This window comes from Pseudarthrobacter enclensis (genome assembly GCF_001457025.1).
Lineage (GTDB): Bacteria > Actinomycetota > Actinomycetes > Actinomycetales > Micrococcaceae > Arthrobacter > Arthrobacter enclensis.
On sequence record NZ_KQ758608.1, the window covers coordinates 55481 to 104840 of the forward strand.

General features: G+C 62.7%; 48 protein-coding genes and 1 pseudogene (1 of these 49 only partly in view). 26 read left to right on the top strand and 23 right to left on the bottom strand.

Annotation, left to right across the window (positions count from 1 at the left end):
- From AS031_RS18360 to AS031_RS20085, 6 genes are all read left to right on the top strand, one after another.
- Window positions 1–451, top strand: the 3' end of a protein-coding gene (locus AS031_RS18360; RefSeq protein WP_058269607.1) for a thiolase family protein. It extends 773 nt beyond the left edge of the window; only the last 451 of its 1224 coding nucleotides appear in the window; its start codon lies beyond the left edge, outside the window; the stop codon is at window positions 449–451.
- Window positions 451–1311, top strand: coding sequence for an enoyl-CoA hydratase/isomerase family protein (locus AS031_RS18365; protein ID WP_082642052.1), 861 nt, complete (start codon window positions 451–453; stop codon window positions 1309–1311). Before AS031_RS18360 ends, AS031_RS18365 begins: the two co-directional genes overlap by 1 nt.
- Window positions 1312–1313: 2 nt before the next feature.
- Entirely contained in the window at window positions 1314–2177 is an 864-nt protein-coding gene (locus AS031_RS18370) for a 3-hydroxyacyl-CoA dehydrogenase family protein (RefSeq protein WP_058269608.1), read from the top strand.
- 324 nt (window positions 2178–2501) lie between these two features.
- On the top strand, window positions 2502–3920 hold the full coding sequence (locus AS031_RS19655) for an MFS transporter (RefSeq protein WP_074447028.1): 1419 nt from the start codon (window positions 2502–2504) through the stop codon (window positions 3918–3920).
- Complete coding sequence (locus tag AS031_RS18375) at window positions 3917–4834, top strand: acyl-CoA thioesterase (RefSeq protein WP_058269609.1); 918 nt, start codon at window positions 3917–3919, stop codon at window positions 4832–4834. Before AS031_RS19655 ends, AS031_RS18375 begins: the two co-directional genes overlap by 4 nt.
- Window positions 4835–5416: 582 nt before the next feature.
- Window positions 5417–5698: a hypothetical protein gene (locus AS031_RS20085; RefSeq protein WP_176716574.1), complete on the top strand. Its 282-nt coding sequence runs from the start codon at window positions 5417–5419 to the stop codon at window positions 5696–5698.
- Between the two features lie 639 nt (window positions 5699–6337).
- On the opposite strand, the gene AS031_RS18390 is transcribed toward AS031_RS20085, so the two are convergent.
- The 4 genes from AS031_RS18390 to AS031_RS18405 all read right to left on the bottom strand — a co-directional run bounded on the left by AS031_RS18390 (window position 6338) and on the right by AS031_RS18405 (window position 9351).
- Entirely contained in the window at window positions 6338–7384 is a 1047-nt protein-coding gene (locus tag AS031_RS18390; protein WP_058269612.1) for an LLM class flavin-dependent oxidoreductase, read from the bottom strand.
- 54 nt (window positions 7385–7438) lie between these two features.
- Window positions 7439–7711 carry a DoxX family protein gene (locus AS031_RS18395; RefSeq protein WP_228379675.1) on the bottom strand — a complete coding sequence of 91 codons (273 nt, stop codon included), beginning with the start codon at window positions 7709–7711 and terminating at the stop codon, window positions 7439–7441.
- 316 nt (window positions 7712–8027) lie between these two features.
- Window positions 8028–8522 (bottom strand): MarR family winged helix-turn-helix transcriptional regulator, encoded by a 495-nt coding sequence (locus AS031_RS18400; protein WP_058269613.1) that lies wholly within the window; start codon window positions 8520–8522, stop codon window positions 8028–8030.
- Window positions 8523–8700: 178 nt separating this feature from the next.
- Window positions 8701–9351, bottom strand: coding sequence for an NAD(P)-dependent oxidoreductase (locus tag AS031_RS18405; RefSeq protein WP_058269614.1), 651 nt, complete (start codon window positions 9349–9351; stop codon window positions 8701–8703).
- A gap of 252 nt (window positions 9352–9603) precedes the next feature.
- Here AS031_RS18405 and AS031_RS18410 point away from each other — a divergent pair, with 252 nt between their 5' ends.
- Window positions 9604–10524: an LLM class flavin-dependent oxidoreductase gene (locus tag AS031_RS18410; RefSeq protein ID WP_306590368.1), complete on the top strand. Its 921-nt coding sequence runs from the start codon at window positions 9604–9606 to the stop codon at window positions 10522–10524.
- Between the two features lie 329 nt (window positions 10525–10853).
- On the opposite strand, the gene AS031_RS18415 is transcribed toward AS031_RS18410, so the two are convergent.
- The 9 genes from AS031_RS18415 to AS031_RS18455 all read right to left on the bottom strand — a co-directional run bounded on the left by AS031_RS18415 (window position 10854) and on the right by AS031_RS18455 (window position 23108).
- Window positions 10854–14489: a YobI family P-loop NTPase gene (locus AS031_RS18415; RefSeq protein WP_058269615.1), complete on the bottom strand. Its 3636-nt coding sequence runs from the start codon at window positions 14487–14489 to the stop codon at window positions 10854–10856.
- A gap of 364 nt (window positions 14490–14853) precedes the next feature.
- Window positions 14854–15276: a DUF4913 domain-containing protein gene (locus tag AS031_RS18420; protein WP_058269616.1), complete on the bottom strand. Its 423-nt coding sequence runs from the start codon at window positions 15274–15276 to the stop codon at window positions 14854–14856.
- Window positions 15269–17038 (bottom strand): type IV secretory system conjugative DNA transfer family protein, encoded by a 1770-nt coding sequence (locus AS031_RS18425; protein WP_058269617.1) that lies wholly within the window; start codon window positions 17036–17038, stop codon window positions 15269–15271. The genes AS031_RS18420 and AS031_RS18425 overlap by 8 nt, the downstream gene beginning before the upstream one ends.
- Window positions 17038–18657: an ATP/GTP-binding protein gene (locus tag AS031_RS18430; protein WP_058269618.1), complete on the bottom strand. Its 1620-nt coding sequence runs from the start codon at window positions 18655–18657 to the stop codon at window positions 17038–17040. Before AS031_RS18430 ends, AS031_RS18425 begins: the two co-directional genes overlap by 1 nt.
- Window positions 18657–20168, bottom strand: coding sequence for an SCO6880 family protein (locus AS031_RS18435; protein WP_058269619.1), 1512 nt, complete (start codon window positions 20166–20168; stop codon window positions 18657–18659). Before AS031_RS18435 ends, AS031_RS18430 begins: the two co-directional genes overlap by 1 nt.
- Window position 20169: 1 nt before the next feature.
- A complete protein-coding gene (locus tag AS031_RS18440; RefSeq protein WP_058269620.1) occupies window positions 20170–21477 on the bottom strand; it encodes a TrbL/VirB6 family protein in 1308 nt (435 codons plus the stop codon).
- The gene (locus AS031_RS18445; RefSeq protein WP_058269621.1) at window positions 21477–22202 is read right to left on the bottom strand and encodes a DUF8175 domain-containg protein; all 726 of its coding nucleotides are present in this window, start codon (window positions 22200–22202) and stop codon (window positions 21477–21479) included. Before AS031_RS18445 ends, AS031_RS18440 begins: the two co-directional genes overlap by 1 nt.
- Window positions 22203–22213: 11 nt before the next feature.
- Window positions 22214–22501: a hypothetical protein gene (locus AS031_RS18450; RefSeq protein WP_058269622.1), complete on the bottom strand. Its 288-nt coding sequence runs from the start codon at window positions 22499–22501 to the stop codon at window positions 22214–22216.
- 13 nt (window positions 22502–22514) lie between these two features.
- Window positions 22515–23108, bottom strand: coding sequence for a DUF6668 family protein (locus AS031_RS18455; RefSeq protein WP_228379676.1), 594 nt, complete (start codon window positions 23106–23108; stop codon window positions 22515–22517).
- Between the two features lie 149 nt (window positions 23109–23257).
- Here AS031_RS18455 and AS031_RS18460 point away from each other — a divergent pair, with 149 nt between their 5' ends.
- The 7 genes from AS031_RS18460 (at window position 23258) to AS031_RS18495 (ending at window position 30658) form a co-directional block, all read left to right on the top strand.
- Window positions 23258–23548 carry a helix-turn-helix domain-containing protein gene (locus AS031_RS18460; protein WP_228379677.1) on the top strand — a complete coding sequence of 97 codons (291 nt, stop codon included), beginning with the start codon at window positions 23258–23260 and terminating at the stop codon, window positions 23546–23548.
- Window positions 23549–23582: 34 nt separating this feature from the next.
- Window positions 23583–24665 (top strand): CHAP domain-containing protein, encoded by a 1083-nt coding sequence (locus AS031_RS18465; RefSeq protein WP_058269624.1) that lies wholly within the window; start codon window positions 23583–23585, stop codon window positions 24663–24665.
- The gene (locus AS031_RS18470; protein ID WP_058269625.1) at window positions 24662–25174 is read left to right on the top strand and encodes a hypothetical protein; all 513 of its coding nucleotides are present in this window, start codon (window positions 24662–24664) and stop codon (window positions 25172–25174) included. The genes AS031_RS18465 and AS031_RS18470 overlap by 4 nt, the downstream gene beginning before the upstream one ends.
- Before the next feature lie 6 nt (window positions 25175–25180).
- Window positions 25181–26593: a MinD/ParA family ATP-binding protein gene (locus AS031_RS18475; protein WP_058269626.1), complete on the top strand. Its 1413-nt coding sequence runs from the start codon at window positions 25181–25183 to the stop codon at window positions 26591–26593.
- A 680-nt stretch (window positions 26594–27273) separates the two neighbouring features.
- Window positions 27274–28890: a hypothetical protein gene (locus AS031_RS18485; RefSeq protein ID WP_228379678.1), complete on the top strand. Its 1617-nt coding sequence runs from the start codon at window positions 27274–27276 to the stop codon at window positions 28888–28890.
- Between the two features lie 815 nt (window positions 28891–29705).
- A complete protein-coding gene (locus AS031_RS18490) occupies window positions 29706–30338 on the top strand; it encodes an AAA family ATPase (RefSeq protein WP_058269629.1) in 633 nt (210 codons plus the stop codon).
- Complete coding sequence (locus AS031_RS18495; RefSeq protein ID WP_058269630.1) at window positions 30338–30658, top strand: hypothetical protein; 321 nt, start codon at window positions 30338–30340, stop codon at window positions 30656–30658. The genes AS031_RS18490 and AS031_RS18495 overlap by 1 nt, the downstream gene beginning before the upstream one ends.
- Before the next feature lie 389 nt (window positions 30659–31047).
- On the opposite strand, the gene AS031_RS18500 is transcribed toward AS031_RS18495, so the two are convergent.
- The 8 genes and pseudogenes from AS031_RS18500 to AS031_RS18535 form a co-directional block, all read right to left on the bottom strand.
- Entirely contained in the window at window positions 31048–32322 is a 1275-nt protein-coding gene (locus tag AS031_RS18500) for an MFS transporter (RefSeq protein WP_058269631.1), read from the bottom strand.
- Between the two features lie 108 nt (window positions 32323–32430).
- Window positions 32431–33843: an MBL fold metallo-hydrolase gene (locus AS031_RS18505; protein WP_058269632.1), complete on the bottom strand. Its 1413-nt coding sequence runs from the start codon at window positions 33841–33843 to the stop codon at window positions 32431–32433.
- Window positions 33844–33933: 90 nt separating this feature from the next.
- Window positions 33934–34385, bottom strand: a pseudogene (locus AS031_RS20340) (rhodanese-like domain-containing protein).
- Window positions 34348–34710, bottom strand: coding sequence for a thioredoxin family protein (locus AS031_RS18515; protein WP_058269633.1), 363 nt, complete (start codon window positions 34708–34710; stop codon window positions 34348–34350). The pseudogene AS031_RS20340 and the gene AS031_RS18515 overlap by 38 nt, the downstream one beginning before the upstream one ends.
- Before the next feature lie 56 nt (window positions 34711–34766).
- On the bottom strand, window positions 34767–35063 hold the full coding sequence (locus AS031_RS18520) for a rhodanese-like domain-containing protein (protein ID WP_058269634.1): 297 nt from the start codon (window positions 35061–35063) through the stop codon (window positions 34767–34769).
- Window positions 35064–35096: 33 nt separating this feature from the next.
- Window positions 35097–35438 (bottom strand): rhodanese-like domain-containing protein, encoded by a 342-nt coding sequence (locus AS031_RS18525; protein WP_058269635.1) that lies wholly within the window; start codon window positions 35436–35438, stop codon window positions 35097–35099.
- Window positions 35439–35467: 29 nt separating this feature from the next.
- The gene (locus AS031_RS18530; RefSeq protein WP_058269636.1) at window positions 35468–36367 is read right to left on the bottom strand and encodes a sulfite exporter TauE/SafE family protein; all 900 of its coding nucleotides are present in this window, start codon (window positions 36365–36367) and stop codon (window positions 35468–35470) included.
- Entirely contained in the window at window positions 36367–36987 is a 621-nt protein-coding gene (locus AS031_RS18535) for a rhodanese-like domain-containing protein (RefSeq protein WP_058269637.1), read from the bottom strand. The genes AS031_RS18530 and AS031_RS18535 overlap by 1 nt, the downstream gene beginning before the upstream one ends.
- 121 nt (window positions 36988–37108) lie before the next feature.
- Here AS031_RS18535 and AS031_RS18540 point away from each other — a divergent pair, with 121 nt between their 5' ends.
- From AS031_RS18540 to dprA, 8 genes are all read left to right on the top strand, one after another.
- Entirely contained in the window at window positions 37109–37366 is a 258-nt protein-coding gene (locus AS031_RS18540) for a metal-sensitive transcriptional regulator (RefSeq protein ID WP_014920545.1), read from the top strand.
- Window positions 37367–37398: 32 nt separating this feature from the next.
- On the top strand, window positions 37399–37815 hold the full coding sequence (locus tag AS031_RS18545) for a DUF302 domain-containing protein (protein WP_058269638.1): 417 nt from the start codon (window positions 37399–37401) through the stop codon (window positions 37813–37815).
- 7 nt (window positions 37816–37822) lie between these two features.
- Window positions 37823–38197 (top strand): DsrE family protein, encoded by a 375-nt coding sequence (locus tag AS031_RS18550; protein ID WP_228379679.1) that lies wholly within the window; start codon window positions 37823–37825, stop codon window positions 38195–38197.
- A gap of 842 nt (window positions 38198–39039) precedes the next feature.
- A complete protein-coding gene (locus AS031_RS18560) occupies window positions 39040–39450 on the top strand; it encodes a four-helix bundle copper-binding protein (protein WP_074447029.1) in 411 nt (136 codons plus the stop codon).
- Between the two features lie 127 nt (window positions 39451–39577).
- Window positions 39578–40183, top strand: coding sequence for a DUF305 domain-containing protein (locus AS031_RS18565; protein WP_082642053.1), 606 nt, complete (start codon window positions 39578–39580; stop codon window positions 40181–40183).
- 88 nt (window positions 40184–40271) lie between these two features.
- Window positions 40272–41147 (top strand): potassium channel family protein, encoded by an 876-nt coding sequence (locus AS031_RS18570; protein WP_058269641.1) that lies wholly within the window; start codon window positions 40272–40274, stop codon window positions 41145–41147.
- A gap of 375 nt (window positions 41148–41522) precedes the next feature.
- Window positions 41523–42119: a recombinase family protein gene (locus AS031_RS18575; RefSeq protein WP_058269642.1), complete on the top strand. Its 597-nt coding sequence runs from the start codon at window positions 41523–41525 to the stop codon at window positions 42117–42119.
- A 379-nt stretch (window positions 42120–42498) separates the two neighbouring features.
- Window positions 42499–43407 (top strand): DNA-processing protein DprA, encoded by a 909-nt coding sequence (dprA, locus tag AS031_RS18580; protein ID WP_058269643.1) that lies wholly within the window; start codon window positions 42499–42501, stop codon window positions 43405–43407.
- 286 nt (window positions 43408–43693) lie between these two features.
- Here dprA and AS031_RS18585 read toward each other — a convergent pair whose 3' ends face one another.
- Entirely contained in the window at window positions 43694–43873 is a 180-nt protein-coding gene (locus AS031_RS18585) for a hypothetical protein (protein ID WP_141688869.1), read from the bottom strand.
- A gap of 851 nt (window positions 43874–44724) precedes the next feature.
- Between AS031_RS18585 and AS031_RS18590 the strand changes: the two genes are divergently transcribed.
- A complete protein-coding gene (locus tag AS031_RS18590; RefSeq protein WP_058269645.1) occupies window positions 44725–45750 on the top strand; it encodes a DUF4192 domain-containing protein in 1026 nt (341 codons plus the stop codon).
- A gap of 181 nt (window positions 45751–45931) precedes the next feature.
- The gene (locus tag AS031_RS19975) at window positions 45932–46084 is read left to right on the top strand and encodes a hypothetical protein (protein WP_158505836.1); all 153 of its coding nucleotides are present in this window, start codon (window positions 45932–45934) and stop codon (window positions 46082–46084) included.
- A 111-nt stretch (window positions 46085–46195) separates the two neighbouring features.
- Here AS031_RS19975 and AS031_RS19670 read toward each other — a convergent pair whose 3' ends face one another.
- Entirely contained in the window at window positions 46196–46519 is a 324-nt protein-coding gene (locus AS031_RS19670; RefSeq protein ID WP_074447030.1) for a hypothetical protein, read from the bottom strand.
- 1299 nt (window positions 46520–47818) lie between these two features.
- On the opposite strand from AS031_RS19670, the gene AS031_RS18595 reads away from it, so the two are divergent.
- Together AS031_RS18595 and AS031_RS20065 are read left to right on the top strand one after the other, a co-directional pair.
- On the top strand, window positions 47819–48802 hold the full coding sequence (locus AS031_RS18595; RefSeq protein ID WP_058269646.1) for a DUF4192 family protein: 984 nt from the start codon (window positions 47819–47821) through the stop codon (window positions 48800–48802).
- 190 nt (window positions 48803–48992) lie between these two features.
- A complete protein-coding gene (locus AS031_RS20065) occupies window positions 48993–49142 on the top strand; it encodes a hypothetical protein (protein ID WP_169793891.1) in 150 nt (49 codons plus the stop codon).
- Window positions 49143–49360 lie beyond the last annotated feature (218 nt).

The following is a 49360-nucleotide window of genomic DNA, read 5'->3' on the forward strand; positions in this document are numbered from 1 at the left end:
GTCGACGCTCAATGACGGCGCTTCTGCAATCCTGGTGGCCTCCGCTGAAGCTGTAAACCGCTACGGTTTAGTCCCCCGCGCCCGGATCCTCCAAGGTGCGTCAGTGGGCGTGGCCCCGGAAATCATGGGCATCGGGCCGGTTCCGGCATCCCGGAAGGTTCTTGAGCGAGCCGGAGTACTCGTGGACGATCTCGCTGCCGTAGAACTCAACGAGGCGTTCGCTTCACAATCATTGGCGTCCATGCGTGAACTCCGGCTGGACCCTGAGAAGGTGAACAACGATGGCGGTGCAATTGCTTTGGGGCATCCGCTGGGTTCTTCAGGAGCACGGATCGTTATCACCTTGCTCGGACGACTGGAACGCGAAGCGGCCAACGGACGAAAACTCGGCTTGGCCACCATGTGTGTCGGAGTCGGCCAAGGCTCGGCTCTGGTCATCGAAGGCCTCTGATGGCAAAGCAGATCCACCCCCGGGACTTGTCGCCTGACAGCAAGGAGTACCTCCTGGGGCTCGCAGGGTTCTCGACCCTGTTAGTGGAGGAGACCGGGGACCGGCTCCTGGTACGACTGCATCGGCCGGACGTTCGCAATGCAATTGACCAGTCCATGGTTGACGAACTCCACATGGTTTGCTCGCACTTGGAGCAAACTCCCAAAATCCTAATCCTCGCAGGGACCCCCTCCGAGGCCAAGGCGGACAGACAAGCGGCTGGCGTCAAAGGCATTTTCGCTTCCGGAGCGGATATCCGGCAGTTGCGCGAGCGGCGACGGGACGAAGCGCTGGCGGGAATCAACTCCGGCATATTTCAGCGGATCGCGAAACTTCCCATGCCAGTAATTGCCGCGCTGGACGGATATGCGTTGGGCGGCGGCGCCGAACTGGCCTATGCAGCTGATTTCCGCATCGGCACACCGGAGCTCCGGATGGGAAACCCTGAGACGAACCTGGGAATTCTGGCGGCCGCGGGCGCAACGTGGCGCCTGCGGGAACTCGTTGGGGAACCCTTGGCCAAAGAAATCCTCCTCACAGGCAAAGTCCTGACCGGAAACGACTGCCTGCAGGCGGGCCTGATCACCGAGCTCGTAAGCAGCGCAGACCTGCTGCCGGCCGCTCACGCACTGGCAGACCGGATAGCCAGCCAAGACCCGCTCGCCGTGAGGATATCCAAAGCTGTATTCCATACGCCCCGCGAAGCACACCCCGTCATTGACACCCTCGCCCAAGGCATACTTTTCGAATCCCCGGCGAAGTTTGACCGCATGCAAACCTTCCTCCAGCGGTCCAAAGCGCGATCAGAAGAAAGAAACTGACAATGAGCAACCACACAGCGGTATCCCTTCCTACCCGTGTCGGCGTTCTCGGCGGCGGCAGAATGGGCTCAGGAATCGCCCACGCATTCCTACTTCGCGGCGCTCATGTCCTCGTAGTAGAAAATGCCAACGACGCAGCGCACGCCGCGCGGGAGCGGATTGAGGCAGCAATTACAAAATCGATCGAGAAGGGTGAGACCGGGACGGCAGATGAAATCAACTCCCGGCTTACCGTGGTAGACGACTATTCAGCCCTCGCTGACCGTCAGCTCGTCATCGAAGCGGTCCCCGAGAACTGGAATCTTAAAGTGGCGAGCCTCCTCAAAGTTGAAGAACATTTGGGCGCCACCGGCTATCTCGCCTCCAACACATCCTCACTCTCTGTGGACGGGCTCGCTCGCCAACTGCAGCGCCCGCAGAACTTCCTGGGCCTGCACTTCTTCAACCCTGTCCCGGCCTCCACGCTCATCGAGGTTGTCATCGGCAAGGAAACAAAACCAGAACTCGCCGAAAGCGCCCGCCAGTGGGTCGATGCACTAGGCAAGACTGCTGTAGTCGTAATGGATACGCCCGGATTCGCCAGCTCCCGCCTAGGAGTCGCCATAGCCTTGGAAGCCATGCGGATGGTCGAAGAAGGCGTTGCCTCCCCAGAGGACATCGACAACGCCATGGTGCTGGGCTACAAACATCCCACCGGACCCCTGAAAACGACCGACATCGTCGGTTTGGACGTCCGGCTGGGCATCGCCGAATACCTCCACTCGACGCTCGGTGAACGTTTCGCCCCGCCGCAAATCCTCCGAGACCTCGTGAGCCAGGGCAACCTCGGCCGCAAGACCGGAAAAGGCTTCTTCGACTGGAACTGAGTTCCGCGAAACTCTCCGCGGACTCCCCGCACATCCGTGTTGTACTCTCATGCCTCCGCAAGCCCTCCACTACGCAAAGGCAGAAGCACGGGGGCGATAAGAACCATCATGAGTACTATACGGACCGTTTCGTATCATGGTAAGCTCGCGCCACCGTAACGGATCGACCAAAAGAACTTCTTCGGTGCCAAGGTCCCGCTCCTGAATATCTGAGCACTCAACTACAAACTGCCCAAAGGCAAAGGACTTCAACGAAGAGGACTCCGCTGCCCAAAGTAGAGAATCGGGACAGAGACGTCCCCAGGACAAGAACGAGGCAAATGAATGACTCAGCCCGGCTCAAATCACCTAGATGAAACGTCGACCGCAACATCGGCCACTGGCAAACTTACCGGCCGTCACTGGCTAATCTTCTCGGTCATTACCTTTGTCCTTCTCACCGACGGCATGGATGTGACTATCGTCAGCCATGTCTTTCCCTCACTTGTCAAAGAATGGGGAGTCTCCGTCGGCGGAGGGATTGCAGTTGTTGTCACAGGAGGGGCTCTCGCGATGGGCCTTGGTGCGCTCATCGCAGGCCGATTGGCCGATCTGCTCGGACGAAAGAGCGTGCTTGTAGCAGCTGGAGTCCTTTGCTCCGCAGGCACCGCTATTGGTGCCAGTTCTCCAGATTTTGCCGCGTTCATAGCCTGGCGTCTGATTGCCTGCGTGGGCATCGGAGCAGTCATGCCGACCGGCGTGACCCTACTTGCCGATCTAGTGCCGTCTAAGCAGCGAGGCGCTCTGGTTGCGGCTGCCTACGCCGGTATTGGACTGGGAACGACGGCGGGCGCCGTCCTGGCCGGGATGATCCTTCCCGCAGGCGGATGGCGTCTACTGCTGACGGTTGCAGGAGCGCTTCCACTGGCTGCGACGCTCTTACTAGCCTTGACCGTCCCCGAGTCACCCCGTTTCTCGCGCGGCCAAAACACGCATGCTGAGAGCGGAAAGGGTTCAGCGGGGACGGACGATTATCACGTCATGGGCCGCAGCGTGCGATCTAGTGCCGTGGTAACCCGGCAGAGCTTGCTAAGTGGGATTTTGGCCCGGCAGTTTGCCTCCACGACGGTACTGCTGTGGTTGTTCGCTTTCCTCTCACTTGGCACGCAACTCCTCATCATTCAATACCTGCCCATCCTGCTGCAGCAACCTGTCCCAGGGTTGACCTCCGTGGAGAGCAGCACCATTGTTGCGGTTTACGGTTTCGCTAGCGTCCTGGGAATAGTCTGTCTTTCCGCGATACTTACAAGGAAGTCCCGCTTCGTCGCCATAGGGATTGTTCTTGCACTGTCGGCCGCGACAGCATTGGCAATCGGCTTCCTGTCGAATGCCTCATTCGGGGTACTCTTATCGGTGCTGTCAATAGCTGGGCTCATTATTCCCACCGCGCTCGGGCCGACCCGGAACGTTCTTGCAGCCGCCGCATATCCAGCCGCAATGCGTGGTGCCGGGGTAGGCAGTACCGAATTCAGCGCTCGGACTGGATCTGCTGTCGGTGGCGCAGTCGGAGGATTCCTGATTGGGGCCGGCCTTGGTCTGGGCGGCGTCTTCTTAGCGCTTCTTGTACCTATAGCAGGACTCATGGGCACCCTCATTGCGTTGCGCCTAAAGGCACATAGTTCAGTTGACGCTAAAGATTCAGTCAACGACGCACCCTCGAGCCGAAGCGCGCAACCCGGAACCCCGAGCGGGAGCAAGCCATGACAGAATCAGGCACCGAGTTGCGGGCCCTTAGAGGGAACTCGACTTTGTCGCTCATCGCATTGCTTGACTTGGACGAACTGAAGGGAGCGCGAACCGATGAGGACATCTTTGTAGGCCAGTCCCAGCAGCAGCCCCACAACCGAGTCTTCGGGGGCCAGGTCCTGGCCCAATCGCTCATTGCCTCCAAAAGAACAGTGGATCCTGTTCGGGTTGTCCATTCCATGCATGGCTACTTTCTTCGCCCCGGAAACGCAAACAAACCGATCACCTTCGGTGTCCAGCGTCTGCGCGACGGCCGATCCTTTTCCGCCAGACGCGTCCACGCCTATCAGGACGGCGTGCCCATCCTGTCCATGATTGCGTCCTTCCAAAGCGAAGACGCAGGTATCGAGCACGAGTCCGAAATGCCCCCCGGGATACCGGACCCCGAGTCGCTGCCCAGCACCGCTGATCTCCTGGCGGACCCTAACAACCCGATAGCTCCACACTGGGCTTATGAGCGCCCCTTCGACATAAGACACATCAATCCGCCCCTGTATGTCTCGGCGCCGGCTAAGCGGGAAGCGCGTAACGCAGTATGGATGAAGACGTATGGACCCATGCCGGACGATCCCAATCTGCACCGCGCCGCTTTGGCCTATGGCAGCGACTACACCCTGCTCGAGTCCGTCCTTCGCCGGCACGGAATGAGCTGGGTGACGCCAGGGTTGAACGCTGCCAGCCTCGACCACGCCATGTATTGGCACCGGCCTGCCAGAGTGGATGAGTGGCTCCTCTACGTCCAAGAATCGCCCAACGCCCGCGGAGCCCGCGGGCTAGGGACAGGCAAGATCTTTAACCGCGCTGGCCAGCACGTAGCCACTGTGGCACAGGAAGGCATGGTCCGGATCCCTTCAGGACCAAACACCCCTTAGCGCGCTCTCCAACGCCGCCGAAAGACCTCGAATCCCTCACAAGGGGAGCAATGGGAACACGTCCTCCAACGGCGGGTTGCACCAGCGCTCTGTGGCGCGCGCGCTCAACCAATCGACTCTCAGCAATAAGGAGGGAACGTGTCCCAGACTCTGTTACCGATGGTGGACGGAGGCCATCTTCAGTCCGAGGCACCTCCGCTATCCCTGGAAGTCCACGCGATGGAGAACCCACAGCGCACGGACGAAAAAATAAATACAGCAATCCAAAGACTGATACCCGCTGCCTTGGAACGCAACCAGGGAATCCTCGTAATACAACGCGATTTCGGCAAGTTCACGATCCGGATCGATCCCGAAGTCCCATGTGGCACAACTCAGGAGTCCTGGAACAGACTCCAAGAAGTTACTAACACGTCCCTTGGCAGCGAATTTGAATTCACGTCTGGCTGAGCTGCACCCAAATCTGACCTCGTGCCCCTCTCGGCCGACGATGCGCGCGGCGCCGGACGCCGTAGCCGGCCTGCCCCTGGCGATGGGCGGCATGATCGGCGGCGTGCTCATTTCACTGCTTATCTCTGGGACGTGGCGCAGGCTTGGGCGATCATGGCCTACGGCGTCATCGCGGGAGCCGGCCTCGCCGGAATCCTGCAGGGCTGGTTTCATACCCTCCAAGGCAGCTTCTGGACCAACGCCGGCGCGATCGGGCTGGGAATCGTGGCAACGGCGGCCATCATCGTGGGCCTCAACGCGCTTATCGGGCGGGCGGGCATCGCGGTTGGCGCTGTCATCACCCTGTTCGTTGGAAACCCACTCTCCTCACTGACCCAGCCCAAGGAGTTCTTCCTGGTCCATGGGGCGGTGTAGGCCAGTGGCTGGTCCCCGGAGCTTCCGGAACGTTGCTTCGCGACCTCTCATACTTTCCCGACACCGGAATAGCATTCCCCTGGCTCGTGCTTACCGGCTGGGTCGCCGGCGCCATACTCATTGCCGTTGGCCTCTTCCGCAACGCCCCCGCCACCGCCGACATTTAGGCGCACCCCATACCAGGCTGACATCAGCAGCTTTCTCCTTCCCCCGGCTTGGCTAGGCCAGTAGCGCGTCGGCGATGAGGACGAAGTAGAGCGCACCCATTCGGAGTTTCCAAAGGACGCGACCGAACTCGGGAGGCGGTCGGGCTGTTTCAGCGTCACGGTAGTCCGGCGCGGACCTCCGTCTTGCTCGTACTGAAGAACCGTTCGATCTTGCCGCGGCCCTGTGCCCGGCCAACGGTCGTACGGATTGTCCTGACGTGCAGGGCGACGGCGGTTCGTTCGAGGTCCGGCGACGGTACACGAGTTCGTGCCGGTCGCGGTAAGAGGCAGGCCGCTCCAAGGCGAGGGTGACAAGCCTAGGGTCGGGGGCCCTCACGATCTCACGAACGGGTGCTTTGGCGTCACTACTTGTCGCATGGGGAAAACCCGCAAGGGGACTATCCAGCGTGCTTCTTTGGGGGACGTTTCTGCCCTACGGGGTGGCGTCTTGCATGAGTTCGCGGACGCGGGGAGCGACTTGGGTGCCGTAGAGCTCGATGCTGTTCATGAGGTGGGCGTGCCCCAGCAGGCCCATGCTGTAGCGCATGTCGAAGCGGGAGGCTCCCAGGAGGCGTAGGTTGCGGACAATTTTCCGGGCTATGGTTTCGGGTGAGCCGATGTAGAGGGCGCCATTGGGTCCGGCGCCCTGGAGGTACTGGGCGCGGGAGAAGGGAGGCCATCCCCGTTCGCGGCCGGCTTTTTCCATAAAGGCCATGTGGTGGGGGTAGACGATTTCGAGGGCTTCTTCGTCGGTCTCGGCGACGAAGCCGGAGGAATGGATTGCAATCGGCTGCTCGGGTTTGCCGAGTGCGCTCAGTGTCCGTCGGTAGAGATCCGTGTAGGGTTCGAAGCGAGCCGGTTCTCCTCCGATGATCGCGAGCATCAGGGGCAGGCCGTAGTGCGCGGCTCGGACCACGGACTGGGGTGATCCGCCGACGCCGACCCAGGTGGTCATCGTGCCGGATTCCGGACGTGGGTAGATCCATTGGTTCGTGAGGCTGCTGCGCGTGGTGCCTGACCAGGTCACGGGTGAGTCTTTGAGGAGCTTGGCGAAGAGTTCGATCTTTTCCTCGAACAGGATTTCGTAGTCGGAGAGGTTATAGCCGAACAGGGGAAAGGACTCGGTGAAGGATCCGCGTCCGAGAACGACCTCTGCCCTGCCGTTGCTCAGGGCGTCGAGGGAAGCGAAACGTTGGTAGACGCGGACCGGGTCATCACTGCTGAGGACGGTGACGGCGGAGCCGAGTCGGATGTTCTCGGTGCGGGCAGCAATAGCTGCGAGGACTACCTCGGGAGCGCTGACGGCGAACTCGATACGGTGGTGTTCGCCGAGGCCGAAGAAGTCCAGGCCGAGCTGGTCGGCGAGAACGGCCTGATCAACGACATCCCGGATGGCCTGGGCATGGCTGACGAGGCTGCCATCGGCGGACGCGGTAACGTCGCCGAAGGTGTCCAGCCCGAGCTCGATGGGATGGGGCATGATTTTCTCCTGATTCAAGAAATGATGACCGGTGAACCCGGCAGATGGGCGTAACTAGCGGGCGAGGATTACGAAGCCGAGGACGGCGGCGGCGATGGATAGTACAGCGAGGACGGCAGGGGGAATGACCGGTTCGTGGCGGCGCTGGTGCACGACGACGGCGCCAAGCATCACGACGGCGAGGCCGAGACCGGCTGCCGGAGTGAGCGCGGGGGCGATCCCGGTGATGAGGGGCAGGATCAGGCCGAGCGCACCGATGATCTCGAGCAGGCCGATGCCCTTAAGCAGACGGGGGGAAGTCTTCCGCCCAGGGCATACCGCCCTCAATGAGGGCAGTGCGGGGCTTGAGGAGCTTGAGGAACCCGGCGCCAATGAAAGCGATGGTGAGGAGGGCTACGAGAATCCACAGTGCGATGAGCATGACAGTCCTGTTCTGAAAAGTATGAGATGTGGGTGGGTAGGGCGCAGAGGGCAAAGAAGAGAAGGGCATGCGGCTGCTGAAAGGGTGCGTCGGAGGCAGCATGCTGCGAGGAGTCCCGCAATGACGGGCGGAGGTGCCCGTTCAGGGGCTAAAAGCCGGTTTCGGCGTTCGGGAGGCGGGAACGGCGTCCTGGCATGGAGGCATGGTTCCCCTCGGGGGGGGTTAGCAGCCTGTGGTGGGTCGCTTTTGCAGGTGGGTCCGGAGGGCTTGCACGGCGGTCTGCATGGCATTGAGTTGTTCGGGGGTGAAGGCGTCGATGAAGACGTCTCGGACTACCCGCAGGTGTGATGTGGAGGATTTGCGAAAAAGGTCAGCCCCGGCATCGGTGAGCGTGACGGCGGCCCCTCGGCTATCGCCGTCGACCTTGTGACGGATGATGAGTTTCCGGTCTTCCATGCGGCGCAGGTGGTGGGAGAGTCTGCTGCGTTCCCATCCGATGACGTCCGCCAGCTCTGAGGAGCGCAGGAGCCGGTCCGGCGCTTCGCTGAGGGCGAGCATCACTCCGTAGTCCCCGGGTGACATGCCTGAGGTAGCCTGGAAATCCGCGGCGAGGGCCCGCTTCACAGCCTCAGAGGTCTCGATGTAGTCCCGCCAGACAGCCAGTTCATCACGGGTGGGCGATCTCTTGCCCCTGACCTGAGCCGTGGTCTCGTCCATACTGCTCTCCTTCTAGCTACACCGGTCCAGCACCGCGCACCGGATCCGCCGATCAGGCGGTGGACGCCCAGGAGCTGCGGACCGGCAGCTCCTGGGCATTTCGATCATCTCAGATTGCGAAGTCGCCACTCGATGTTCGTCGCACCCTGCAGCAAGGAACTGCCCCGCATAGGTCGGCTCAGTAAGCGACGGAGAAGCGCTGACGGGAGTGTGCAGGCTGCTCGATCTCGTTGACGAACGCGATCGCGTAGTCGGCCCCGGAGATGTTGGACTGGCCTTGGTCATCGCTGAGCAGGACGTCACCGCCGAGGCGGAAGGTTCCGGTGCGCTCTCCCGGGGCCCAGGCGCCGAACCCACCTGCGGGGCTGAGGTAGAACCAGTCCAGGTCGGCCGGGCCCTCGCGCAGGGCCTGGAGGACATCGGCGTGGTTTTGGGCTTCCGGGCGGAACTCCGCAGGGAACGCGTCGATGTCCATGACCTGCGGACCGCCCTCGAATGCGTTCAAAGAGCCGGCACCACCGACAACACCGAGCCTGGCGCCGGCGGAGATAACGGCGTCGACGACCGCGGGGATGGCCTCCACCAGGCGGGGTCCGCCTTCCTCCGTGGCACTGGCCGGCAGCGAAAGGACGACAACGTCAGCACCGGCAACGGCAGCGCGGACCACTTCGGCGTCATGCACTGACCCTGTGATGAAGGAGACGCCCTCGGGAGCGGTCTCCGGCGAACGGCGGGCGACGCCCTGCACGTAGTGGCCGCGGGAGACAAGTTCAGCGGCGATGACACTGCCGGCGTAACCAGTGGCGCCGAAAACGATGACCTTGGACATTGGGGTCCTACTTTCTGAAGTTGATGCTCGAAGATTTCTGACTCTGGCTTTTCGCCAGCGGATGCTTCAACACTAGGGCCATGTAATTGACGTGTCAATTACATGGCTGTTTTGGAGGGGGTGTGACTTCGGCCACCCTCAATGACGACGTCACTCGCGGGTTCCGATGTTATTGACGCGTCAACTACCCAACTGTACTATTCAGGTTGATCCGATACGCGGGGAAACCGCAGGCAGTGAGGAACGAGCGTCATGAAAAAGATTGGTTTCCTGTCCTTCAACTACTGGAGCGACCAACGGGGATCCCACGTGCGTTCCGCGGGGGAAGCACTTCACCAGTCAGTCGAACTGGCCGTGGCAGCCGAGGAAATCGGTATCAGCGGTGCATACTTCCGGGTCCACCACTTCAGTGAGCAACAAGCCAATCCCTTCCCCCTGCTCTCCCACATCGCGGCGAAGACCACAAAACTCGAGCTCGGTACCGGAGTCATCGACATGCGGTACGAGAATCCGCTCTCCCTCGCCGAGCAGGCCGCAGCCACCGATCTGCTCTCCGGGGAGCGCCTGCAGCTCGGCGTAAGCCGCGGTTCACCCGAGCACGCAGACCGTGGATACCGTTATTTCGGGCACACACCCAAAAAGGGGTTCTCGGACGCCGACATGGCGCGTGAGCAGACGGCGGAACTGCTGTGGGCCCTAGACGGAGCAGTTATCGCTGATGCGAACCCCCAGATCCACCCTGGAGGCAAAAAACTGCCGATAACCCCCAGGTCGGCGACTCTTCGGGAGCGTATCTGGTGGGGTGCCGGGAACCTCGAATCAGCAGTCTGGACGGCGCAGCAGGGGATGCAGCTGATGAGCTCCACCCTGATCCAGGACGAGAAAGGCATCCCGTTCGACCTCCTGCAGCTCGAGCAATCGACGGCTTCAGAAAAGCCTGGCACGATGTCGGCTGGGACTGGGCACCCCAGGTATCGGTCGCCCGAAGCATCCTGCCAATTGTCGATGACACTACGCGTGCCTACTTTGCCGGCCACCGATCCGGAGGTGAAGGGGTCGGTCAACTGGAAGGCATCAGCAGCCGCTTCGGACCCAGCTTCTACGGCGAACCCGAACTCCTCGTCGAACAGCTACGCCACGACGCCGCCCTCGACGCCGCAGACATGGTCATGATCACCATTCCGAACCAGCTCGGCGTGGACCTCAACACCAACCTGCTCCGAGGCATCAAAGCCATCGGCGACGCACTCGGCTGGAACCACCCCTTACCCGGCACGAATCCGAAATGAGCACACCCCAACCTGACGTCAGACGGCAGTGTCCAGAGCGTCAGAATTGAGCCCAAAACGCTTTGCCGGACACGCCTGAAAGCAAGCCTAGGAGTCTAACCTGACGGTTGGTCGCGATCTCCTCTTATCCAGATAGTTACGCACCAGGTGCTGGTGGCCACTCTTCGGTCATAGACGGAAGAAGGAGCGGAATGCAGTCAGGGTGAGTGAGTCCTAGGGTTGGCGAAGACTGACACGTCGGACTGAGCCTTCTAGAGGGTATTTGGAAACGATATCTGCCTCTCGGAGCCGCTCAAGAACGACCACCGCTGCAGATGAGTCCTTTATTTCGTGCACGCCCCAGCCACGGTCTGCAACCTTCGACCATCGACCGCCGAGCGCACGAAGAATTTGTCTCAGTTCCTCTATTGAAACGTGGTTAGTCGACGCGGCTAGCAATTCAATGGTTACGGTTTCTCCAACCCCTCCCCGTCTCATCAGGTCAATGGAAGCGGCATCGACGGTGATCGCTCCTCCTATGGCTCGCTTGGCAGCAGCAGCGAAAGCCTCTTTAGGCACATGGCTGTAGGAAGGCAGCTTGGTCGCTACAACGGAGTGGAGGGAGCTCAGTTCGTCACTGGAAAAGAAGGCTGCCAGGTATTGCGGCTGAAGTGTGTCCGGCGATACGAAGTCTTTGAAATTGGCGGAGCGAGCCACTGCGTAGGACTGCGTGCTCCAGTCGATCATCAGCCGGTGCTGGAAGGCGTATTCGTCGTCGGGTATGAGCTGCGCGGTGATTAGTTCACCGAGGAGGGGGCCTGCCAGCGGCTCTAATTCGTTCGAATCCAGTTCGCCAGGATCAAGTGATACGGCCAGCCTTACCCTCTGGTGTGCATCAAGGCTGTTGGTTGGAGCGTTAATGATGTCGAGTGCGAGCCGGGCACGCTCTGGCTGTTCTGCCGGCACATCGGTGATCGTTTCGACGGCGGTGAGGGATAGTGCTAAGGATCCATCAACCTCACCGAAATTCTCCACATAGACAGCAACATTTTCGAAGGCCATAGGAACACGATGAGTGCGGACGAGCGCTGGCCATGCGCCAGGCGGAACTTCCGAGAGGGTATTTACTCGGCATTCGAGGTGTGAAGCGAGCACAACCTCATCAAAGTCTGCCTGCGTCCAGGACTTCGAAGCGTTCAGTATCTCGACGAATCTTGCAGGTGCTGCGACTGTAAACTTCGTCCCGTGCGACTCCTTGAAGGCCTTCAGATATGCCTGAATCGAGTCGGTTGCGTAAGCGAAAATCTCTCCATCAACATCTTGCAGTGCATCGAGCGACAGTTCGGACAACTTTGCCACGCACTTCAGGTTTGCCGCCGTCAACACGTATGCGCGCGTAGCTCTAAAGGCCTGTAGCACCGGATCGGGGAGACCAACGAGGTCCGCCAGCACCGCTCCCGTTGACGAAATGAACGTGACAGTTTTGGCACTGACTGGGACCTTGGCGTTCAAGCCGATCGACGGAAGCGCCCGATATTCAGCTTCTAGGAGTTCACGCAGCTGATCTGACACTTCATAGCGTTCTCGAGGTGAGCGGTGGACGATCGCTGTGTCAATGAGTTTCACTCGCTCCTTTCGCTCCAATGGAGCGGTGCCCGCGAGGTAGATGAAGATATCCGGCATGAGGGGCGAAAGCTGTGCCACGAGTTCAGGCTTCGCGCTGCCTGCGTCCAGGTATAGGTCCAAGAAGTCGGCAGCGTCAGATCCGTCCAGAAGATTGCGAACAACGACTGATGCTTCCTCGGGGCGGCTCACGAGCAGGTGATTCAGTATCCCGATATTGAACATGCTCCGCTCTGTAAGCACGGATGTTCCTTGGTCCCGCAGGATTGCCTCGACATCCTCCGGTTCGAGTGGGTAGTCCGGCTCGGGAGTTCCCTGGTCTATGCTGCGCATGACGTAGACCATGGCATCAGGGCGAATTAGCTGGCCATAGAAAGCGGAGACGTGAAGTGAAAAGTACGAGGTTATGTAGCCGTGAATCACGAGGTCTGCAGCTAGGCGGGAGGGAAGCAACTTCTCAGTCCATACACGAAAGCTATAGCTATTACCGTCAGCTGTGTCCGTGTACTTGAACCGCCCTGCTTCACAAAGGTCCTTCCACGAGTGCCTACGAAGGAAGGCTATGTCTTCATCGTTGCGTTCAAGTGCTTTCTCTTCCGCAGTGATGGCATCCGCGACGAACCTATCATCGTCAATGGTCATGCCTATCAGTGTCTCGACGGTATCCCGCGAGAACTGCATAGAGTAGGCGTTGTATTGACCATTCCTCCACGCCTTGACGGTGATCGGTTTGCCGCTATCGACGAACTCGCGCCAGAATTGTGGGGACTGCAACCTAGCGTCATCGACGACTCCCTCGTCAAAGTAGATAGCACCTCCCGCAAGGCCGGAGTATGGGGCAGAGGCCAGTGCGTTAATTCTGTTGCGAAATTCAGCGCCTATTTTCTGGGCGTAAGTAAGTGCTGACCGGCGCCCCGCCACACGGATGCGCCGACGTTTCGAGTCGTCCCGGAGCCGATCGAGGTTCTGGTTGACGCTTGCCCGCCATGTTTTCCACAGGTTGTCGAGGGAGCTTTCAGCATGGCGGATTTTTTCGAAGTCGCCCATGTGCGCGTTCTTGAACATGACCATCGCGAACAGGCGTTCCGCATCAAGTTCCGGAACAGGCTGGTCGACCTCAAGCAAGCGGTGCTTGAATACTTCGTACTCATTGATGATGTTGTGTACCAATCGCATATCAGCGAGGTGCCGGGCGGCGAGGTCGATGAGGTCCTTCGAAATCTTGTGTCCGCGCTGCTCAAGGCGACTAAGCATCAAGTCTCTTGCATTCTTGTGCGTAATAAACGGGACAACGGGGATCACAAGTTCGAAGAACTTTGTTCTGTTTGCGCGAACTAGTTCTATGCGAGCCCCGTCGTTGGGATCAGCCACAGTATCGCGCCCAAGTTTCTCAAACACACTGTCGCGAACGGCGTACACGAATCGGATATCCCGGTTCTTAAGCTGTCCGGCTGCGTTAAGCAATCCATTAAGCGACCGGAGTGCCTCGAAAATGCTCGAGTCGTTAAAACGATCGAGATCCTCGATGATGACAATGTCGCGTGTCACGTTCATCTCGAAGAAGTAGATGATTTCATCAAGATACTCATCGAAGTAGCTGGTCGATCGGGGCGGTAGGGTAATGGTCGCGGGCCCTGCGGTGACCTTCTCAATTCCAACACGCCCACGGACAAGCGCTCGTATTCCCAACAGCACCCCGCCCGCAACCAGGGCTACAGCGAGATACAGCGCGACTACGGCTAGCCATGGTGGGCGTTGAGTGAAAGTGATCCCAAAAGCCGGGCTGATTGTTGCATCCAGTCCTGCAATGAACGCCAGTAATACAGCCATGACAGCGGCTGACGCCGCGAACTTTAGTTCAGTTCGCCAGCGAAATCGAACGATGCGGCGGAACCGCGATTCTGGTGCGTCAGCTGGCCTTTGCTGATAGAGCAGCTGCTTAACGATCTCTTTCTGGATCCGGTTAGTGGTGCTGGTTGCTGCTGGATTACTGTCTTGGGATGATGGCGTCGGCTCTGGCTGCACGCCAAGCGTAAGGAGCGAAAGTTCAATGACTCTCTCCTTGTACTCCTCGCTGACCTTCCTCAAAATGCTGCTTTTACCTGTGCCATAGGTGCCGGCCAAGGCGATGTTGCGGACATGCGGCTGCTCATCGATTGCACGCTTAAGAAGCGTGAAATATACGCCGTGGTCCTCATGGGAGTAATTGGGCGCAAGACTAGTCAGCTTCGGAGCGGTGCTATCCACCAAGGCTTCCGTTTTTTTACGTCGTCTCAATCGATCCCAATCTTTCAATCACCCATCACCCGTAAGCGGAAACGAGTGATTTTGCATCTGACGCCCTAACTGGCTTGCCGTATTGAATCCTACGAGTCCACGGCAGACATTCAGTAAATTCCAGACAGTTGTACCTTTGATCGCTTGCCGGGCGCGCTTTGGACAGTTGGTTTTGCTGCCCACAGGCGGGGACAATCCCGGTGGGTTTTCCACCGCTACTTCTGCTGGGGGAGCTTTCCTGGTGGCTCCCGGTTTTCAGCCGTGGATAACCCGGATTGACCCCAACTGTGGACAGCTCGCATGTCACCTTGGGCGTCGGCTGACAGCACCCGGTTTAGAACAGCCCTGCGGGTGGCTCCTCGCAGGGTAGTGGGGCGAGTTTTGCTCGGTGGCCGTCGTCCGGAGTGCAGCCCTTGAAGGGACCATCTGTTGAGAGGAGGACGGACATGTGGTGGTCTGCGTGGTCGCGCCACCAGACACTCATGCCTGTGGTGCCGTCCAGACGCAGGAATTCCCAGGCGCGCCAGAGCGCTTCGAGGCGGCTGATTGCTTCGGCGTGTTTCCACCACTGCGGGCACCAGGTCACGCCGCCTTGCACGTTGAGCTGCCGGCGGTAGCTCGTGGCCAGCTTGTTGCTGACGAATTCGGCGACGTTCGGGTAGAACAGCTCAGGGGCTGCCGGCTCCTCTTCGGCTGGCTCCGTGGAGTCGGCGGTGTCGTTCAGTTCGTCGTCCCACTCCCCCAGGCCCTCACTCATGGGAGGCGCCTGCGGCGACCCAGCGGTTCCCGGCCGCGACCGTCGGCTTGTTCGCGGGGTCGTGTGCGGCGATGGAGGCCCGCACGGCGTCGGCGTGTGGGCCGCTCATCCAGGGCACTGTTTCCAGCAGCGCCGCGGGGGCGCCGGAGGCGAACATGATGGCGCGGCCGCGGGGGAACGCGGCCAGATCGGAGACGTCCAGGGTGCGTTCTTTTCGGTCGTCGTCGTGGCTGTAGGAGGTGCCTTGTTTGGAGCGGCTTCTGGTCATGTTGGAGTAGCGGTATTCGCCCACGAGCTGGGCGAGTTCGTTGAGGAATTCGGCTTCGGCGACGCCGCCGCCGTAGACCTTGATGTTGGAGGCGGACCAGAGTTTGCGCATCCCGTCGCGGCCCCATACTTCGACGCCTTGGGACCAGGACTGGAGGATGGTCATCAGGACGATGCCGCGGGATCCGTAGTGGCTGTAAAGGTTGGGCAGTTCGCGCCAGCGGCAGACGTTGGCTGCTTCGTCCAGGACGCCGACCATGGGTGTGGCGAGCCGGCCGCCTGGTGAGTGGACGGCGAGTTCTTCGGCGGCCTCGACGGTGGCCACGGTCAGGGCGGTGACCAAGGGGCCGGCGGTGCCTTTGCCTTCCTTGGACAGGCTGTACAGGGTGCCTTTGGAGCGGACGAATGCTGCCGGGTCGAACTGTGGCCGCTGGTCGTTGTCGCCTTGGGGTGTTACCCAGCGGGCGACTTGGCGGTTGGTGAGGCAGGATGCCATCTGCAGCGCTGTGCCGTACACGCCGCCGCGCTGCTTTTCGGGGGCGTTGATGACGCCACCGACGGCGTTGGAGGTCTGGGTGAAGCCGTGGGCCTTGAGGATGTCCACCGCTTCATCGTCCGCCGGTCGGGTCAGCCAGGTGTGGACCTGGGTGATCGGGCGGCCGTCGAGGGCCGCTGCGAGCAGGAGCCCGGCGAGGAGATCCTGGGCGGCGGGATCAAAGTAGGCGTCCGTTTTGGCGTCCGGGCCGCGGGAACCGGCGGCGAAGTGGTCGGCCAGGCGTGCCGCCTTCACTTCGTCGGTGACATAGGACAGGGGGTTCCACCACCAGGAGGGTTCCTCGAGGGCGACCGACTGCGGGTCGAACACCCAGACCGGGCCGTCGGCGGCGCGGACTTCGCGGGTTCCGTCCACGATGTCCCGCTTGTTCGAGGTCACCAAAGCGGCGCCAGGTGCGGCGAGGATCGCCGGGATCGCCCGGGAGGTCGTCTTGCCTGTGCGGGGTCCCCAGATGTCGATGTGCATGTCTTCCCAAGAGCCGTAGACCATCTGCCCGCCCAGGACCGTTTTGCCGACCGGCACGCCGGGTGAGCCTTTCACTCCGAGGCGTTCGGCGGTGGCGGTGGCCCCGCGCAGGCTCAGGGCGCGCAGGTCGCGGCCTTTGGCCATGTGCTGGGCGGCGGCGTCCACACGGGACCGCTTCGACCGCCGGCGCAGCACCGCACGGACCACCAGGACGGCCGCGGCGATGATGAGGGCGCCGAAGCCGACCAGCACCCAGGTGGCGGCCGCGGGCCATGTGACCTTGTGCGAGATCAGGCCGAAGACCAGTTGAAACGGGTTCGCCGGCAGTTCCTGGCCGTCACCGGACAGGATCGACCCGAGGTGCACGGCGCCGGCGACCGAGCCGACACCGAGCACCACAACGGTGATGAAGACCCAGAGCAGGATCGTTTCGGTGTCCATCCGGGAGCGTTTGCCGCTGCTTGGTGCACCCATCAGTTCTCCCCTTCACCGTTGGTGTTGATCGTCCAGCGCTTGTTGGTGTCGTGCAGGCGTTCTTCGACGCTGGTGAGTTTGAGCGCGACCGGGATGCCGGGGCGGCCGCCGACTTTGAAGAGGAATTTTCCCAGGCCCGGGCGGACGCGTTTGCGGGAGCCGCCGACGTCGGTCCAGGACCCCGGGTCGGCCCAGGAGATGAGGCGGGCCTGTTCGGCGCGGGAGAGGGTGACGGCTTTGTTGAGTTTTTCCATTTCGGCTCCGGGGAGGGCGCCGCAAACGACCATGCCGGAGCGTTCGACGAAGCCGCGTGCTTTCATTCGTTCGGATTCGGTGGGCAGGGCTTCGAGGTCGCTCATGGTGTGCGTGATCATGGCCTGCCCGACACCTTCGGTCCGGTTGAGACGGGTGAGTGAGTCGACCCGGTCGACCATGCCTTCACCGGAGCGCAGGGCCCGCCAGAGCTCGTCCATGACGACGAAGTAGTTCCGGCGCGGTTCCAGGCCGGCGTCGGCCAGGGTGTGGGCGACCTGGACGGTCGCGAACCCGGTGGACCAGCAGGCCAGCAGGCAGGCCGCCTGGATGTCGCGCTGGGTGTCAGAGATCCCTGACAGGTCGAAGACCACTGGTTTGGTCAGGTCCATCGGCTGGTCGGTGGGCTGGGAGAACATGTCCGAGAACCGGCCCGACCCGTTCAGGGAGTACAGCGACTGGCGCAGCTGGTCGGTCGCGTCGAGGTAGCGGCTCATGTCGCCGCGGTCCAGGGCGATCGCCCGCAGCTCGTCGGGGGCGTCTTTGATGACCTCGATCAGGTCCCCGATCAACGGGACCCGGTCCAGGCGCTCGTCCAGGATGTGCAGGGCCCGGTCGATCAGGGATTCCTCGTGGGCGCTGGGCTTAGTATTCCGCACGATGGTGATCAGCGCCGTGATCATGTTCAGGCGCCGATTGTGCGAATCGGCCATCAACTGTTCGGCCAGCTTCTCCGCCTTCACCGCCGCGGCCAGCAGCTCCGCGGCCGCGGCCGGACCGCCGTCGGGATTGTTCCGGACCCGCTCTGCATGGTCGCGGTGTTCTTCGGCGGAGGCGCGCAGCCGGGCGGCGGCTTCGGTGGCTTCGCCGGGGTCCAGGACGTTCAGGTGGCCGCGTCCGGGGCCGAGGCTGATGACCTGCCCGCCGAGGGCTTCGATGAGGTCGACGTAGTCGGGTTTCAGGTCACCGAGGATCAGCGGGTTGATGCTCCGGCCGGCCAGGCCGAGGACGATGTGCCGGATCAGGGTGGACTTGCCGTAGTGCGGCAGGCCGAGGACGAACATGGAGGGGTTGTTGATCATGCCGTGCATGAACCAGCTGATCGGGTCGGCCCCGAACGGGGCGCCGGTGTCGGTGTGCACGCCGATCGGCACGCCCAGGATCGGGGTGCCGGACCCGCCGACGAACGGCCAGAGACCGCAGACTTGGACCGAGGTTCCGCGCCATTCGTCGGCTGCGGTGACGTAGACGGCTTCGCCCTGGCCGCGGCCGCGCCAGCCCCGCAGGCCCGGGCGGCGGGCGACCGCGGCCGCGAGCTTCGTGGCAGGAGCCTTCACGCGCTGGTGCTTGGTACGGCTGCCGAACATCACATGGCCTCGCGGATCTCTTCGGGAACCCTCAGGTGCTTGGGGAGGACCAGCCCCAGCGGCAGGGACGCGGCGAAGGCAGAGTCCTGTGAACCGTACGCGCGGCGCAGCAGCAGGCGTGCCGAGGGGCCGAGGTTGCCCTCGACGACAGCGACGGCGTCCTCCAGGTCACGGGCGGACAGGACCGTGGCGGTGACGACCATGCCGAAGTTGACCAGTCCGGCGCCCTTGGCTTCCTCGGCTGCGGTGGCCTGCGCCGCGCGGGCGTCGACCAGGGCGCGGGCGGTGGGCCGGGTGGTCGAGGAGGCCCGGGTCAGGGCGCTGGTCTGGTCGGACTCGACGATGGCGGCCGCGCGGCCGGCGTCGATCGGCCGGTACAGCAAGGTGACGCGTTTGCGGGCGATCTCTCCATGCGGTGCGACCAGGCGGGCCAGTGCCGATGAGAGGATGTGGCCGCGGGGTGCCCCGGTCATGGTCCAGGACACCGAGTGTCCGGAATCGTGGCGGTAGCCGTCCCAGTCGGCTTGGTGGGCGGAGGGTCCGACCTCGCCCCAGTCCAGGTCCACGGGTGTGCCCTGGTAGTGGGCTTCGTCGATGAGGCGGGCCGCTGCAGGGTCGTAGGCGACCCGGACGACCTCGCACAGTTCCTGCGCATTCAACGGTGCGCAGGCGCCGGCGCCGGTGGATTCCAGTCGCTCGGTCAGGCTGGGAAGCCGTGAGGCGAGATCCCGTGCGATCTCGTCCGCGGTGCGGCGTTTGCCGCCTGCCCTGGCAGCGGCGCTGAACGTCAGCGCGACCCAGGCACGGATGGTGGCCGACCCCTGCGGGTAGGTGGCCAGGGCTTCCCGGAGCATGGCCTTGGCAATGTCCGGGGCGTCGTCGTGGATGTTTGATTCAACTTCCCGGCGCAGCCGTGCCCCGGAATCGGGTGCGGTTTCGACCGTGACGGACGCTGCGACGACGGCAGGTTCGTTGGACAACGAGGCGAGCCAGCCGCCCCAGTTAGCGACCCATGCATCAATCTGTTCGGGATCGACCAGGGACGCGCCGTCGGGCTGGGTGCCGAAGATAACGGTGTAGTGGGCAGTCGAGGGAAGATGAATCAACGCAAAGGGGCGTCCGTAGGAGTCGGTGAACTCGTACAGCTTGGACCCTGCGGCGATCCCCGGCAGCTGGAACTCGCCCCACGGCGTCAGCCCGAGGGGGCCGGAGCGGTAAATGTTGGCGCGTCTGCGCCGAGCCGAGCCGAATGCCAGCCGGGCGAAGACCCGCTCCCCCACGGATTTGTTGTGTTTGTCAGTCACCGAGACGACGGACAGGGCCACCCCGAGGATGAGGAACGCGACCAGCCCAGCGATCCAGCCCCCAACGAAGAGGCAGATCACCGTGATGATGAGGCCGACAAAAAGTCCTGCTGTGGCCAGCCCGCCCAAGGTGCCGATGCCTGCCTTCCGCGGCCGCCGCCAGTGGCTGTAGGTCGGTTCCCTGTAGGTGTTCTCGATAGCTGCCATCTCAGGCACCCCCCGTGGATTCTTCGCTCATGTCTTGGATGGCCCCGGATGCGGTCTGGCCTGCTTCAACGCCCTTCTGCGCTGCCAGTAGGGCAACGCCGCCCGCACCCGCGGCGGCAGCTGCACCGCTGGCGGCCGCATTGCTGCCCGAAGCAGCACTGCCCGCGCCGCTGGGTGTTGCAGCGCCAGAGGCTGCGGCGCCCCGGGAACCGGTCTTCCCTGCCATGCCGACCGTTCCTGCTGATCCCTGGCTGCCAGTCGCCGGAGAACCGTCAGCTCCGGGGCTGTGGCCCGAGGTGCTGCTGGTCATCATGGGGGTGGTGGATGATCCACCACCACGTCCGGCGCTGCCCATGCTGATCGCGCCCGAGGCCAGGGCGCCGACCGCTCCTGCTGCCATGCCGCCACCGCTGCCAGCGACAGCACCAACCATCGGGGTGACGAACCGCATCAGGGCAGGCATGGCGAACAAGGCAATGACCATCAGAGCCAGCCCGGTGACCGTTGTCAGGAGCGCGGAGCCGAAGTCCTTGCCGTCACCCACGTTCCCGAAGATCCTGCTGCCACTGAGTTGAAAGGCCGTGGCATAGATGATGGCGGCCGCAGGCTTGTAAAGAATGAAGGCGATCAGCCAGGCCGTGCACTTCTGGAACCAACCCCTACCTGCCTCGGTGTTGCTGAAAGCCGCAGCCGTGGGAAAGATCCCTGTCAGGATGACCAGCAGCCCGCCTCGGACGATCATGAGCACGATCTGCATCACGGAAGCCAGGATCGCGATGATCCCCAGCAGGATGATCATGATGGACCCGATCGGGCTGGTGGACGACAGCGCCAACAAGGCCGTGATGTTCTCGTCGAACGAGGTCCCGTTCGTGGAGTTCGTGATGATCCAGGCAGAGAACTCATCCGCCGCGACCGTCAGTAACCCCACGGCCGCCACACCAGCCCCGGACACGACGATCAATGTCGCCAACGAACGCACCAAATCCCGCAAGGGGGCACCCCTGCGCTCAATCACCATCTTGGCTGCCCCCACCAACACCGACATCACGGCCAGCGAAGCCGTCCAAAAGTAGAGACTGTTCTGCAGAAACAACACTGGATCACTCGCAGTAGAACCACCTGGCACGGTGGTCAGCGCGGGAGTTCCCACATTCACCCAGAACGTCCCAAGGGTTTGGACTGTTTGTCCTACAGCATCGGCAATAGCTTTTGCCATGTTCTTGACCGCGTCATTCGCGACATCCTCTAAAGCCGATCCCGCCTGGCAGAAGGGATTTATCGCATTCAGGCCGGAGCAGTCAGCCATTAGACGCCGGCCCAGTCGATGTAGCCGCCGAGATCTGTTAGCTGCCGCGCCCCTGTGTCACCTGTAGCCGGGACAACAAGCTTCCAGTCACCCTCGTACCACTGGAGCGGAACCGGAATAGAAACGAAGGTTCCATTCGATCCCTTGAAGGCAAGATCGACGATTGCTCGGTCAGCCTCATACGAGCGGAAAGCGAATCCCGCCAATTGCGCGGTCACAGAGTTCGGCGCGGCAGTGGGGGTCGATTTCAGCACAGCATCTCGTTCCGGGCTAGGTACCGCCAACTGTTCATAAACGAGGTCCGCCTTGCCAGCTGAGGACAACGCGGTCATGTTTGCCGCCGCGTAGAGCGCCCCGGTTGGTGAGTGTGCGAAGCAGGAGCGAAGGCCGCTGGTGTCGGTCTTGCCCGGCCCGTACTGGGTGGGCGACGTTGGTGCGGCGATCTTGCCGACCAATTCCCATTTCGTGTCGGTGGGTGTGGTGGCGGGTTTGGCCTGGTCGCCGGAGGGCAGCCCGCAGATGCTGGCGTCCGTCGCTGCACTGGGTTGTGCGCTGGGTGTGGTTGTCCCGGTGTTGCTTGGTTCGCCTGTCGGATCTCCTCCGCCGCGAGGGAGCAGTGCCAGGATGATCCCGAGCGCGACGATGATCGCTACGACGACGGCCGCGATGATGAACTTTGGTTTGGTCAGCGGGTTCTGGTCTTCGTTCACGGTCGGTTCAGTCATGGCAGAGCTCCTTAGACCAGGGCGCCTACGACGCCGCCTGCGGAGGCTGCCAGGATGCAGCCGCCGAGGACCCAGGCCAGGCGGCCGGCGTGTTCTCCGCCTTCGCCGCGTCGGTTGTTGATCATCATCGTTCCGGCGGTGATCAGGATGCCGGCGACGGCGAGGCCGAAGACGATCCATGCGATCCATTTGAGGATGGTCAGCAGGCCCTCGGAGCCGGGAGGGGCTTCGCCTGTGCCCGGGTTCGGTATCTCGGTGATGGCGATGCTTGACCATTCCATGGCCTTGGAAATCAGCATGTGTTTCTTCTTTCTACTGGGCCGTGAGACCGGCGGTGGCAGTTACTGCAAGATGCACCTGTTCGAGGGTGGTGCTGGCTTCTTTGGGAAGGTCCTTTGCGGCGATGTCGTGGCCGTAGCGCCATGCGTCCACCCACGGGAAGTGCCACATGTGGGGCACTCCCCCGCCGACGAGGCGGGAGAAGTCGCGGATGTCTTTGGGGAGCCTTCCGGGAGCGTCGGCCATGACCACGAGGCCGGCCACCTGGATCCGGGGAAGGGACCGTGATGCCCATTCAGTTGCCGCCAGACGTGCCGCGCGCAGGCCGGGGATGTTGGACCGGGCGACCAGGACAACTACGGATCCGGCTGCTGTGACAGGCCAGTGATGCCCGGCTGGCTTGGTGTTCTTGTTCAGCCGTGCAAGGGAGGTCTCACCGGCACCGCCGTGGACGCCCAGCCACCAGAATGCGGGTTCCTTCCCCGCAACATTGCGTCGGGGAAGCCGGTCGGCGTGGTCCGGCTGGGGCACACTGAGCTGCGGCCTTGTCGCTCCCGTTGGGAGGAGTGGCGGTACTTCCGGCAGGACGGGGGTGGGTTCGTCGATAGTGTCTGTGCCGAGCGTCACCCAGCGGTTCTTTGAGACCGGCATTTCACTTCCCCTAGTAATGTCCGCAAAGATCGTATCGGTACCATCCGACACGAAAGGCCAAAAGTGACCCCGAACAACAGCTTTAGTACCTTTCAGTCACCTCCAGTACATCACAGTACCAATTTATGGTCTACGATGGCTTCATGCGGTGGGACGGACTGAGCGTGGACCCGAAGTACCTGGAAGCTCTTTTCGCCAAGTACCCGGAGCGTCTGACGCCTCAGGACCTCGAGGAGATCTTCGGGCTCTCCCGAAACACCGTCTACCGCTGGCTCCAAACTGGAGTGATTCCTGCTTACCAAGTCGAGAAGACATGGTTGATCGCCAGAGATCAAGTCAAAGACTGGGTCTGGGAAAACAGGAACACCCTGCGGAAGGGCCAGACGCCCGGGGAGACCCAGGAAAACCAGGCGTAGCACCACAGCGGCCGAGCAGATGTGAGGGGGACAGATGCAGTCACGATCAAGCGCGCCTGCGCTGGTTGCCGGTGCCGTCCTTGCACCCATCGGGCTCGTGCTGTCCATCATCCTTTTCGGCGGAGGGTCCCAGGCCGCAGCCGATGTGTGCTCACCGACCGCGCCCGGCGTCAGCGCTGACGCGGACCAGCTGCACAAAGTAGCCATCGCCGGCTACGAAGGAGAGCAACTGAAAAACGCCGCCCTGATCATCAACGCCGGCAAATCCCTCGGCCTGTCCGTCCGCGGGCAGACGATCGGAGTCATGACGGCCATGGGAGAGTCCGGGCTGCGCGTCCTGGACCACGGCGACGGGCCCGGCCCCGATTCCCGGGGCCTGTTCCAGCAGCGCGACAACGGCGCCTGGGGTACCTACCAGGACCGCATGAATCCCACCGCCTCCGCCACCAACTTTTTCAAGGCCCTGCAGAACATCAGCGGCTGGGAACAGCTCGAACCCACCACAGCCGCGCACAGGGTCCAGCGCAACGCCGACCCGTTCCACTACCAGGCCTACTGGGCGGCCGCCGTCGAGGTCGTCGCCGCGCTCGGCGACGTGCCCGCCACCGATGCCGGCGGGGAAAGCTCCTGCGGCATCCCCGGCCAATCCGGCAAGGACGATGACCTGCCGTGGCGCACGGCCAAGATCTACGAGCCATCCCCGCTGGGCATGTACAACCGCGAATGCGTCGACTTCGCCCTGTGGCGCGTGAACCAGCAGCTCGGCAGCACCACCGCCCCCTACAGGGTGCTGAACGGCACCTTCCGCCCCGACGGTACCGTGCTCGGCTCGGCCCTTTCCTGGAAAGACGGCTGGGACGCCAAAGGCTGGCCCACCGGTGAAACCCCACGGGTTGGCGCGGTCGTCTGGTACTCCCCCGGCACCGGCGGCGCAGACGGCACCTACGGCCACGTCGCCGTCGTCAAAGCCGTCAACGGTGACGGCAGCTTCCTCGAAGAGGGCTACAACGGCAACCCCGCCCCGAACGACCACACCTACTACACCCGCACCGTAGAGAACAGCACCCCCAGCGCCTTTCTCTACCTGCCCGGCAGCGACTCACCGGAGGAACCATGAAACGCGCCCTAACAGCCCTTACGGCCCTGCTCGTGTGCACGGCCTGCGCACCGGTATCCACCTCAACACCCGCAGAGCCGCCGGCCACGTCCGCCACCAGCGAGGCCACACTCAGCGCAGGAGGCAAGCCCCAGGCTCCCGGCGGCACAGCCCCCGCCACCCTCGGCATCGCCTGGGACGAAACAAGCAAAACCGCCGCGCTGGACACCGCGACCAAAGCCATGACGCTGTACGCCCGTCCCACGGTCACGGACAGGCAATGGATCCAGGAACTCGGGCAGGTCCTGACCGCCCAAGCCACAGCTGATTACCAATATGTTGACCCGGCTAACATCCCGGTCACCAGGATCACCGGACCGGGACAGCTCAAAATCGATGAGAACAACGGGTTCGGCTGCCACGTCGTGTTTCCCACCGACGCCGGCGACTACGACGTGCAGCTGCTCCGCAGCGCAGCCAACAAGCCCTGGCAGGTCAACCGCTTCACACCCCCGAACGGCACAAAGTAAGGACAGATGATGGAAACCCAAGCACTCGACTTCCCCAAGATCAACGCCGTTCTCCGCACCAACGGAACCGGCGAAGTCACCATCAACGGCACCTCCCACGCGATCGAAGCCGCCGACGAAGCTGCCGTCCTCACCGACGCCCTGCGCATCATCACCGAAACCGCTGCCCAGCTCGGCCGGCCCGTCCGCGTCAGCACCACCGACCCTGACGGGGAAGGCCTCATCATCGTCTCCCCCGAAGGCGTCGTCAGCGAAGCCACCCCGACCAAGCCCACCCCAAAGCGGGAAAAGGACACCCTGCCCGTGACCGCCGCCCCGTCGCCCGAAACGGCCAAAGCCGCAACCGCTGCTGTGCCAGCTCCCACATCAGCTTCGGTCCCCGACGCCGCGCCGGCGACCTTCGGTGCAGCCGTCACCCCCGGGCCCGCCCAGGAACCCGCACCGGCCGCTGAGGAGCCTGCCACCCGGCGCAGCCTCAAAGACACCTCGTTCCTCATCAGCGAGCCCGTGCTCCAGCCTGCCACGCGCGGCTGGCGTGGGGCTCTCAGCCGCCTCGGATTCCGCATGGACCCCTCAGCCGAAGAGCTGGCCGAACGCGAAGACATCCGTACCGTGAGCCAGCACTGGCCCGGCCCCCGCACAGTAGCCGTCGTCAACCGCAAAGGCGGGGCGAACAAGACACCCACCGTCGTCATGCTCAGCGCAATCCTGGCCCGCTACAGCGGCGCAGCAACCGCGGCCTGGGACAACAACGAATCCCAAGGCACCCTTGGCTGGCGCACGGAAAAAGGCGCCCATAACAACACCGTCCTGGACCTCATCGACTCATCCCAGGCACTGCTCTCCCCCAGCGCCCAAGCGGCCGAAATCGCCCAGTTCGTCCACCACCAGACCTCGGACAAGTTCGACGTCCTGCGCTCGGACGAGAACGACGAAGGCGATCACGAAGTAACCGCCGAGGAAGTGGACATCGCCCACAAGGTACTAACCCGCTACTACCGGCTCATCGTCATGGACTCCGGCAACACCTCCCGCGCAGCCAACTGGCGACGAATGATCCACCACACCAACCAGCTCGTGGTCCCCGTGACAGCCATCGAAGACCGCGCCGAGGCAGCACGCCTGACACTCCAAACCCTCGAATCCCGCGGGGGCCACGACGCCGAACTGGCCCGCAACGCCGTCATCATCGTCTCCGAATCCACCGACGCCAAACGCAGCATGAGCGGGGACGCCCTCAAGCGCGCCAAGGACGAGGCCCGCAGAATCGCCGAGGGCTTCGCTCCCCATGTACGAGCCGTGGTCCGCATCCCCTACGACCCCGCCCTGGTCAACGGGCCCATCCGCTACGACGCCCTCCAGCCAGCCACCCAGCGCGCATGGCTCGCCGCAGCTGCTGCCGTCGCACAAGGTTTCTGAGAAAGTGCGACACGCCGAGAGATTGCGGTACCGGTACCGAGGCCCATGGATGGGCAAGGATGAGAGCATGAGTCAGCCATATGCAACCCCGAAGCTCGACGGCCAGCGCGTCGCTTTGCGCGGCCGCGTATTGCCCGACCAGCACGCTCGCGCAAGCACGCAAGCAGCACACCACGGACTATCGCTGAGCGAGTACCTTGGTGCGCTCATCGACCGCGACAGCGGGCTTCCCAACAAGATAGACCAACCACAGGAGGCGCTGATCCCCAGGGCGTCTTAAATTACTGAAGGCCCGCACTAGGCGGGCCTCCGTAAACATATGTAGTTCAGATCAATGATCTTGGCGGGTCGCGATCTGAACTTTTATCCAACACCCACCCAGTGGGTGGATCTTGTCATATCCATCCCCGAGAGGAAGGCTACTGCAGTCCATGGTACCGGAACCGGTATTGACGTCAACGCATGCCCTTGCGGGTGTCGCCCAACGTCCAAGACCAGAAGACGCCTGGAGTCTTGCACCGCTGATAGCTGGCGCGCCTTCGTATCGACTGGGGCGCTGGATTGGGCAGAGGTTTCAATATCCTCGACCAAAAAATGCGCCGAAGATCACTCGTTCTTTGCCGGGTCAGCCCGCTGCTGTAATGGTGCATGGCCCGGATGGCCGAGTCTCCACGCTTTGCTTGGACTTTGATACCTCGAAGGCACTGAAAGGCGTGGTGGACTCGGACGCGGTCCGGGTGGGCAATTTGTTGTCGGCGTGCGGCATGAGGTTCGTGGAGGATTTCTCCCCCAGCGGTGGACGACACCTGTACGTGCCGCTGCACGATCGAATGGACGCGGCCGAGGCCCGGGAATTAGTCGAAGCGCTAGCCCTGATGGCGACCAGTCTCGACCCGAGCCCCCACCAGAACATCACCGACGGCTGCATCCGTGTCCCAGGAACGATCCACAAGTCCGGTGGCCACCAAACCCTCATCACTCCCCTGTCCCAGGCGTACGACATCCTGCGGCGCCGCAACGCAGCATCTGCACTGATGGAGCTTCGGTCCGCACTGGCTCCGGAGCTAACCCGGAAGCGCGCACTCAAAGCCCGCGCAGCTAAGACTGTTGCCGGACAGCGCAACGGGATTCTGCCGGCGCTATCGCTAAACGCCGGTAGTGAAGCGCCGCTGCGCAAGGTCGCCCGAACCGGCCTGTACGACACGGCTAAGTACAAGAGCCCGTCCGAGGCCCGGATGGCCGTGCTCAACCACTTCAGTGCCTGTGGCTGGTCACTGCAGCACGTAGAAAACGAACTCGCTGGCCAGTTCCCCGGCTTAGCTGCCCTCTACGGATCTACAGAACGCCAGGCAAGGCTTCTTCCCTACGAATGGGCCAAAGCCCAAACCTTCACAAACACCGCCTCCAGCACGCAAAAACCACTCCCCCGTAAACACGGGGAAAAGCATGCACTTATTAACAACACAAGCCAAACTTTAACCACAGGGGGGGCCGGGGAATCTAGCAGCGCCGCTGCTGTGCACCAACTCGTCAACGACCTAGAAAATGTCCTCTACGCCGTTCTCGACCACCGACTCCAAGCCCGCGGTCGCGAAGGTCTCAGTCTCCGGTTCCTCATTCGCGGACTGTTGGGATATATGCGTGCAAAAGAAACGGACATTCTCGACGTCGGTTGCCGCACACTCGCTGCGGCGATGGGCAAGCACCATGTCACCATCGCCAGATTGCTGCCCGTCCTGGTGCAAGCCTCTGACGGAATCCTGACCAAGATCGCGGATGCACGACAGAAAGCGGCTGACGTCTACCTCATCCAATTACCCGAGCAATACCAACAACTTGCACGGGAGCTGGCCTGGAGGAAAGGAAAAATCCACGCCATCCGTCCTGTATTTCGGGCCTTGGGAGACGCTGCTGCTCTCGTATATGAGGCAATCGAACGCGGCCGCTACTCCCCCACCACTGCGGAGGTCGTCCGTATCAGTGGTGTCAGCCGCAACGCGTGTTCGGCCGCGTTGGCTGAGATGGAAGCACTCGGCATGATTCAGCGCCAGGATGGAACCTGGCGAAATACCTCAGTGAACCTTCGCATGCTCGCCGCGAGGCTCGGAGTGCTTGACGACTACCTCGACCACATCCGCCGCAACCGCCACGAGCGCGCAATCTGGCACTCCTACCTCGACAGGTTCAAGACATTGCAGGGTGTCATCACTGAAGGGGAGCTATTCGATCCTGAAAGGGATGAATATTGGCCACCCCCGCATGATGCGGCAGTGTGGCACTTGCCCCAACCGGCATAGGTCTCTAGTGAAGCTCGTTCGCTGTCAGCTACTAAGGTGCTAGCAAATCACTAGCACCTTAGTAGCCCAACCCTGTCTGGCATTTCCTGTTGGCAGCCCTCCTCCGCGTCTGCGGGCAACTGGGTTGAGCTTAGGGCGGTTGTTTTGTAGCAGTTTGGTAGCACTTGGAATTGTTGGATGAGATTAGGGCGTGTGTGTGTATCCGTCGGTCGGCTTCGCCCCCGCGGTTGATAGCACTTTAATAGTGCTATCAACTAACTATTGTTTGGCGAGCAACTCCCTGCCCGGTCATAGCGGTTGTGGCACCTGCCTCAACAGGCATAGCTCGCTGTCAGCTACTAAAGTGCTAGCAGTTCACTAGCGATTTAGTAGCTTACCCGGTCTCGCATGTCTTGTTGGCAGCCCTCCTCCGCGTCTGCGGGCAACTGGGTTGAGCTTAGGGCTTACTCAGGTGGCCTAAGGCTATTCCTCAGGGCGGTGGTTGTTTTAGCAGTTTGATAGCACTTTGATAGTGCTACCGAATGGTGATTGCTTCGCTAGCAACTCCTGGTTCGGTCGAACTCACTAGCAAATTGAAATGGAATCAGTATCAGATTGGTAGCAACGAGTATCCACATCAGGTGATGATCCATGGGTGGCAAGGGGGCGCGCCAGTGGCTTGAGCTGTCCTCACGGGGCTCATAGCTAGCATTCTGATAGTTATAAGCTATCAGTTTCAAACTGCTAGCAAGCTTTTTTTACTAATTTCAAAGTGATATCAAACCCGTAGCGTGTCGCTAGCCTTTTGCTATCAACTTCGGCATTAAGTTGGAGTCATGATCATTGTTGTGGGTAGCGAAAAGGGCGGCGTAGGCAAGTCCACGGTTGTAACCAACCTTGCTGTTGAGCTTGCGAAGCGGGGGATGCGCATAGCGGTTGTGGACGGCGACCGGCAGCGTTCCACCGCACGATGGGCCGTAGACCGAGAAGAGGCCGGGCATGAACCTCGCATCTTTGTAGTGGAGAAACTTGGCAGCCTGCACGAGACACTGCGCGAACTCGATACGAGCTATGACGTTGTCCTGGTAGATGTGGCGGGGAAGGACAGCAAGGAGATGCGCACAGCGATGACTGCGGCCCATCAGCTGTTGATCCTGACGCAGTCGAGTCAGTTTGATCTCGACACACTTGCGACTGTCGATAGGTTGATCGAAACTGCCCGTGACTTCAATCCCTCCCTACGAGTCAGGGGAGCCCTTACCCGGGTATCGACCAACGCGTTCGAGTCAGAAAGTGGCGACGCCAGGGATTATCTTGCCGACTATCCCAGTATCGAACCACTGCGAACTGTGCTATACGAGCGCAAAGCTTATCGAGACGTGGTGGGGGAGGGGCTTGGAGTTGTTGAGTGGAAGAACCCTAAAGCGGCGAGGGAAATCCGTGGGCTGGTAGAGGAGTTGATTGGGTAGTGGCAATTAAGAAACGGTCCGCGTCCGAGAAAGCCAGGGACGAGGCTATCGAGGCGTTCGGCAATGCAGCTGAACCGCTACTGGCTCCGCCGGCTGTCCATGCAGAACGCGGAACTCCAGTCAGGCCCAGCGTCACGCCCACTCTTAGTGATTCGAGGGACAAGGGGACTGCCAGAACCATGTTGCTTCGGTTTGACGAAGACCGTGAACTTATGGACTTGCTTGCGGACGTGGCGAAGCTCGAAGGACGGAAAAAGCATCCTATGGCATTGCGCGCTCTCAGGATCGGTCTCGAGCAGGTCCGCGACAGCTACGAGTAAGTAAGCCAGTTGTTGCTATGCGGTTGATATCAACTTGATAGCAACTGCATAGCAATCATCACAAAATGCTCAGACGCGATATCGGGCGCGTGATGGAGTTCGCGCAGAGGGTCACCCAAAAGCCGTTTCTGAGACGGGTTCTTCGACGCGGTGGGGGAGTGGCCGGCAGGACCTCAACTTTCAGCTGCTTGGAGACGAGTCCGGAGGAGGTCAATAACGACCGTTTCTGACCTGCGTTCGGCAAGCCTCCGATAATATGTGGGTTTTGGCGGTGCTTGGCGGCGTTCTGTTGTCACTAGATGTCGTGGCTGCCTGTCAGCTGACCGCTGACAGTAGTGCGTTCGTGCGGAGTCAACGGGGCTGACATGCCGGTGGCCAAAGGCCAGTTTCTACCCGGTTATATGGTCGTTGCCGCGCATTCGCACGGCGACCACCAGGCCTGAGGCGGCTGTAAGTGCAGCGACGGTGGCGATGGCTGCGGGAATCCCATACAGGTCTGCGAGAAGACCTGACAGGAGTGCACCGATGGCGAAGCCGCCGTCACGCCAAAGGCGGTAGATCCCGACGGAGCGGGCCCGCCAGGTGGGGTGTGCGACGTCCCCGATGGCGGCGAGGAGGGCGGGGTAGACCATAGCCGTTCCGATACCGAGGAGGACTGCGGCGGTGAGCCAGGGCCCGAAACTGTGGGCTGCGGCGACTATTGCCAGTCCCGCGGCTTGGACGATCATGCCGGTCACAACGAACCATTTGCGGCCCCACCGGTCTGAGGCGGCACCGGTGAAGAGCTGCCCGGCGCCCCAGACCGCAGGATAAACGGCGGCCAGGATACCTACCTGGTTTAGGTTTAGCCCGGAGCTGACGAAGAGGACCGGAAAGAGGCCCCAGGCGAGGCCGTCGTTGAGGTTGTTCACCAGTCCTGCCTGGCTGGCTGCAGAGAGTGAGCGGTCCTTGAAGCTGGTGAGGGTGAAAACCCGGCCAGTGGTGAGGCCGGCGTCGGCACTCTTGTGTGCACTTACGTGCTGGGAGGCTTCCGTCTTGGCATGGTGGTGGGTCTCGCGAATGGTCAGGACTGACAGGCCTAACCCGAGGGCGATGTAGGCGGCGCCGAGGAGGAACGGGCCGGGCCGGAGGCCATAGGCGGAGGCAATGTACCCGGTCGCGAGGGCAGTGACCGCGACTCCGAGGTAGCCTGCCGCTTCGTTCAGGCCCATGGCGAGGCCGCGCTGTTTCGGGCCGGTCAGGTCCATTTTCATGATCACGGCGGTCGACCAGGTCAGGCCCTGACTGATGCCGAGGAAGACGTTGGCCGCGACAATCCATCCCCATGACGGGCCTAAGATGAGCATGAGCGGGACGGGGACCGCTACCAGCCATCCTGTGACGAGGACGGGTTTACGGCCGTACCGGTCAGAGAGTGTTCCCGCGAAGTAGTTCATCGCGGCCTTGGACAGACCGAACGCGAGGATGTAGGTCAGTGCGCTTGTGTACAGGTCCAGGTGGAAAACCTGCCCTGCCAGCAGCGGCAGCACGGTGCGCTCCTGGCCCAGCGTCCCGCCTACCAGGGCGTTGACTGCCACCAGCAGCACGAACTGCGCCAGGTTCTGCCGCAGGCCCAGAGCGACACGGGTGGAGTCCGGGGCGCTTCCCGCCTTTGTTCTGGCCATCCTGAGTACTCCAATCGTGCCGGGGACATAAAGGTGCCCGGACGCGTGGGGGAACGCGTCCGGGCGGGCCCGGGCAGGAGGGGGGTCCTGCCCGGGCGGTCTTAGGGTTTACTTTGCTGAGACCGCGTTCTGTCGGGTCTGCTGAAAGGCGTCCCAGGCGGCGTAGCTGCCGTCGAGTTCGACGACGTCGTACCCGGCCCGGCGCAGGGCGCTGGCCGCCACCGAGTTCCGCACACCGGACTGGCAGTAGGTGACGATGGTGCCGTTGGCGGGAAGCTCATCGAGGTGCCACATCAGGCGGCCGCCGCTGAGCTGGTAGGAGCCGGGGATATGCCCGGCCGTGTGCTCGGTCTTGTTGCGAACATCCAGCACCATGATGGGGTCGAAACCGTCGAGTTCCTCCGGCTGGATCAGCTTCGGCGTAGTCATGGGGAGCCCTTCGATGCTGGTGACGTAACCGGCGACGTTGTCGATGCCGACCCGTACCAGGTGGTCCCACATGTCCATGGCCTGTTCCTGGTCCTGGGCGAGGAGGACCAAGGGGTTCTTGTCCGTCTCGGGGTTTACTACCCAGGCGCCGTAGCTGGCCACTGATTTTCCGGCCGGTACGTTCAGGGAACGGGCTACCGTACCTTCGTGGACCTCGCTGTTGGGACGGGTGTCGATGAAGGTCAGGGTATCCTCTGCCAGGCCTGCAGCGACGATGCCGGTTGCCAGTTCGGGCAGCGGCGTCCGCTCACCCATCACGGCCGGGCCTTCACGGTTTTCCCGCTTCATCCGGCCGAAGTAGGCGTGCGCGTCGGGCTGGCCGTCGAGGAGCTCATCGATGAAGCCCTGCTCGTCATTCGCGGCGAGGTAGGGGCCCCACCAGGAGTAAAGCCGCTCGTAGCCCACCGTGGAGGAGGGAATGGCGCCGAGGGCCTTGCCGCAGGCGCTGCCTGCGCCGTGGGCCGGGTGGACCTGGACGTAGTCCGGCAGGGTCAGGAACTTATCCCGCAGGCTGGCGAACAGTTGCTTGGCACCTTCGAAGCGGGTGTCGATGCCGCCGGCTGCCTCGTCCAGCAGGTCCGGCCGGCCCAGGTCGCCGGAGAACACGAAGTCGCCGGAGAGCAGGTAACCGGGCTGGTCACTGAATGCACCGTCGGTGACCAGGAAGGACAGATGCTCCGGGGTGTGGCCCGGGGTGTGCAGGGCTTGGATGCTGATGTTGCCGATGGTGATCTTGTCGCCGTCGTACAGGCGTTCGCCGTTGAATTCGTACTGCCAGTCCGGTCCGCCTTCGCCGGAGACGTAGATCTTCGCGCCGGTGGCGGCGGCGAGTTCGCGGGTGCCGGAGAGGTAGTCGGCGTGGATGTGGGTTTCGGTGACGGCGATGATCTTCATGCCGTTCTTCTCAGCCAGTTCCTGGTAGACCGCGATGTCGCGGCGTCCGTCCACAACAACGGCGGTGCCGTTGGCCTGGCAGCCGATCAGGTAGCTGGCCTGGGCGAGGTCTTCATCGTAAATACGCTCGATAAGCATCTGGTGATCTCCTTCAGTTGAAAGGGGTTTGGGGGCTTGTTCTGAATCCAGTATAGATACCCCCGGGGGTATCCGGCAAGTGGACTGCGGCTAGGTCGTCTTTCTGTGGAACAGCTTGTGCAGGAGACTGCGCAGGCCTGCCGGGGCGTGGCCAGGTTGTTGCCTCGACGGGTTGTCCGGGGCTTGTTGGTAGGTGACGGGGTGGCCTGCCCGGTACCACTCGGTGATCCCGCCGGCCACATTGACCGTTTGGTATCCGCGGTCGGTAAGGATCCGTGCGGCCTGGCTGCTGCGTTTTCCTGACCCGCACATGAGGTAAAGCGTGCCGCCGGGCAGGTCGGCAAGCCGGGAGGGCAATTCGTCCAGGGGATGTTCAGGCTCCCGGGGACGTGTGCGGTCGCATGCTCTTCCTGGCTCCGCACGTCCACCAGCGTGGCGCGGGGCCAGGCCATGGCAAATTCGCCTGCCGTGACAGTGCGGCACGCCTGGCCCTCTGGCATCGCATCAGGCGTTCTGGTGTCCGGCCTGGGCGCGGAGTTCATACATGTCCAGGTTCTTCACCGCCTGGATGACTTCTTCGAAGCCGGTGGCGTTGAGGGCTCCGGGCTGGGAGAAGACCAGGGTCTTGTCCTTGAAAGCCATCAGGGTGGGAATGGAGGTGATGTTCGCCGCTGCGGCGAGGGCCTGTTCTGCTTCGGTGTCCACCTTGGCGAAGGTGATGTCCGGGTGCCTCTCTGCGGCGGCGCCGTAGGTGGGTGCGAACTGGCGGCAGGGGCCGCACCAGGCTGCCCAGAAGTCAACGAAGACGATCTCGTTGCTCTCCAGGGTCTGGGCGAAGCTCTTTTCGGTGAGGTCGATGGTTGCCATCGTCATTCGTGTCCTTTCAGGGGTTGTCTTGGGATATGTCAGCGGGGCGGTGAGGCTTAGGCGGTGGGGAGGCCGGCGCGGGTCCAGGCGATCATGCCGCCGGCCATGGTGTCGGCGGTGTAGCCGGCTCCGTTGAGGGCGTCGGCGACGGCGGCGCTGCGGTTGCCGCTGCGGCAGACTGCGATGACGGGGACTGCGGGGTCCAGTTCGGACAGGCGTGCCTGCAGCTGGCCCATGGGGATGTGCAGGGCGCCGGGGATCATGCCTTCGGCGACTTCGAAGTCTTCGCGGACGTCGAGGATGCGGGCGCTGGTGCGCCGCTGTTCGGCTTCGGTGATGGTGATTTCAGCCATGGTGCTTCTCCTGCGAAAGATGGTGGGCGGTTGTTAGCGGACGGGTTCGCCGGCGGCGCGCCAGGCGCCCATGCCGCCGCGCAGAGAGTAGGCCTGGTACCCCTGGGCGGCGAGGAGCCGTGCCGCTGAAGCGGAGCGTACGCCGGAGGCGCAGACGGCGATGACTGGCTTGTTCTTGTTGATTCCGGCGGTGCTGGTCTGCAGCCGGTCCAGCGGGACGTGCTTGGCCTGGGGAGCCCGCCCGGAACGCCATTCCTGGGCGGAGCGGACATCGATCAGCGCCGCGCCTGAGGAAAGGAGGTCCTTGGCCTCAGCTACTGAGACCGTTGTGTAGGGCTTGCTGAAGGCTTTTTTCAGGGAGCTGATAAGGCCCATGGTGTTCTCCTTGGCTGGTGGTGGCGGGGTTAGGCGGGTGAGGGGACGTTGCTGCGCCGGCCGGTGCGGTTGCGCAGGGGGCATGAGCTGATGAAGAACCAGCAGATTCCGGCCGTCGCTGCGGCAAGGGCCGCCACACCTGCTGCGATGAACCATTGAAGGTTGGCCGGGGCTTGCTGGATCAGGACGAAGGTGCCCATGGCCAGGACGAACCAGCCGAAGGCCTTCCGCAGGGCGGCTTCGGGGATCCGGCCGGCGAGCTTGGAACCAATGAGGCTGCCAACGATCGCGGCGGCGGTCACGCCGAGGGTGAGGCCCCAGTCCAGCTGGACGGTGGTGAGGTATCCGGCGAGGCCTGCGAAGGACTTCATGGCGATGACCACCAGGGAGGTGCCCACGGCAACGGACATCGGCAGGCCGCCCAGCAGTGCCAGGGCCGGAACCACGAGGAATCCGCCGCCCGCGCCGACCAGGCCGGTGATGAGCCCGACCACGGCGCCGTCGAGCAGGACCCTGCCCAGGGGAAGTTCGTGCTTGACCGGCGCGGCGCCGTCGTCGTTCTTTTTCTTCCGGCCGCGGAGCATGGCCACGGAGGTGGCCACCATCATGATGGCGAAGGCGATGAGCAGGATCTGGCCGGGGATGTGCCCGCCCAGCAGGCCCCCGACGAACGCGCCGGCCATGCCTGCGGCGCCGAAGATCAGTCCGGTCCGCCACATCACCCTGCCCCCGCGGGCGTGGCTGATCACGCTGACCGCGGAGGTAACGCCGACAACGAAGAGGGACGCTGCGATGGCTTCCTTGGCTTCGAACCCGGCAACGTAGACCAGGATGGGGACTGTGAGGATGGATCCGCCGCCGCCCAGGACGCCGAGCGAGAGTCCGATCACCACCGAGAGAGCGAGAACCAGGATGAGGGTGGCTGTCATTAGGCTGCGGCTTCTGTGTTCTTGTTGCTGACGGCGGGCAGGGCGAGGATGGCGCTTTCGCGGGTGGGTTCCTGGGCGGCCTTGTTCCACGGCATGGCCGAGATGGCCTTGCCCATGGCGCAGGTGTTGGTGGCAGCGGAGAACGTCAGGCCCGTCCCGATGACCCCGGCGAGGGTGCGGATCTTCGGGGAGACGAACTTCCCGCCGGCCAGGCCCAGGACCACGAGGGAACCGGCCACAAGGCGGACCTGCCGCTCAAGGTCCCAGCGGTCTTTGCCTTTGACCACGTCACCGCCGGCCGCGGCGAATCCGGGCGCCCCGCCGGTCAGGACGTAGGCGGTGTCGATGCCGGCCTTGGCAAGGCGCTGCCGGGCCTGCTCGGCGCGCACTCCGGACTGGCAGACCAGGACCACCCGGCTGGCCAGCCGGGCGGCAAGCTCGTCCGTGTGTTCGGAGAGCAGCGGCAGCGGCACGTTGTAGGAGCCGCGGATATGCAGGGACTCGAACTCAGCGGCGGAGCGGACGTCAATCACCACGAGGTCCTGGTGCTCGGCGAGCCAGGACTGGAGGGTTTCAGGGGCGAGTGCGGTGACAGTGGGTGCCACGGAAGTGGAAGTCATGGTTGGCCTCTCGGAAGGGGTCGGGTGGATACCCCACCGAGTATTACAGATACCCTGGGGGGTAGTCAAAACACCCTAGGGGGTATAGAATTGAGGCAAGCCCCGATCTTTGGAGAAACCCGTGGAACTCAATCCCTCAGAACTCACCCCTGTCATCAACCGGCTGAAGCGAGCCCAGGGCCAGCTGTCCGCCGTCACCCGAATGCTTGAAGAAGGCCGGGACTGCAAGGACGTCGTCACCCAGCTTGCAGCCGTATCGAAGGCGCTGGACCGGGCCGGGTTCGCCATTATCGCCACGGGACTGGAGCAGTGCATCGTCCAGAAGGACGCAACGATGGACAAGAAAGATCTGGAGAAGCTCTTCCTCTCCCTCGCCTAACCAGACCAGCTGTCAAGCAGCCAAGGAGAACCATGACGTACACCCTGACCACCACCGTTGACCTTCCGTGGGCCGAGGCCCTGGACCGCACCCGGGACGCCCTGTCCGCTCAGGGATTCGGGATCCTCACCGAAATCAACGTCCGTTCCACCTTCGAAGCCAAGCTTGGGGCCGAAGCCGCCGATGCCATTGGCGACTACGTCATCCTCGGCGCCTGCAATCCGGTCCTGGCCAGCCGCGCCCTCGCCGCGGAACCCGAAATCGGCGCGCTGCTGCCGTGCAACGTCGTGGTGCGCCGGAACAAGGACGCAGAGATAACCACGGTGGAAGCCATCGACCCCCAGGCCATGGTCCAGCTCAGCGCCGCCCCATCCGTCAAAGAAGTAGCCGACGACGCCGGCACCTGCCTCCGGAAGGCCATCGCCGACCTGGGCGAAATGGCAAAGTAGAGTGTCCGTGCAAACAACGGTTCCAGAGACTGCGCAGGCCGGGCCTGGCCTGCTCATCCACTCCGCCGGCCCGCTCGAACAGAATGCCTTCGCCGGCATCCTGCGCAGCGCCGCCAACGCCCGCGCCGCGCTCGGTCTGGAAGCTGGCATTGAAGTGGTCGTCCAAGGGCCCGGGGTTAAGCTCCTCACCAAAAATTCACCCGCCACCGAAGCCATCACAAACGCCGGGCAACTCCACGTGGACATCCTCGCCTGTGGCAACAGCATGCGCTCAGCGGGCATGGAAGACAAAGACCTTGCGCCCGGCGTTGGTACGGTGCCCGCAGCCATCGCCCACCTGACCCGGCGGCAATGGGACGGCTGGGCCTACGCCAGGCTGTAGCCTCAGCCGCTGGTGGTGTGGAACTGTGGAAGCCACGCCCGGGCAGCCATTCCCGGAAAGTCTTGCCTAAGCGAGGCGGCAACTCGTAGTTTCCTCGCTGATTCCCAGGCCCCTTTTTGCCGGTCCGGTAGAAACGGGACATGAGACGTCCGGCCGACCCGACTAGTAAGTATGCTGATCTTTTATTAGGGTGATGGTGTTGGGCTGGCCCGGAAGATGGAGGCGGACCGATTTTGAGACCGGCAGTGGACAGGTTAAGGGTCACCGTGCGTGCCGTCATGCGGGTCGTATTGGGCCTTTCGCTGTTGGTGACTTTCACGACTTCCGCAGTCGCGCTGTGCCTGCAGGCAGGCCAAGCGGAATCGATGGCGGTGGTGTCCGCGGCACCGGATTCTGTAAGTCAGGACGCTGTAACGCAGACCAGTGACCGGGCGGCGCCTGTACTGGCACAGTCGGAACACTCGCCGCCTGAGCATGCGTGCTGCTTGGAGCAGGAGCGCACACCCCAAGCTATTGGCCCATTCCACCGGCTGTTTCCTGACCCGTCTTCTGATGCTCTCTCCCACACCAAGCTGCGCCGGGTCAACAGCGGCGATACACAGTCTGGTTGGTTCGACCCCGCGCTGAAGAAACCCGGCCACCTTCGGCCGTTGTTGACAGTCATGTCCATTAGCCGGACGTAAACGGATGCTGAGCTGCGCCGTTCTTCTGCTGCAGGCGCGGCGGTTTTTTCTGCCTGTCACATTGGTTCCGACCGCCCTACAATCCCGGTCTCATCGACGAATAATCACCCAAGCGGCAGACCTTTTGGACAGCCGCGCCCAACATGAGGAGAAGCTCGAATGACGCATCATGTTATGTCCATGCTCGATACCTACCCGAAGGATCTTGGCGGGGTGGACAAGGAAAAGCTTGCAGCCTGCATTGAGGCCTGTTTCGAATGCGCACAGACCTGTACGGCCTGCGCCGACGCCTGCCTCAGCGAAGACATGGTCGCCGATCTGACCAAGTGCATCCGCACCAATCTGGACTGCGCCGACATCTGCGCGACCACCGGCAACGTTCTGTCCCGGCACACCGGATATGACGCGAACCTCACCCGCGCACTTCTGGAGGCATGCCGCGCCGCGTGCAAGGCCTGCGGCGACGAATGCGAACAGCATGCCGGGATGCACGAACACTGCCGGGTCTGCGCCGACGCCTGCCGCCGGTGCGAGACAGCATGCCAGGAACTCCTGTCCTCCCTCGGCTAAGCCAAAAGCCAACCCCTCAGCCCGGCAAGAGCGGTACAGGCACCCGTTCCCGGGCCGCCGAATCCGTGCGAGTCCTTCCCGCCAGCATGAGGCGGGAAGGACCGGCGGGCTTTGAAAGGAATTTTCCATGAGTGCTCAGCAGTACCCGGAAAACCATCACGAGAATGCAAGCGCGTCCTCCCATCAACCCGCCGGGGATCACCGGCAGCAATCACAGGAGAGTAAGGACCACAACGGCAATAAACATGACAACGGCGGCCACGGCGGAAGCGGGCACGGCTCAGCCCGGATGTACGCCAAATTCGGCGTCATCCTGCTGGTCAGCCTCGGGCTGATGTGGGTGTTGTCCATGTCAATGATCCGCTCCATCGATCACTTCTACTTCAACCTGAGTAACTTCTGGATGGCACTGCTGATGGTCTCAGCCATGGCGATTGTCATGGTTGTGGGCATGTGGTCAATGTTTAAGAACACGAAAGCGAACATCGCGATGCTTATCGGATTCGCTGTTCTCTTCGCTGGCGTCTTCGCGCTCGGGCGTACCGAAACGTTCGTCGGAAATGAACAATTTCTGAAGTCCATGATCCCGCATCACTCCCGGGCGATCCTGGTCTGCCAGGAATCAACCATCACAGACCCGGAAATCATCGAGCTGTGCGATTCGATCGTGCAGTCCCAACAGGAAGAGATTTCCCAGATGCAGTCCATCCTTGAACGGTACGCATCCGACTGACAACAACGGACGTTCGTGCATACAGCCCTTACAGGCATTCGGGGGCGGCGGCGAAAGGAAGGAAGCGTTGTAGCAACGGAGGCATGACATGGGTATTGCGTTGACAGTTATTGGGATCGTGGTTGTCGCGGCCGGATTGCATGACATGTTCCACACCTTGCTACATCCCAGCGGCAAGGGACATATCAGCCACTTGGTCCTCTCGAGCATGTGGAAAGTCTCGAAAGCAACCGGCCACCGCTTTGGTTCAGCAGTGGGGCCAGCCGCCATGACCGCGGTGGTGCTGTTCTGGGTTATCCTCCAGGGAGCCGGCTGGGCCCTGGTCTACTACCCACACCTCCCCGGCGGCTTTACATACTCTGCCGGAATTAACCCGGCCGCATATTCGCCTGCTGCCGAGGCGCTGTACGTCTCCTTCGTGACACTGGGGACATTGGGCTTCGGAGACGTCGTGGCCACTGATCCCTGGATACGTCTCGCTTCCCCAGCCGAGGCTTTAACCGGCTTCGCCCTGCTCACGGCGGCCTTGACCTGGTTCACCCAAATTTACCCTCCCTTGTCACGACGCCGGTCGCTGGCGCTGGAGATAAAGGGGCTGGCCGATATCGGCTATGCCGGCCATCTGGACAGCCTTGACCCCGTCACCGCATCCCGTGTGCTGGACGCCCTCACAGCCAAGGTTGCGACTGTTCGGATCGATTTCACGCAGTACCCCGAGGGGTTCTATTTCCAGGAAGAAGACCCGGACCTCTCGCTTGCCCGCCAGATGCCCTACCTCCTGAAGCTGCGGGACGCTGCAATTGAACACAAGGAGCTCGACGTGCAACTGAGCGGTGAACAGCTAGCGAAAGCACTGGTGCAACTCACGAACAAGCTCAAGAAAGACTTCCTGGCCAGCGGGGATGATCCAGGGAAGGTCATAGCGGCCTATGCGGCAGCCCACGGACAAAACCCGCGGAGCTAAACCCAACGCGGCCGGGAGCGGACCACACGACCTATGCCGCTGTCGCAGAAGTACCTCTTGCCCTGATCCCCGGCGCTCGGCTCAGCCGGTGACTACCTTCGCCAGGCCGCCGGAAATTAGCAGGATACGCCCGAAATGATCCCCAAACCTGTTCCGGGTCGGGCGCTTGAGTCAAAGGCTGAGCTGCGGCTTCCAGACAAAGGTGCGTCTCGAAAAGTAACAGCTTTTCAAGACACTGTTCCCGAGCCTCGAGGGGTCGGCGGCCGCGGCGGGAGCAGGCGGCATGGGCCGGGTACTCAGCGTCTCGTAAAGGCGTCTCGCAGGAAATCGTCTCACCGCGGGTGCATCGGAGGCTTTTCGGGTCAGAATTGCCTCGTGAGGCTGCTGGGTTACAAGCGGGTCAGTACTTCCAGCCAGGAAGCTAAGCTGCAGCTGGATGCGCTGGTTGACGCCGGCGTGCAGAAACGCGACGTCTTCGCTGATGTGACTTCCGGAAGCAAGACGGCGATCGAACGGCCCGGAATGAAAAGGCTCCTCGAGTACGCCGAGGAGGGTGACACCGTTGTTGTGTGGAGGGTCGACCGGCTGGGACGGTCACTGATCGACGTCCTGAACACGGTCGCCCTGCTTCGCGGCCGCGGTATCCACGTCCGGTCCATCTCGGACGGCATCGACCCTGCAACTTCGACTGGCCGGCTGATGTTGAACATGCTTGCAACCCTTGCCGAATATGAGCGCGAACTCATCGTCGAACGGGTCAATGCCGGCATCGCGGCAGCACGCCAGAATGGAACGCGGTTCGGCCGGCCGCTGTCCAACCCCGCCGTCATCGCGGACAAACTTGCGATCGCCCAGGACGCGCGCGCTAAAGGCCGCACCGCCGAAGACGCTGCCCGTCTCGTTGGCTGGAGCCGCGCAACGCTCTACCGCCACCAGCAAGCCCGTGCTGCACGCGAGAGCACCACGACCTAGCCCGGAAACCACGTGATGCCTGAAGGGTCGGGTTTCCGGTCTCGCCTTGCCGGCGCCCTGGTCTACTGCTCGGACCTCGCTCCGCTCGGGCTGTAGAAGCGTCTTTCCTGTTTTTTGCTGCTGTCCTGCGGATCGTACGTGCCCGCTCCACCGACTCAACCGTCCTGCGGACGGCGGCGCAGCCGATGCCTTGTGTCGGCGCTTCGCTTATTTCCTCCCACAAGCCACCCGCTGCTTGCCCTTCGGGTTGCCCCGGGTCCGTCGGGCACAGCTACGCGATGCTCCGCCAGCAGGCAAAAAACGCCCGGGGAGAGGGGAAGCTGGCCGGTCACCAAAGCCGCCCCACTCACCGGATCCTCAGCAAAGGACGACAGAGACCATGAACGATCGCATTGCACGCGCAGCCCTGACCCGCCTCTTCGAACCCGGCGACCGCATCGGCAGGGCCCTCGTGGGCAGGCTCGGCGCGTACGCCGCACTGCGGCTTGCCACCGGCGCCCAACCCGTCCACACCCTCCCGGACGTGAGGACCGAAGAACTGGCCGACGCATTGAAACGCTGGGCACCCCGGGTACCGGAGCTGGCCCCGGAAAAGGACCTGGCCACCATCGAACGCCTGGGCGGCGGATTCCTCACCCCGGGGGATGAGCACTGGCCGGAAGGCATGGACGACCTGCCCGACGCCCCGTACGGGCTCTGGTACCGGGGCAACATCGACAACGGCATCCCGGCACCGTCCCAGTGTGTGGCCCTGACCGGTTCCCGCGACTCCACCAGCTACGGCGCCTCCATTACAGGCGACATGGCATACGGTTTGGCGCAACGTGGAATCTGCATCGTCTCGGGTCTTGCCTACGGCATTGATGCGCACGCCCACCGGGCAGCGTTGGCCGGAAGCACCGGAGAGAGCCCGGCAACCCTCGCGGTGCTGGCCGGAGGCCTTGACCGTGACTACCCGTCCGGTAACGCTGACCTCGCGGCTGCGATCCGTGGCAACGGCCTGACGCTCTCAGAGCTCCCGCCCGGTACTGCCCCGACCCGGTACAGGTTCCTCCAGAGGAACCGCATCATTGCCGCCCTGGCAGGGGTGACCTGTGTCGTGGAGGCCCGCTGGCGCTCGGGGGCTCTGAATACCGCCCACCATGCCGAGACCATTGCCCGGCATGTCGCGGCGGTCCCCGGGAGCGTGCACAGCGCCAACTCGGCAGGATGCCACCGGCTGCTAAAGGAAGGCGGGGCGGTGCTGGTGTCCGATGCGGCCGATCTGGCCGAACTCCTCGCAGGTTAAGCCTGTCAGGTGGCCGTCCCGTTTGTGGGGCGGTCACCGCGGGCGGTCCGCCGTCGTGGCCGGGTTGAGCGGTGGGTTAGCGGCGGCGGACCGCCATTCCGCACGCTGATTGCCGGCGATCTCGGGTGCCGCGGCCGCCGAAGTCACGGAGTCCGAAAAGTAGACCCGGGGTGCTGATCGATGGTTCGCAGCGCTCACCAAGAAAAGGGCGTCCGCGGGCGCGGCCGGCTAAGGGGTCCAGTGCCGACTCCGCAGAGCTCCGCCGCCCCTGTGGGACCTGTTCTGTCTACGCCGTGTTGCGGCGGGTGTTCTGCTCAGCGAGCCGCCGCCACCGCCACAGGACGAGGGCGACAAAGCTGTTGAGGATGGCGATAAAAACATCACCTGTGGCAGGGCGGCCGATCAGCAGGTCCGCGGCTACCAGCACCAGCGACCCGGCTGCGGCCAGCACGAACACAACTCCCAAGATCCGCAGGAAACCGTAAGGACGGCCAGCACGTGCGGCAGGATCACTCATTTTGGGAAGCACCCGCCGTTGCCCCACTTCGAGCCGGCCCTCATCGCCGAGCGTGCGCGGCGCCCGACCTGTGTCGGGGCGGAAGCTTACTTCGGCGACGGATAGCTATCGCCGCCGTCGTCATCGCAACGGCGGGTATCAGAAGCACGACAGCGCCGGGACTCATGAATGCGCCAACGCTGACGTACGCCAGCAGCGAGAACGCCCAGGTGAGAGCCGCGGCATACTCCGCGAGCACCGCTACCGAACCCCGCACTGCGGGATCACACGGAAGGAAAGGAAGGCACCATTTGCCGTGTTGTCCATGATCACTCCTTGCCGTACCAGCGATGACGTGGAGTAATGACACCACGAACGCACCAGGCATGCCAGAGTCAGCCGGTTTGGAAGTAAGTTTTGCCCCAGTGGAGATGCGTTTCGCCGATCTCACACACAGGAATCGGGCGTCCGCTGGCGCGGCCGGCTGTGGGCCAGTGCCGGCTCCGCAGGGCTCCGCCGGCCCTGGCCCTGTTCTGTCTACGACGTTTTGGCTGCTGTCCTGACGGATTGTACGTGTCCGCTCCGGCCCGTCTAGCCCCTCCTTCGTCGGGGCCCGCGGCGCGCGAATTTCCCTGCGGCGCTCCTTCGTCGCTGATTTCCTCCGGGAATTTCCCGCCCCTTGCCCTGCGGGTAGACAGGTCTCCGTCGGCCACAGCTCCGCAAGCTTCGCCAGCAGCCAAAACAACAAGGGGGGGAGGGGACGCTGGCCGGTCACCAAAGGCCGCCCCACCCACCTAATCCTCAGCAAAGGACTTTGAAACATGACTGACGCAATCCGCATCTCCAGCCCCGCCGACATCCTCGGTTTCATCCCGCACTCCCTCGGGTTCGTACCGCGTGAATCCTTTGTGTTCCTGACCATGCGGGGCAGGACGCTGGGCGCGACACTGCGCGTCGACGCCCCCGCGGCCGCGGAACCTGCCGGTTTCGCCGCCTCGATGAGCGAATACCTTGCACTGGACACGCAGGCCACGGCGGTGCTGCTGGCCATTTACACGGCCAGAAGCACCGCGCCCGGACAGGCCCGCCCCTTCCACGACCACGTCGAGGCCGTCATTGAGGCGCTGGATGATGCGGGTACCCCGCTGCAGGACGCGTGGCTGGTCACCCCGTCGCACTGGCAGAACCTGCTGTGCGACAGCGACGCCGGGTGCTGCCCGCCCGAATCGCTGGAATCCATCACCGACGGGCAACTGAACGCGGAACTGGTGTTCCGTGGCAGCAGTTACCAAAAGACGCCCGGCACCAGCTACGCACCGTTCGCAGGCCCAGCAGACAGGGAGGAGCAGATCCGTCACGCGCTCCCGGGAGTGCTTGGCGCGGAGCTGGCTCCGGGCCGGGAATTGTGGGCAGAGGCCCTGACTCGGGACGGCTGGATGGATCCGGTTACGGCGGTGGAGCTGCTGGCATGCTTTCAGCGCCCGGACCTACGTGACACGTTGTTCTGCAATGTGATCGACCCGGAGCTGCCGGACGGCGAGGGAAGCGGGAACCTGCTCGTGGGGGAGGGGATTAGCCCGGACTGGGACCGCGTTGACCGGGCGCAGGAAACTGCTCGGGACCTCATCCAGACCGCGCCGGAAGGCTACCGGGCACCCCTGCTGACCCTGATCGGCTGGCTGGCATACCTCAAAGGCCAGTCCTCAGTAGCCGCGGACCACTTCAAGCTGGCTCTGACTGACACACCGGGATATCGGCTCGCCGAACTGATGGACCAGCTGGTGGGCCGGGGAACGATCGCCCCGGTGGCTAAGAACCAGGACACAGCCTACAAGCGGCACCGCTAAACGGGTCGGGGCCGGACCGGGAAACCGGTCCGGCCCCGAAGTCACGGGCGGCCTCCCCCGCTGGCGCTCCTCCGGCCGCCGATCACGCTGCCGCGGGCGCAGCGCCACAAGGGGGAAACGGCCGGACGCCGGGCTACAGTGGAAAAGGAACACAAATCCACAATGAAGCCTGGGGCAACACATGAGCCACAAGTACATCCTCACGGACGATGACGCCGCGCCCGACGATGCGACCCATGCACAGGACATCCTCGAGCTCTCCATGATGACCATGCCGCAGCCAGGCGCCCCCATCGTCGATATCTCCTGGGAGAAGCCACCACTGGACCCCTAAGTTTCCTGCAGCGAAGACGCTGCGGCGCTGAGTTTCCTTTTGCTGAGGGAAAACAGAGGCCGGCCCCAAGGGGCCGGCCTCATTTACTTCCAGATTGCATTACTTGTCGTGTCAGCCTTTAAGGCTGGTCTCCGGGATGTCGGAGAACCCCGAGTGATAGCCGCTGTACCCGGCGAAACCGGGGTATCCGGGGTATCCCGCGTAGCCTGGATAGCCTGGATAGCCGGGGTAACCACGGTAGGGCTGAAAATCTCGCTTGAGTAGGCGGTTTCCTACAACCGTTCCCAGGTAGTTGCCTTCCTTGTCGGCAGCATCGTTATCGCCCCAAGGGAACCAACCAATCCAATTCCCGTTCTTGTCGAATAGGAACCTGTCGGTTGAATGGCGCCGGAACGCGACGGGGTTGCCTGTGTTATTGAAGTAGAAGACCGTCAATTACTTTCCCTTTCCCTTCTGGGAGAGGGCGCTGGCCGCAGCTGTCTTGGAAGCTGCGCTGGTGCGACCGTCCCTTAGGACCTTGCTTGCGGCTGTCGCTGCTTTTTGGCTGGTCTGTTTGGTGTTCTTTGGCATTTCATAGTCCTTGCTCGGCAGTATGGGGTCTTCTGGGCCGACAGCGTCGAGTGACCGATGTCGGCCCAGAGTTGGCGACTTTTATCGCCGGACGGGGATGATTCGGATGGTCCGCTTGATACGGATCCGAATCCTTTGAGTAGCCACTGCTACTCTCCTTCCCAGGACCGCCGGGTGCAGAGGAACGCTAGCTGCCAACTGGATTGACAGGCCACAGACGCACTCGTAGTCTGTTGTGACGTTCCGGAGCTATGGAAACGACACAAAACAATTCCCTGGACTTTGACGCAGGCGCTTTGCCTGCGAGGCATTGGTCCCTATTTGTTTGTAAAAGAAGCGCATGATCGGTTGCACCCGATCGTGCGCTTCTGTCGTAGAGAACACCATTGGGATGAGCTCTACGTCAACACTACATGTAGTGCAGACGCCTCTTTGGAACCCCAAGATGATGTATTACAAGTATGTCATTTAATGCACCGTTAATCCACAAGTAGGGGCCTTCAAAAGGCCCGGAATCGCGCCGATTTCGCGGACGGAATCCACACCCTGTGGAGTAGTAAGGCACATTTAACGTCCAGCGTGTCGCGGAAAAGACGGCGTGTCTTGGAAACTGGGATCAAGCGCTAAGAGCAATTCAGCTCCTATACGAATCTATTCTTGTCGGCGTTCGACTGGAGTCGGTCAAGCCTCTGTATTGCCACCAGCAGGCACTCGCTGGCCCGGTGCCCGGGCATCAAAGATCGGGCCTCGCTTCGCTCGGGCTGTAAAAGCGCCTTTCCTTTTTGGCTGCTGTCCTGACGGATTGTACGTGTCCGCTCCGGCCCGTCTAGCCCCTCCTTCGTCGGGGCCCGCGGGGCGGGAAATTCCCTGCGGCGCTCCTTCGTCGCTTATTTCCTCCGGGAATTTCCCGCCCCTTGCCCTGCGGGTAGACAGGCCTCCGTCGGCCACAGCTCCGCAAGCTTCGCCAGCAGCCAAAACAACAAGGGGGGAGAGAGGAAGTTGGCCGGTCACCAAAGCCGCCCCTGGCGACAACTTGGTCCGCGCCCGCACCCGCTTCCCACGCGCTTGACAGACATAGAAGCGTCGGGGGGAGACGGGGAGCTGGCCGGTCACCTGAGCCGCCCCACCCACCCACTTCTCGGACAAGAAGAAAGAACAAACACAATGACTGAAAAGCTCACCATTTCCGGTTCCGCCGACCTGATCGCCGCCGTCCCGCACCTGCTGGGCAAGGCGCCGAAGGAGTCCTTCGTGGTGCTGACGTCCCGCGCTGGCACCCTTGGCGCCAGCCTGCGCATGGACGTACCGGCAGGGGCCGATCCGGGCGATTACGCCCAGATGATGACCACGTACGCCGCCCATGACGAGAAGGCAACGGGCAGCTTCGTCATCGTCTACACCGACGAAGACCCGGACCACGGCTACCCCTACGCCGCACACGTCGCAGCCCTTACGTCCGAGCTGGCCACGGCGCGGATGCCCGTCCGCATGGTCCTGCTGGTCACGGGAACCCACTGGGCGACCTACGGCACGGCAGAGAAGAACCCTTTGGATGAGATTCGGGACAGCAACGCCAATGTGACACTGACCTATTTCGGGTCCGCCCCGCACCTTGACGTGTACAACCCTGAATTGCTGGGCACGTGGGCGGCGCCAGTACACGCGCCGGAAGGCACCGATGAGGACCTGGGATTCGCGTGCGGCATGTGGGACACCGCGCTGGACGGGGCACCTATGCGGCCGGAGACGGAGACGGCACGCCAGCTGGCGGCAGCATTCCAACACCGCCACATCCGCGACTACCTGTTCCGGGACACCATCACCACGCACAACGGCGACTTCGGAGACACCCTGATGGGTAAGTTCACCGGCCGCCCTGACTGGGACCGCGTGGACCGCGCGGAAGCCCTCGCCTTCGACCTGATGAAGGTCGTCCCCGCCGGGCAGCGCGCCCCCATGCTGACCCTGATGGGCTGGCTTCAATGGCTCAAAGGCAGCGGATCCCACGCGGACCGCTACCTGAAGCTCGCCGCCGAAGACGTGCCGGACTTCCGCCTCGCGGTGCTGTTGCGGGAATTGATTAACCGCGGCTACATCGCGGACGTCGCCCGCAACCCTGAAACGGCCTACCAGCGCCGCCTCATCTAACGGAAAACGGCCGGGCCGGATCACCACACGATCCGGCCCGGCCCCTTTCCGCGGTGGCGGGGCGGCCTCCTCCGCTGCGCTCCCCCGGCCGCCGGTCACGCTGGCGCGGGCGCAGCCACACACCCAGTCAACGCGCAGAAACCACGGCTACAGTGAACACCAGACACTGCACCGACCAGGAAGCGCGAGCATGGGAACCGACTACATCCTCACCGAGGACGACAAGCCCGGCGAAAACGCCAGCCTCGCCGAAGACATCATCGAACTGAGCCTGCTCACCGCCGGCCAACCGGCCAAGCCGGTGGATTTCGGCTGGGCCCAGGAACACCACAACTTCTAAATTCCTGCAGCGCTGACGCTGCACCCAGGACTTCCTTTGTCCGAGGAACACCAAGAGTCGGCACCCGCGTGGGTGCCGGCTCTTCGGTTTTCAAGACCAGAAAGGGCGTCCGCTGGCGCGGCCGGCTGTTGGGTGTTGCCGGTCCGTCGCAGAGCTCCGGCCCGTCATCACCTGTTGTGTCTACGACGTTTTTTGCTGCTGTCCTTCGGATTCTAGGT

Excerpts from the sequence above, each read along its gene's own strand:
- AS031_RS18365 (WP_082642052.1), top strand. The coding sequence starts at position 451 with ATGGCAAAGCAGATCCACCCCCGGGACTTGTCGCCTGACAGCAAGGAG.
- AS031_RS18370 (WP_058269608.1), top strand. The coding sequence starts at position 1,314 with ATGAGCAACCACACAGCGGTATCCCTTCCTACCCGTGTCGGCGTTCTC.
- AS031_RS19655 (WP_074447028.1), top strand. The coding sequence starts at position 2,502 with ATGACTCAGCCCGGCTCAAATCACCTAGATGAAACGTCGACCGCAACA.
- AS031_RS18375 (WP_058269609.1), top strand. The coding sequence starts at position 3,917 with ATGACAGAATCAGGCACCGAGTTGCGGGCCCTTAGAGGGAACTCGACT.
- AS031_RS18390 (WP_058269612.1), bottom strand. The coding sequence starts at position 7,384 with ATGCCCCATCCCATCGAGCTCGGGCTGGACACCTTCGGCGACGTTACC.
- AS031_RS18400 (WP_058269613.1), bottom strand. The coding sequence starts at position 8,522 with ATGGACGAGACCACGGCTCAGGTCAGGGGCAAGAGATCGCCCACCCGT.
- AS031_RS18405 (WP_058269614.1), bottom strand. The coding sequence starts at position 9,351 with ATGTCCAAGGTCATCGTTTTCGGCGCCACTGGTTACGCCGGCAGTGTC.
- AS031_RS18410 (WP_306590368.1), top strand. The coding sequence starts at position 9,604 with ATGAAAAAGATTGGTTTCCTGTCCTTCAACTACTGGAGCGACCAACGG.
- AS031_RS18420 (WP_058269616.1), bottom strand. The coding sequence starts at position 15,276 with ATGAGTGAGGGCCTGGGGGAGTGGGACGACGAACTGAACGACACCGCC.
- AS031_RS18425 (WP_058269617.1), bottom strand. The coding sequence starts at position 17,038 with ATGGGTGCACCAAGCAGCGGCAAACGCTCCCGGATGGACACCGAAACG.
- AS031_RS18430 (WP_058269618.1), bottom strand. The coding sequence starts at position 18,657 with ATGTTCGGCAGCCGTACCAAGCACCAGCGCGTGAAGGCTCCTGCCACG.
- AS031_RS18435 (WP_058269619.1), bottom strand. The coding sequence starts at position 20,168 with ATGGCAGCTATCGAGAACACCTACAGGGAACCGACCTACAGCCACTGG.
- AS031_RS18440 (WP_058269620.1), bottom strand. The coding sequence starts at position 21,477 with ATGGCTGACTGCTCCGGCCTGAATGCGATAAATCCCTTCTGCCAGGCG.
- AS031_RS18445 (WP_058269621.1), bottom strand. The coding sequence starts at position 22,202 with ATGACTGAACCGACCGTGAACGAAGACCAGAACCCGCTGACCAAACCA.
- AS031_RS18450 (WP_058269622.1), bottom strand. The coding sequence starts at position 22,501 with ATGCTGATTTCCAAGGCCATGGAATGGTCAAGCATCGCCATCACCGAG.
- AS031_RS18460 (WP_228379677.1), top strand. The coding sequence starts at position 23,258 with ATGGTCTACGATGGCTTCATGCGGTGGGACGGACTGAGCGTGGACCCG.
- AS031_RS18465 (WP_058269624.1), top strand. The coding sequence starts at position 23,583 with ATGCAGTCACGATCAAGCGCGCCTGCGCTGGTTGCCGGTGCCGTCCTT.
- AS031_RS18470 (WP_058269625.1), top strand. The coding sequence starts at position 24,662 with ATGAAACGCGCCCTAACAGCCCTTACGGCCCTGCTCGTGTGCACGGCC.
- AS031_RS18475 (WP_058269626.1), top strand. The coding sequence starts at position 25,181 with ATGATGGAAACCCAAGCACTCGACTTCCCCAAGATCAACGCCGTTCTC.
- AS031_RS18490 (WP_058269629.1), top strand. The coding sequence starts at position 29,706 with ATGATCATTGTTGTGGGTAGCGAAAAGGGCGGCGTAGGCAAGTCCACG.
- AS031_RS18500 (WP_058269631.1), bottom strand. The coding sequence starts at position 32,322 with ATGGCCAGAACAAAGGCGGGAAGCGCCCCGGACTCCACCCGTGTCGCT.
- AS031_RS18505 (WP_058269632.1), bottom strand. The coding sequence starts at position 33,843 with ATGCTTATCGAGCGTATTTACGATGAAGACCTCGCCCAGGCCAGCTAC.
- AS031_RS18515 (WP_058269633.1), bottom strand. The coding sequence starts at position 34,710 with ATGGCAACCATCGACCTCACCGAAAAGAGCTTCGCCCAGACCCTGGAG.
- AS031_RS18520 (WP_058269634.1), bottom strand. The coding sequence starts at position 35,063 with ATGGCTGAAATCACCATCACCGAAGCCGAACAGCGGCGCACCAGCGCC.
- AS031_RS18525 (WP_058269635.1), bottom strand. The coding sequence starts at position 35,438 with ATGGGCCTTATCAGCTCCCTGAAAAAAGCCTTCAGCAAGCCCTACACA.
- AS031_RS18530 (WP_058269636.1), bottom strand. The coding sequence starts at position 36,367 with ATGACAGCCACCCTCATCCTGGTTCTCGCTCTCTCGGTGGTGATCGGA.
- AS031_RS18535 (WP_058269637.1), bottom strand. The coding sequence starts at position 36,987 with ATGACTTCCACTTCCGTGGCACCCACTGTCACCGCACTCGCCCCTGAA.
- AS031_RS18545 (WP_058269638.1), top strand. The coding sequence starts at position 37,399 with ATGACGTACACCCTGACCACCACCGTTGACCTTCCGTGGGCCGAGGCC.
- AS031_RS18560 (WP_074447029.1), top strand. The coding sequence starts at position 39,040 with ATGACGCATCATGTTATGTCCATGCTCGATACCTACCCGAAGGATCTT.
- AS031_RS18565 (WP_082642053.1), top strand. The coding sequence starts at position 39,578 with ATGAGTGCTCAGCAGTACCCGGAAAACCATCACGAGAATGCAAGCGCG.
- AS031_RS18570 (WP_058269641.1), top strand. The coding sequence starts at position 40,272 with ATGGGTATTGCGTTGACAGTTATTGGGATCGTGGTTGTCGCGGCCGGA.
- dprA (WP_058269643.1), top strand. The coding sequence starts at position 42,499 with ATGAACGATCGCATTGCACGCGCAGCCCTGACCCGCCTCTTCGAACCC.
- AS031_RS18590 (WP_058269645.1), top strand. The coding sequence starts at position 44,725 with ATGACTGACGCAATCCGCATCTCCAGCCCCGCCGACATCCTCGGTTTC.
- AS031_RS19975 (WP_158505836.1), top strand. The coding sequence starts at position 45,932 with ATGAGCCACAAGTACATCCTCACGGACGATGACGCCGCGCCCGACGAT.
- AS031_RS18595 (WP_058269646.1), top strand. The coding sequence starts at position 47,819 with ATGACTGAAAAGCTCACCATTTCCGGTTCCGCCGACCTGATCGCCGCC.
- AS031_RS20065 (WP_169793891.1), top strand. The coding sequence starts at position 48,993 with ATGGGAACCGACTACATCCTCACCGAGGACGACAAGCCCGGCGAAAAC.